Genomic DNA, 48,440 nt, shown 5'->3' with positions numbered 1-48,440 from the left:
ATCCGCCCACCCCCTATATAAACACCTTCTTGTTGTTCGTCTGCGTTTTTTGTTTATATTAGACCGCGGTAACCCCTTCCCCCTTTTAAAATTTGCCGGCGGGGGCGCGGGGTTACTGGGCGGCGCCCTTCGTGTATCGGAACGCCCAGTGTTTCGGGGCGCCACCGAAGCGCGTCACACGCATGATGACGAGGACCAGATGACGGTGAAGCCCCTCTACCGACGTGTCTTGCTGAAAGCGTCGGGCGAAGCGTTGATGGGCGAACAGCATTTCGGCATCGACGTATCGGTGGTCGACCGCATCGCCGCCGACATTGCCGAGGCCCGCGCACTGGGCATCGAGGTCGGTGTCGTCATCGGCGGCGGCAACATCTTTCGCGGCGTCGCGGTTGCATCAAAAGGCGGAGACCGCGTCACCGGCGACCATATGGGCATGCTTGCCACGGTCATCAATTCGCTGGCGCTACGCACCTCGCTCAACAAGATCGGCGTCGACGCCGTGGTGTTGTCGGCGATCGCCATGCCCGAGCTGTGCGAAAGTTTTTCGCAGCGTCAGGCAACCGCCTACATGAACCAGGGCAAGGTCGTCATCTTCGCCGGTGGCACCGGCAATCCGTTTTTCACTACCGATTCGGCTGCAGCCCTTCGCGCCGCCGAGATCGGCGCCGATGCTTTGTTCAAGGGCACTCAGGTCGATGGCGTCTATTCGGCTGATCCCAAGAAGGACCCGAACGCGACACGCTTCGAGCGCATCAGCCATAGCGACGTCATAAAACGCGGGCTTTCGATCATGGATACCGCGGCGATTGCACTTGCGCGCGAAAACAACATTCCGATAATCGTCTATTCGATCCACGAGAAGGGTGGTTTCGGTGATATCCTGCGTGGCGGCGGCCGTTGCACGGTTGTCGCCGACGATTAATCCGGACCGTGAACCCGAAAGAGGGACCAGTTCGCGGATTGAGGCTCGAACAGGGTTTTACCCTCAAGGCAGTGAACCCGGGCTAAACGGGTCGAGGAGACGATGATGAGTGGCGAATACGACGATCTCAAACGGCGCATGGACGGGGCGATCGCCGCGTTCAAGCATGATCTGGCTTCGCTGCGCACCGGCCGCGCCTCGAGCAGCCTGCTCGACGCCATCCAGGTGCAGGCCTACGGCACCGCCATGCCGATCAACCAGGTGGCAACCGTGTCGGTGCCGGAGCCGCGCATGATCTCGGTTTCGGTCTGGGACAAGTCGATGGTCAGTGCCGTCGACCGCGCCATCCGTGAATCCAATCTCGGCTTCAATCCAATCGTAGACGGCACCAATCTCAGGATCCCGTTGCCTGAACTCAACGAGCAGCGCCGCAAGGAGCTTGTCAAGATCTCGCACGGCTATGCCGAGAATGCCCGCGTCGCTGTGCGTCACGTTCGCCGGGACGGCATGGACTTTCTGAAAAAGGCGGAAAAGGACGGCGACATCAGCGAGGACGACCACCGCAAACGGGCCGACCAGGTTCAGAAACTAACCGACGAGACAATCAGCACCATCGACCACCTGCTTTCCGACAAGGAAGCGGAAATCATGCAGGTCTAGGGTCTGGCCACGGCTGGCCCGGAAGCGAGAACATGGCAACGCCCGCGCATGTCGCGATCATCATGGACGGAAACGGACGCTGGGCCAAGGCGCGCGGCTTGCCGCGGCTCGCCGGTCACCGCGCCGGCGTCGAAGCGCTGCGCAAGACGGTGCGCGCCGCCCCTAACCTGGGCATCTCCTTCCTGACCGTCTACGCTTTCTCGTCGGAAAACTGGTCACGGCCGAAATCCGAAGTCAGCGACCTCATGGGCCTGCTGAAGCTTTTCATCCGACGCGATCTCGCCGAGTTGCACCAGAGCGGCGTCCGAATCAGGGTCATCGGTGACAGGGCAGGGCTGCAGCCCGACATAAGAGGCCTGCTCGAGGAAGCCGAAACGCTCACTCTCCGCAACGAGGCGCTGACGCTGGTCATCGCCTTCAATTATGGCGGGCGCGACGAGATCGTCCGCACAGCGCGCAAGCTCGCCGCGGCGGTGGCGCGTGGCGAGATCGACAGCGAAGCGATCACGGCAGAGTCCTTCGCCAACTCGCTCGATACAGAGGGCATTCCGGACCCGGAACTGGTTATCCGCACCAGCGGCGAGCTTCGGCTGTCGAATTTCCTGTTATGGCAGGCCGCCTACAGCGAACTTGTTTTTTTGCCTTGCTACTGGCCCGACTTCAGTCGCGAGCACCTGTCCGATGCACTGCGCGATTTCGCCGGCCGCGAGCGCCGCTTCGGCGGACTTGCCGCCCAAGACGTCGCCTCGGGCTGAGGGATGAGCAACCTTCAGCTCCGCGTCATTTCGGCCGTCGTGCTTGCCATCGTTACGCTCGGCCTGACCTGGCTTGGCGGACTGCCCTTCCGGTTGCTTTGCGCTGCCATGGCGGCGGTGATCTTCTACGAGTGGACGCGGATGAGCCGCCCCGTTGCGCCGGCAGGTGCTAATGCTACGGCAGGTTTCCGCTTTCTGCCCGAGGCGCTGATCGTGGTCTTTATCGGTGCCCTCATCGCCGGCCTGCCTGCGTCTTTGCTGCTGCCGCTCGTCGCGGCTCTGGTTGCTGTCGCTGCCATCGCGGCGTCGATGCGCAAGGCAGGACCGTGGGAAGCATCCGGCCTTGCCTATGCGGCGGTTTCCGGCCTGTCGCTGGCCTTCTTGCGCGACGGCGACCGTTCCGGGCTGCTGGCCATCCTCTTTCTGTTCGCCGTGGTTTGGGCGACCGATATTTTTGCATATTTCGTCGGCCGCTCCGTCGGTGGTCCAAGGCTGGCGCCGTCGATCTCGCCGGGCAAGACGCGGAGCGGGGCGCTCGGCGGGGCGATCGGCGGCGTGGTGGCCGGGCTGCTTCTGGCCGCCGTAGCCGGAACGGGCAACGTTGTCGTGCTTGGCGTGATCGCACTGGTGCTTTCGATCGTCGCGCAAGCCGGCGACCTGTTCGAATCATGGATCAAGCGACGCCACGGCCGTAAGGACTCCGGCGCGCTAATACCCGGCCATGGCGGCATCATGGATCGGGTCGACGGGCTTGTCGCGGCGGCTTTCGCCCTATACGTCATCGGCTGGATTTCCGCGACCGCCGACCATCCCGCACAGGGACTGTTCCCGGTTTGAGCGGCATCCGACGGCGGGCTGGCGCGGGTTGCGCCATGGATTCGCCTGGATTGATGTCACAGTCGCAGCGTGACCTGCGCCGTGGATGAATTTGAGGGCATGAATTGAACGAGATTCTTCACGCGGTTTTCAGCACAGAGGGCTTTGTCCTCGGCACGCTGGTGCCTTTCCTGTTCGTGCTGACCGTGGTCGTTTTCGTCCACGAAATGGGCCACTACCTCGTCGGCCGCTGGTGCGGTATCGGCGCAAAGGCCTTTTCGATCGGTTTTGGTCCTGAAATCATCGGCTTCAACGACAGCCGCGGCACGCGCTGGAAGCTTTGCGCCATACCGCTCGGCGGCTACGTCAAGTTCGTCGGCGACATGAACGCGACGTCGAGCCAGCCCAGCTCGGAGGAGATCGAGGCGCTGAGCGACGAAGAACGCAAGGTCGCCTTCCACACGCAGCCGATCTGGAAGCGCGCGGCGACAGTGGTGGCGGGGCCGCTGTTCAACTTCCTGCTGACGATCGCTGTCTTTTCCGTGCTTTTTTCTGTCCATGGCCGTCCCGTGCTGGAGCCGATGGTGGCTGAGGTTACCGTCGGCAGTCCGGCGGCGGCGGCCGGCATCATGCCCGGCGACCGATTCGTCAGCGTCGACGGCAGCAAGGTCGAGACCTTTGCCGACGTCCAGCGTCTGGTCTCCGGCCGTGCCGGCGACAGCATCACCTTCGTCATGCTACGCGGCGGCAAGGAAATCACCGTCACGGCGACGCCGCGCTTGATGGAACAACAGGACGCACTGGGCAACAAGGTCCAGGTGGCCGTGATCGGCGTCGTCAACAACAAGGAACTCGGCCAGCCACGGCTGATCACCTACAGTCCGGCCGGGGCGGTCGGGGCAGCGGTCCAGGAAACCGGACACGTCATTCAGCGCACCGGCCAGTTCCTGCAACGTTTCGTTGTCGGTCGCGAGGACAAGTGCCAGCTGGGCGGCCCTATCAAGATCGCCAAGATGTCGGGTCAGGCGGCAAAGCTCGGCTTTGAATGGCTCGTACAGCTTGTTGCATTCCTGTCAGTCGGGATCGGGATTCTCAACCTTTTGCCGATTCCCCCCCTCGACGGAGGGCATCTTCTGTTCTACGGCGTGGAGGCTGTCATCCGGCGGCCGGTGTCCGAACGGATGATGGAAATGGCTTACCGAAGCGGCCTCATATTGGTGCTCGGCTTCATGGGCTTTGTTTTCTGGAACGATCTGTTTGGGTGCTGAAATCATGAAGGAATTTGGCTTCGGCACGAGCAATGTTGAGACGCCGTTTACCATGCGTGGGGATATGCGTGACGCGAAAGCCACGCCACAGGGTTAAGTAAATACAAATTAACCAGAAGCCTTGCGTGTAGGGAAAATCCGGTTAATACGGTAGGGGAATTACCGCACGTCCGGTTTTCTCGCCGTGGGGACTTCGAGAAAAGGTACAAAAGCCCGATGAAGGCAGCATCCAAGTTTCTGAGCGCCGCGTCCGCGGTGGCTATGTCCGCCGCTCTGGTTGTACCAGGCGCGCTCGCAGTGCAGTTCGTTGCCACATCGGCCGCCGAGGCGGCTGTCGTCTCCAGAGTCGAAGTCACCGGCAATCAGCGTGTCGACGCGGACACCATCCGCAATTACGTGACGATCAAGCCGGGCAAGGCGTTTTCCAGCTCCGACATCGACGATGCGGTCAAGGCGCTGTTCGGCACCGGGCTGTTTTCGGACGTGCAGATCAACCAAGTCGGATCGACGCTGGTCATCAAGGTTTCCGAATACCAGGTCGTCAACCAGGTGCTGTTCCAGGGCAACAAGAAGCTCAAGGACAACGCGCTTGAAGCTGCGGTGCAATTGAAGCCGCGCAGCACCTTCTCGCAACAGCAACTCGACACCGACGTTGAGGCGGTCAAGGCCGCTTACAGGCGTATCGGCCGCGACGACGCCGCCGTGACCACCCAGATCATGGATCTCGGCGACAACCGCGTGAACGTGGTCTTCAACATCAACGAAGGCGGCCGCACCCAGATCGCAGCGATCAATTTCGTCGGCAACAGCGCCTATTCGAGCCGCCGTCTGTCGGACATCATCTCCACCAAGCGCTCGTCCTTCCTTTCCTTCGTGCTGCGCGACGACGTCTATGACGAGGACAAGCTGCGGGCCGACCAAGAGCTGTTGCGCCGCTTCTATTACAATCACGGCTATGCCGACTTCCAGGTCGTCTCGGCTGTCGGCGAACTCGACGACACCACCAACAAATACACCGTCACCATCACGGTGCAGGAGGGCGAGCGTTATACGTTCGGCGATGTCAGTGTCGAAAGCACAATCCCCGAGGTCGACAGCAAGTCGCTTGAATCGGTAGTCCAGACCCACAAGGGCGATGTCTATAACGCCAAGGACGTCGAGGACACGATCATCGCGCTGACCGAGAAAGTCGCCGGTTCGGGCTATGCCTTCGCCCAGGTGACGCCGCGCGGCGATCGCAACTTCGAAAACCACACGATCTCGGTTGTGTATACAATCGACCAGGGCACCAAGGCCTATATCGAGCGCATCGAGATCCGCGGAAACGATCGAACGCGCGACTACGTCATTCGCCGCGAATTCGATGTCAGCGAAGGCGATGCGTTCAACCAGGTTCTCATCCAGCGCGCGAAGAGGCGGCTGGAAGCGCTCGATTATTTTGAGAAAGTCGAGATTTCCACCGTTCCGGGCTCTGAGCCGGACCAGGTCGTGTTGGTGGTCGACGTAGTCGAGAAGTCGACCGGTGAATTCTCGATCGGTGCCGGCTATTCGACTGGTGGCGAAACGTCAGGTCCGTCCGTCGAAGGTTCTATCAGTGAGCGCAATTTCCTCGGTCGCGGCCAATTCATCAAGGTGGCGGCGGGCGGCGGCAAGAACTCGCGCGACTACAGCTTCTCTTTCACCGAACCTTATTTCCTTGGGCGGCGCATCGCGGCCGGCTTCGACATCTACAAGCAGAGCCGAAACTACGACCATTACGACAGCGATACGACGGGCGCGACAGTGCGTTTCGGTCTGCCGATCACCGACAACATCACGACGCAGCTCGCGTACAATATCGCGCAAGAGAAGTACGAGTTCGACGAAGACTGCGACCCAATGGCCGGTTGCAACGTCTCCCAGGCGATCCAAAACGGAGTTAACGAGAGCCCATGGCTCAAGTCGTCGGTCAGCCTCGGCCTGATCTACAACACCATCGACGACATGAAGAACCCGCATGACGGGCTTTATGCCAATGTCAACACCGAAGTGGCCGGCGTCGGCGGCGACGCCAAGTTCATCAAGGTCACGGCGCGCGGCAGCATCTATCAGACGTTGTCCGAACAATTGGATCTGGTAGGCCTCATTTCCGGCGGCGCCGGCCATGTCCAGGGATATGGCGGCGGCGATCTACGTGTCTTCGACCATTTCCAGAGCAGCGACCGTATGATCCGCGGCTTCGAATATGGTGGCATCGGTCCGGTTGCCTTGGACAACCGCAACGACCATCTCGGCGGAACCACTTATTTCAACGCCTCGGCCGAAGCCCAGTTCCCGCTGCCGGTTATCCCGGAAAGCTTCGGCCTCCGCGGGGCAGTGTTTGCCGATGCGGCAACGCTCTACGGCAGCAAGATTGCAAGTGGCCTCGTCGATCAGTCGACAACCGGAATGGAATGGCGCGCTTCTGTCGGTGTCGGCCTGATGTGGGCATCGCCCTTCGGTCCGATCCGCATCGACTATGCGATCCCGGTCAAGAAGGAAAAGACCGACGACGTGCAGGAATTCAACTTCGGTATATCGACCCGCTTCTGATGTGCGGGTAACGATGCTTCCGGCTCGTTTGGATCCGGATGGGCGGTGACCCGACACTACAGCGCAGCGCGTCCTATTGGACACGCAAAGGATGTTGTAGCACTTTGTTTTTGCGCATGATCCTTTCCGAGGATCGACTTCCGATTTCCGGGGTCATGCGCTAGCTGGATATTGCTTCTGGAATGACCGATCCGGTGTTCTTCGCGCCCTCACGCCGGTATACGGCCGGCGAAGTCGCGAATCTGACCGGCTCGACGCTTGTCGATTCCGGTCTCTCCGATGTATCGATCGAGGCTCTGGCGCCCGCCAACGAAGGCGGCGAGAACGCGCTTGTCTTCGTCGATGGGAGGCGCAATTTCGCGCTGATGCAGTCACTGCGGGCGGCAGCGGTTCTCTGCCCCGCCGAATTTGCCGGCAAGGCGCCGGCGGGCATTGCGGTGCTGGTGCATCCGCGCCCGCAGCAGGCTTTCGCAATGGTCGGGCGCCTGCTTTTCCCGGCGGCTGCAACGCCTGGACCGATGACCGGCGAAACCGGTATCTCGCCGCACGCCCATGTCGATCCGACCGCCCATGTCGAGGCCGGTGCGATCATCGAAGCAGGCGCGGTCATCGGGCCGCGCGCTGCCATCGGCAGCGGAACCGTCATTGCCCCGCATGCGGTTATCGGTCCTTCCTCTCAGATCGGCCGCGACGGCTATGTCGGTCCAGGTGCAAGCGTGCAATATGCGTTGATCGGCAATCGCGTCATCATCCATGGCGGTGCCAGGATCGGCCAGGATGGCTTCGGTTTCGTTGCCGGCGCCAAGGGTCCGGAGCGGGTTCCGCAGATCGGCCGCGTCATCATTCAGGACGACGTCGAGATCGGCTCGAATACGACCGTCGATCGCGGCGCCATGTCCGACACGATCATCGGCCAGGGCACCAAGATCGACAATCTGGTGCAGATCGCCCACAACGTTCGCATCGGCCGCAATTGCATTATAGCCGGGCTTTCGGGTATTTCCGGTTCCGTGACGGTAGGCGACAACGTCACCATGGGTGGCGGCGTCGGCCTTGCGGATCATTTGACCATCGGGTCCGGGGCCAAGCTTGCCGCAAGAAGCGGGTTTATGAGCAATGTGCCTGCAGGTGAGATTTGGGGAGGATATCCGGCGCAGCCGATGGCGGAAGCCATGCGCGAGATAGCGGCCTTGCGCAGACTTGCACGGACGCGCAAACAGGGTGAGGGGGGAAATGGCTGAGATCGCAGCGGCGACGCTCGAAGCGGTTGACATAATGCGGCTGATGAAGCTCCTGCCGCACCGCTATCCGTTCTTGATGATCGACCGCATTGTCGACATAGATGGCGACGAATCCGCCATCGGCATCAAGAACGTCACCATAAACGAGCCGCATTTCCAAGGTCATTTCCCCGACCAGCCGGTCATGCCCGGCGTGCTCATCATCGAGGCGATGGCGCAGACGGCCGGCGCCATCTGCATCCGCAGCCTCGGTACGGAAAAGCCGTCGCTGGTTTATTTCCTGACCATCGACAACGCCAAGTTCCGCAAGCCGGTCGTTCCAGGCGACCAATTGAAAATTCATGTGAAGAAAATCAAGAAACGCGGCAATCTTCTCAAATTCGCCTGCGAGGCCCTCGTCGATGGCACCAAGGCGGCGGAAGCCGAGATCTCGGCAATGATGGTCGCAAGCGGCTGACAAACGAATGCTAATGAAAATCCAGACAGTCATCCATCCATCGTCGGTCATCGAGGCAGGCGCCCAAATCGGCGAAGGCGCCCGCATCGGACCCTTCTGCTACGTCGGCCCCGACGCCGTGATCGGCGACCGTGTCGAACTGGTCAGCCATGTGTCGGTGATGGGCGCGACCACCATCGGTGCATCGACCAAGGTCTATCCGATGGCGATACTGGGCGGGCCGCCGCAGAACACCAAGCACAAGGGCGGCCGTACCACGCTGGTGATCGGCGAGAACTGCGCGATCCGCGAAGGCGTCACCATGCATCTCGGCACCGATTCCAGCCGCGGCGAAACGACGATCGGCGACAACGGCAATTTCCTCGCCTATGCCCACATTGCACATGACTGCGTGGTCGGCAGGAACGCCACCTTCGCCAATCAAGCGACGTTAGGCGGGCATTGCGAAGTCGGTGACAATGTCTACATCGGCGGCCTTACCGCGGTTCATCAGTTTGTCCGCATCGGCGATAACGCCTTTCTCGGCGGTTGCTCGGCGATCGTCGGCGACGTCATTCCCTACGCCATCGCCGTTGGCAACCGTGCCAGCCTTCGCGGCCTCAACATCATTGGCCTGAAGCGCGCCGGCCTGCCGCGTTCCGAGATCCACTTGCTGCGCAAAGCCTACAACACGATCTTCGATCGCTCTCGGACCGTCGGCGAAAACATCGAGTTCGCCAAGGCGGAATTCGCCTCGTCGCCGAGCGCCATGAAGATCGTCGATTTCATCGCTGGCCGCGGCAAGCGGCACTATGCCGTGCCGTCGCTCAAAGGTGGCGACGGCGACGATACCGATGATGAAGACTGAGGGCAGATGACGAAGATTGAGGCTGCCGGAAAGGGCCTTGATCTCGCGCCAGATGCCAAGGTCGGCATCATCGCCGGCGGCGGCAGTCTCCCGGTCGAAATTGCCCGAGCGCTCGCCCGGCAAGGCAAACCTCCCTTCGTCGTCATGGCGGCGGGCGAGGTCGACCGCATAGTCGATTTCGAGCCCTATGAGCAGGCAAGCTTGAGGCTGGAGGACGTCGGCTCGCTGCTGCCGATGCTCAAGCGGCATCACGTTACGCATCTGGTGACCGCGGGACATATTACGCGCCGCCCCAGGCTGAGCGCCATGCGCCTCAATTTGGGCCTGCTCGCCTGGCTACCCAGCCTTCTCGTCGGTGTAACCCGGGGGGACGATACGGTGCTGAAACTGTTCGTGCGCAGGATCGAGCGCAGCGGCATCAAGGTTGTCGGCGCTCACGAGATCGTGCCGGAACTGGTCGCCGCTGAAGGCCCGCTGACCAAGATGGCGCCACGCAAATCCGACTGGCGCGACATCGAGGCGGCGCACGCTGCAGCAAAAGCTATCGGCGCGCTGGATATTGGCCAGGCGGCTGTTGCGGTTGGTGGCCGCGCCATCGCGCTGGAAGGCGTCGAGGGCACAGACGGGCTGCTCGAGCGGACAAAACAATTGCGCGGGCACGGCAGGCTGGCTGGCAGGAGCCGTGGTGTTTTGGTCAAATGCGCCAAGCCCGGTCAGGAACTGCGTGCCGATCTGCCCTCCATTGGCCCGCTGACCGTCGAGGCGGCGCATGCCGCCGGACTGGCCGGCATTGCCGTCGAAGCCGGCCGCTCGCTGGTGCTCGAAGGTCCTGCCACCATCGGGCGTGCCAATGCACTCGGCCTGTTCGTGATCGGCCTGCCTGCTGCGGAGCCGGCGCATGGCGAATGAGCAGCCGTTGAAGATAGCCGTCGTCGCCGGCGAGGAGTCCGGCGACCTGCTTGGCGCCGACCTCGTGCAGGCGTTAAAGCGCATGACCGGGCGCGAAGTTCGGCTCGTAGGCATCGGCGGCCGCCATTTGCAGGCGCTCGGTTTGGCGCCATTGTTCGACGGCAGCGAGATCGCGCTGATGGGGCTTAGCGCTATCCTGCGCGACCTGCCGCGCCTGATGCGGCGGATCGGCCAGACGGCAAACGCGATTGTCGATGAAAAGCCCGACTGCCTTATCACCATCGACAGTCCGGATTTCTCGCTGCGCGTCGCCAAGAAGGTGCGCGCCGCCGATCCGACGATCCCGATCGTCCACTATGTCTGCCCGAGCGTATGGGCTTGGCGGCCGGGCAGGGCGGCGGCGATGAAGCCATATGTCGATCACATTCTTTGTATCCTGCCGTTCGAGGTGAAGGAACTCGCTCGCCTGGGCGGGCCGCCCGGCACCTATGTCGGGCATCGCCTTGCACACGATCCGGGCATAGTCAGTGCCGCCAGGGCGCAGGCGCAGCCGCGTGACCTCTCCGCCGACCGTGTGAAAACGTTGCTTGTATTGCCCGGTTCGCGTCGCGGCGAGGTGCGGCGCCTGGTCGGGCCGTTCGGCGAAACGGTATCGATCCTGCGGGCGCGCGGGCACCGCTTGCGCTTGCTGTTGCCGACGGTGCCGCACGTCGCCGACCTGGTCAGGACCTCGGTCGCGAGCTGGAACGAGAAGCCGGAGATCATCCTTGATGCCGAACGCAAATGGCAGACCTTCGGCAAGGCCGATGCGGCGCTGATCGCGTCGGGGACGGTATCGCTGGAACTGGCACTGGCGGGCGTGCCGATGATCTCCTGCTACCGGCTCGATCCGGTCATGCGCATGGCGCAGGGACTGATCAAAGTTTGGAGCGCAGCCTTGCCCAATCTCATCGCCGACCGGCCGGTCGTGCCGGAACACTACAACCAATATGTGCGTCCGCATTATCTGGCGCGCCAGCTGGAGGCGCTATTCTCCGATACCGCCTACCGCGCCTGGCAGAAGGACGGTTTTGCCGACATCGCCGGGCGTATGGCAACCGACAAGCCGTCAGGCGAGATGGCGGCGGGGGTGGTGATGGGCATGGTGAGGAAGTGAGCGAGTAGTGAGTAGCGAATAGGAAATGGTGCTGGCCGTAACAGCCAAGCTGCTTCAGCTACTACTCGCTACTCGCTACTCGCTACTCGCTACTCGCTACTCGCTACTCGCTACTCGCTACTCGCTACCTTCACCGCTTCGCGATCGGCACGTAATCCCGTTCCGGCGCACCGGTATAAAGCTGGCGCGGACGGCCGATCTTCTGGTGCGGGTCCTCGATCATCTCTTTCCACTGCGCGATCCAGCCGACGGTGCGGGCAACCGCGAACAGCACGGTGAACATGGTAGTGGGGAAGCCCAGCGCCTTCAGCGTGATGCCGGAATAGAAATCGACGTTGGGGTAGAGCTTCTTCTCGATGAAATAGGAATCGGTCAGCGCGATCTTTTCCAGCTCCATGGCGATGTCGAGCAGCGGATCGTCCTTGATGCCGAGCTCGCCCAGGACTTCGTGCGCGGTCTTCTGCATGATCTTGGCGCGCGGATCGTAGTTCTTATAAACGCGGTGGCCAAAGCCCATCAATCGGAACGGATCGTTCTTATCCTTGGCGCGCGCAATGAATTCCGGGATGTGATCGACATGGCCGATCTCGCCCAACATGTTCAGGGCTGCCTCGTTGGCTCCGCCATGTGCAGGACCCCACAGGCAGGCGATGCCGGCAGCGATACAGGCAAAGGGATTGGCGCCCGACGAGCCGGCGAGGCGGACGGTCGAGGTCGAGGCGTTCTGCTCGTGGTCGGCGTGCAGGATGAAGATGCGCTCCATCGCGCGCGCCAGCACCGGATTGATCTTGTATTCCTCGCAAGGCACGGCGAAGCACATATGCAGGAAGTTGGCTGCGAAATTCAGTTCGTTCTTCGGATAAATGAACGGCTGGCCGATGTGGTATTTATACGCCATCGCCGCGATCGTCGGCATCTTGGCGATCAGCCGCATCGAGGCGACCATGCGCTGATAAGGGTCCGAGATATCGGTGGAATCGTGATAGAAGGCGGACAGCGCGCCGACCACGCCGCACATCACCGCCATCGGATGGGCATCGCGGCGAAAGCCGGTGAAGAAGCGCGACATCTGCTCATGCACCATGGTGTGGCGCGTCACCCGGTAGTCGAAATCGTCCTTCTGCGCCTTGGTCGGTAGTTCTCCGTAGAGCAAGAGATAGCAGACTTCGAGGAAGTCGCCGTGCTCGGCCAGCTGGTCGATCGGGTAGCCGCGGTGCAAGAGAATACCGGCATCGCCATCGATGAAGGTGATTTCCGATTCGCAGCTCGCCGTCGACGTAAAACCGGGATCGTAGGTAAATACGCCGGTGGTGCTGTAGAGCGAACCGATGTCGATGACATCAGGTCCTACCGAACCACTTCGTATCTTGAATTCATGGGTTTTGCCGTCGAGTTCCAGTTTTGCCGTCGACGCCTGGGTTTTGCCGCCAAATTCCATCTTTGTCGCAGGTTCGGTCATAGCAAACTCCTTTTTGTTTCCTCAGGCCGGCAACGGCAAAACATTGAACCCAACACGTCAAAAGCATCGGAATACGCACATTTGCGCCCGCAATTGAATCTGCGCGCCAGATTAGGCCAAGACCCAATGTTGCACTGCGAAACACACCTTTCAATGCCAATCTTCTTGGGCCAGTTTCCTAATCGATTTGATCGGCAATCCGCGCCAGGCCTTCCTCGCGGCCAAGCACGGCCAGCACATCGAAGACGCCGGGCGAGGTGCTTTTGCCGGTGAGCGCGGCGCGCAGAGGTTGGGCCACGGCGCCGAGTTTGTGGCCGCCGGCCTGCGCATAGTCGCGGATCGCGGCTTCCGCCGAGGCGGCAGACCAGTCCGAAATCGTGGCCAGTGCCGCATGAGCGCCCCGCAGGATCGCGCGCGCCTCACCGCTGAGCAGCGCCGCCGCCTTCTCGTCGACCGGCATCGGCCGCTCGACGAACAGGAATGCAGCCCCTTCAACAAGTTCGACCAGCGTCTTGGCGCGCTCCTTCAGGCCTGGCAAAGCGGCAAGCAATTGCGCCTTGCGTCTGTCGTCGAGGCTAGCTGCGATCGCCGGACCGCCGTCGAGATAGGGCAGAGTGGCGATGAAGATGTCGAGCAGCGCCGCGTCGTTCATGCGGCGCATGTGCACGCCGTTCAGCGCCTCGAGCTTGGCGAAGTCGAAACGGGCGGCGCCCTTGTTGACGTCGCCAATGTCGAACCATGCGATCATGTTGGCGATCGACATGATCTCATCGTCGCCGTGGCTCCAGCCAAGCCTCGCCAGATAATTGAGCAGCGCCTCCGGCAGGTAGCCCATGGCGCGATAGGCCTCGACGCCGAGCGCACCGTGCCGTTTCGACAGCTTGGCGCCGTCGGCACCGTGGATCAGCGGGATATGCGACATCGACGGCACCTCCCACCCCATGGCATGGTAGATCACCGTCTGGCGGGCGGCGTTGGTCAAATGGTCGTCGCCGCGGATGATGTGGGTGACGCCCATGTCGTGATCGTCGACGACGACGGCATGCATGTAGGTCGGGTTGCCGTCCGAGCGCAGAATAATGAAATCGTCGAGATCCTTGTTGGGAAAGCGCACGTCGCCCTGGACGCGGTCATGCACAACCGTCTCGCCGTCTGTCGGCGCCTTGATGCGGATCGCCCCCTTGGCGCCGGCCGGCGCCTCGGAGGGGTCGCGGTCGCGCCAGCGGCCGTCATAGCGGGGAGGCAGCCCCTTGGCTCGTGCGCTCTCGCGCATTGCCTCCAACTCGGCAGGCGTCGCGTAACAATAATAGGCCTTGCCCATGCGAACGAGTTCCTCGGCCACCTCGCGATGGCGCGGCGCACGCTCGAACTGCGACACCGGCTCACCGTCCCATGTCAGGCCAAGCCAGGAAAGCCCGTCGAGGATGGCCGCGGTTGCCGCATCGGTGGAACGCTCGCGGTCGGTGTCCTCGATGCGCAGCAGCATCGTGCCGGCTGTGTGCTTGGCATACAGCCAGTTGAACAGCGCCGTGCGCGCCCCGCCAATATGCAGATAGCCGGTGGGCGAGGGGGCAAAACGGGTGACGACCTTGTCGGGCATGGAACTCTCAGGCAGGCGAAGGAAGTGGGTTTGCGGACTTTCGCGCGTTGCGCGTTCATGTAGCATAGGAGGTCGAGGGCGCAAGGGGCAGACCCGATGGCTGTGCGAGGCCGTGGTGCGGGCGAGGGCGAGGACGTTGGCAGCGGCGTCAGCGAACGCTTGCTGTTTGCCGCGCCCGTGCCTGTCCTGCCGGCACCCGCATTGCTGCCGGTTCCACGCTTTGATGCCCCGTCGCTGCCGGCGAGCGACCCAGCAACGGTTCTCGTGCCCGCGGCCGAGCCCATCGTGCGCCTACGCCGGCGTTTCCGCCTCCCGTCACCGTCCCGTATCCGCAACGGCGTAACCTCGGCGGTCGGCCTGGAGCTCGACCGTGGGGTTGCCTTCCTGCTGGTGCCGGTGTTCCTCGCATGCGGGGTGATCGTATATTTTGCGCTGGCGGTGGAGCCGGCCTTTCCACAGCCGATCGCAATCGTCGCCTTGGCAGCCCTCTGTGCCGTCGCCTCGCGGTCGTGGCCCAGAACCCGCCTGTGCTTCATGGCGGCGTTGCTCTGCGCGCTTGGCGTGCTTGCCGCCAAGGTCGAGACCTGGCGTGTCGGAACGCATATGCTCGGTTCCGAAATCTCAACGCGCCTCACGGGTCGCGTCGTATCGTTCGAGCCCATGGCGAGCGGCCGCATCAGGCTGACGATCGATGTGATCTCAACCGCCAGGCCGACACTGCGCTACATGCCGGAACGGGTCCGCGTTTCGGCGATGAAAATACCGGCTGAGCTGACCGCCGGTTCCGAGATCGCCGGCTATGTGCGGCTGCTGCCGCCGACCGGGCCGGTGCGGCCCGACAGCTATGATTTCTCCTTCGACAGCTATTTCGCCGGTATCGGCGGCAGCGGCTTTTTTCTCGGCAATCCGAAAGTCGTGTCGTCGGGCAGCATGCCGCTTGCCGCGCGGCTTTCTTCCTCGATCGAAGACGCGCGCGAATCCATCGCCGACCATATCCGCAGCCGCATCGGCGGCGCCGAGGGCGAGATTGCTGCTGCGCTGATCGTCGGCGTGCGCGCCGGCATTCCCGAGGAGATCAACGAAGCGATGCGGCGTACAGGCATCTATCACATCATCTCCATCTCGGGGCTGCATATGGCGTTGGTCGCCGGCACCATCATGGCGCTGCTACGCGGCACCTTTGCGTTGTTTCCCGATTTCTCATCGCGACGGCCGGTCAAGAAATATGCCGCGGCCGCCGCGCTTTTTTCGATTGCGGCCTACCTCGTCTTTTCCGGCATTGTGGTGGCGGCCGAACGCAGCTTCATCATGCTGGCGGTGATGCTTATCGCCGTGCTGTTCGACCGGGCCGCGCTCACCATGCGCAACCTGGCGATCTCGGCCATCGCGGTCATTCTGGTGTCGCCGCACGAGGTGGTCGGTCCGAGCTTCCAGATGTCCTTCGCCGCGACGGCGGCCCTTGTCGGCGCCTATGCAGGCTGGTCCGATTACCGCGCCGGCGGGGCCACCACGCCGCCGCCCCGGCGGTCGCCGCTACGCTTTGCCACTAGAAAGGTACTGCTGGGCATGGGCGGCCTGGCGATGACCTCGATCATTGCAGGGAGCGCCACGGCGCTTTTCGCCATATGGCATTTCCAGCGCGTGGCGCCGCTCAGCCTGTTCGCCAATCTGGCCATCATGCCTATCATCTCACTGGTCGTCATGCCCTTCGCCGTCCTCAGTGCGCTGGCGATGCCGTTCGGCGCGGATGGGCCTTTCCTCTACGTGATGGGCAAGGGGCTGACGGCGATGATCGCCCTGTCCGGGTGGATCTCCGAGCGCTCGCCGATCGATGCGGTCGGGCTGATTTCGCTGAGATCTGTCCTTTTGGTGACGATCGCCCTCGTCATTGCCAGCATGGCGACGACCTGGTTGCGGCTCGTGGCCCTTCCTTTTGCGCTCGCCGGCTTGCTAACGACAACGCAGACGCGCGTACCCGATGTATTGATCTCGGAGGACGCACGGCTCGTCGCGCTGCCGATCGGCAGCGGTGAACTCGCGGTCAACCGGGCACGCCCGAATGAGTTCACCATCGACAACTGGAAACGCGCGCTCACATCAGAGGCTATCGTCGCGCCGGAAACACCTGGAAAGAACGATCCGCAATTCGACATTGCCGATCCGGCCGACTTACCGCCGGGCATGCCGTTCATTTGCACGGACGGTCTCTGCCTTGCCAGGCATCCATCCGGCGCGATCATCGCGCTAGCCAATGACCGCGATACTGCACGGCCAGCCTGCGCCTTTGCCAGCTTGATCGTCATCGACGACGCCACCGCCCATAATCCCTGCTACTACGACCGGCTGGTCCTCGTCGTCACCAAACGGCAACTGGCGCGCGCGGGAAGTGCGGCCGTCTATTTCGATCCACAAGCGGCAACACGCGCCGAAATCCGCTTCGCCGTCGAAAAATCATACCGGCCCTGGCACGTGCAGCGGAAATTTTCCCGCGCGGCGCGGGGCATGCCGCCATACCGCAGAGCCGACAAGCCAAAAGCCGGCGCCAAGGGCGCAGCTCAGTAGCGGCGGATCAGCCCAACGAGCTTGCCCTGCACCTTGACCCTGTCTGGTCCGAAGATGCGCGTCTCGTAGGCCGGATTGGCGGCTTCCAGGGCGATCGAGGCGCCCTTGCGGCGGAACCGCTTCAGCGTCGCTTCTTCCTCGTCGACCAGTGCCACCACGATCTCACCGGGGCTCGCCGTATCGGCATTGCGGATGATCACCGTGTCGCCGTCGAAAATGCCAGCCTCGATCATCGAATCGCCTTTGACCTCCAGCGCATAATGCTCGCCGCCCATGATCATGTCCGGCGGCACCGAGATCGAATGCGTCTGGTGCTGGATGGCATCGATCGGCACACCGGCGGCGATGCGGCCCATCACCGGGATCGACACGGCGGCGACGACATCGTCGTCATTGCCGGCTGCAGGCATGCGCGACGATGTCGGCTTGCCCTGCCGAGGACCTTGCCCAAGACTGCCCTGGATGACGCTCGGCGAGAACTTGCGTGCCGCATTTAGGCCGGGGGCGATCGAATCGGGCAGGCGCAGCACCTCCAGTGCACGGGCCCGGTTGGGCAAACGGCGAATGAAGCCGCGCTCCTCCAGCGCCGTAATCAGCCGGTGGATTCCCGATTTGGAAGCCAGGTCGAGCGCTTCCTTCATCTCGTCGAAGGAGGGCGGGATACCGCTTTCCTTCAGCCTTTCGTGGATGAACATAAGCAGTTCGTGTTGTTTGCGTGTCAGCATAGCGACCCCCAACAGAATCAGAAAACAAACCCAGAACAAACACTATCTGTTCCAGTTGTGTTCCGCAACTGTTTAAAGTTTAATGAATGTGTTAGGGCTCGGGAAACGATACCACTCACCAAACCGGAACGCTGCATTTTCACCGCCGCGGGCGTCATCGCCTTGATTCTGCTTTCGTTTGCGGCCTCTGGGTTCCCAGAAGGCGGCACTGGTATCGGCCGTCAGCCGGCAAAGGGCACGGAATTGAAGCCGTATCGACTGTGCGGTTTGGTCAATGCACCGTGAACGAAACGAACTCAAAACGCCAACCTTGGGTTGGCTTGGCTCCTGGTTTCCACCGCGTGGTCAGGCAACTTGTCGCCGGTGGAGCCTTGCTGCGCGATACCAGGTAATGGAGAACCGCTCGTGACCGATGGATGCCGTCGATGCGTGTCCGGCGTTGCGGTGAATCTTGGGGGAGCAGACAAATCATGACAGGAATTCGCGATCTCGTTGCCATAAGGGCGATGGATGCTGCAGATCCGCTGCGCGCGATGCGCGACCGCTTTGTGCTGCCGCAAGGAGTGATCTATCTCGACGGCAATTCGCTAGGGGCCGCTTCGCGTGCAGCTTTCGATGAATTGAGCAAGGCAGCGACCGAAGAATGGGCGCATGATCTCATCCGCGCCTGGAACACGGCCGGCTGGTTCAACATGCCGCTCGAACTCGGCGACCAGCTCGGGCGCCTGATCGGTGCCGCGGCCGGCCAGACGGTGGTCTGCGACACGACATCGGTCAACATCTACAAGCTGCTGCACGCCGCCATGGCCATGCGGCCGGAGCGGCAGGTCATCGTCGCCGAGGGCGACAGTTTTCCGACAGACCTCTACATGGCTGAGGGTGTGGTTTCGACGCGAAAAGATACGCTGCTGTGCCTCTCGGGGGTCGACGCGCCGAGCATCGAAGAGCTGATCGACGAACGCACCGCCGTGGTGCTGGTCAACCACGTCAACTACAAGTCGGGCGAACTGCGCGACATGCCGGCGCTGACGCGCAGGGCCCAGGAAGCCGGGGCGATGATCGTCTGGGATCTCTGCCACACCGCCGGTGCGATGCCAGTCGAGCTCGACACGGCAAACGCCGATTTTGCCGTTGGCTGCACCTACAAATATCTGAATGGCGGACCGGGCGCGCCTGCCTTCATCTATGCGGCTGAGCGGCATCTTGCCGACATCCAGCAGCCGCTCACCGGCTGGTGGGGCCATGCACGGCCCTTCGCCTTCGAGCCAGGCTATGCGGCCGGCACCGGCATCCGCCGGTTTCTGTGCGGCACCCAGCCGGTCCTGTCGATGCGCACGCTGAAGGGCGCGCTCGACATCTGGAACGATGTCGACATGACGGCGGTGCGCAAGAAGAGCATCGCGCTGGCTGATCTGTTCATCGAGCTCGTCGAGGCAAAGTGCGGCACTTACGGGCTAACGCTCGAAAGCACGCGCGACGGGGAAAAACGCGGCAGCCAGATTTCATTCATGCACGAGCATGGCTACCAGATCATGCGCGCGCTGATCGAACGTGGCGTGATCGGCGATTTTCGCGCGCCATCGACCATGCGCTTCGGCTTCACCCCGCTCTATGTCGGCTATGCCGATGTCTGGCAGGCCGTCGAAGTGCTTGAGGACATCCTGCGCACCGGTGCGTGGAAGGATGCGCGCTTCGCCATCAAGGCGGCTGTCACTTGAGATTGATGCGAGAGCTGGAATCGTGAGGCTGGCGACGACGCCCCGCGCGATGCTCACGCTCGTTGCAAGGCCATATTGCCAGGGGAGGGCGCAGGGTGTTCGAACGTCACATTGCCGATTGGGACAACGCCTATGCCAACGGCGCCAACATAGCCGGCAGCGATCGCTGGCCGGCGGCCTGGGTCGAGCCCGCGCGGGTTTTTCGCGACGTGCTTTCGACCGAGGGCCGGGCGCGGCTCGACATGGCCTATGGCCATGGCCCACGCAACCGGCTCGATCTTTTCCTGCCGGCCACCAAGCCCAAGGGGCTCGTGGTGTTCGTCCATGGCGGCTACTGGATGGCATTCGACAAGAGTTTCTGGTCGCATCTTGCCGCTGGCGCTGTTGATCGCGGCTATGCCGTGGCGATGCCGTCCTACACGCTCTGTCCGCAGATGCGCATTGGCGGCATCGTCAAGGAAGTCGGCGCGGCGATCGGCAAGGCGGCGGGGATGGTCGCAGGGCCGCTGATGCTGACCGGACACTCGGCCGGTGGCCATCTTGTTAGCCGGATGGTTACGACGACGACGCCGCTGGCGCCCGAAATTGTCCGGCGCATTCGCCATGTCGTATCGATCTCGGGTGTGCACGATTTGCGCCCGATCATGCGCACCGGCATGAACGAGACGCTGGCGATCGATGAGGCCGAGGCGCAGGCCGAAAGCCCGGTGCTGCTGCGCCCGATGGACAAGGCCCGCCTGACCTGCTGGGCCGGCGGCGGCGAGCGCGCCGAATTCCTGCGCCAGAGCGCGTTGCTGGCCAACATCTGGATCGGCCTGGGTGCCGCGACCAGTTCGGTGGTCGAGCCTGACCGGCATCATTTCAACATCATCGACGGTTTGGCCGATCCAGACCATCCGCTGACCCGGACCTTGATCTCGGAGTGAGGCAGGTTCAGCGTAGCATCAGCACGTCGCAAGCGGCGCCCGCCGCCGCGGCGGGCGTGAACGGCGCACGGACGATCAGCCCGTTGGCATCGGCCAGCATTTTCAGCATCGAGGAATCCTGGATGCTGAACGGCGTCGCCACGAGCGTGCCGGCGTCAGCGCTGACAACAGCCCGCACATAATCCTGCCTGAGATCGTTGGCCGGCATGGCAGCGCCGAGCCGTGCCTCACGCATATCCTGCTGAAAGGCGCGGCCGCCGAGCCGCGCCAGCAGCGGCTTCAGGAAGAGCTGGGTGCAGACCAGGCTCGCCACCGGATTGCCGGGCAAGCCGATGCAGCGAATGTCGCCCAGCCGCCCGAACATCAGCGGCTTGCCCGGCCGCATGGCGATCTTCCAGAAATCGAGAGTCATGCCTTGCCCGGTCAGCACGTCATGGACGAAATCGTGGTCACCGACCGAGGCACCGCCCAGCGTGACGATGACGTTCGCGCCAGCCTTCACGGCCTTTTCCACCAGCGCAGCGATCGCCTCCCTGCGGTCCGGCGCGATGCCAAGGTCGAGCACTCGCGCACGGACCGACTGTGCGGCGGCGGCGACACCATAGGCGTTGGAGGAGATGATCTGGTCGGGGCCAAGCTCGCTGCCCGGCGGCAGCAATTCGTCGCCGGTGGCGATGATGGCGACCAACGGCCTTTTGACCACGCCGACCTCAGGGTGGTTGGCCGATGCCGCCAGCGACAAGGCCGCCGGGTCGAGCAGGCGGCCTTTGTGCAGCAGGACGTCGCCTTTGGCGAAATCGAGCCCGAGGCGGCGGATGTTTCGCCCCTGCACCGTCGGCTCCGTCACTTCGACGACACCGCGGCCGAGATCGCGGACGTTCTCCTGGATGACGATGGTGTCGGCGCCTTCGGGAAGCGGCGCGCCGGTGAAGATACGGACGGCCTGCCCCTGCTGCACCGTCCCGGCAAAGCCGCTTCCGGCCGGCGCCATGCCGACCACCGAAAGCTTTGCTGGTAAGGACGCGATATCAGCCGCCCGCACGGCATAGCCGTCCATGGCGGAGGCGTTGAACGGCGGCTGAGTGCGGAGCGCCACAACCGGCTCCGCCAGCACGCGGTCGGCGGCATCCAGCAGCGCGACGCGTTCGCCCTGCAGTGCAGCTGCGCCGTCCAACAGGCGCTCGAGCGCCTCAGCAACTGGGACCAGCGCCATCAGCGGCCTGCCTCGGTGACCCCATCTTCGGTGATCTTGTAGTCGCCGGATTTGCCGCCGGTCTTTTCAACCAGCCTGATACCGGAGATGACCATGGCGCGGTCGACCGCCTTGGCCATGTCGTAGATGGTCAGGCAAGCGACCGAGACGGCGCTCAGGGCCTCCATCTCAACGCCGGTTTTGCCCGTGACGCGGGTCAATGCTGTGACCTTCAGGCCGGGCAAAGCTGCGTCCGGCTCGATATCGACAGATATCCTGGTCAGCAGCAGTGGATGGCAGAGCGGGATCAGTTCATGCGTCTTCTTGGCCGCCATGATGCCGGCGATACGCGCGGTACCGAGCACGTCGCCCTTCTTGGCATCGCCGGCGAGGATCATGTCCAGGGTCTCGGGCCGCATCGACACGAAGCCCTCCGCGACTGCCGTGCGCACCGTCTCAGCCTTGTCGCCGACATCGACCATGTTGGCTTCGCCGCGCGCGCCAAGATGGGTGAGGGCGGCCGCCATCCTCAGATCGCCTCTGCCGGCGCCTTGCCCGTCAAAAGCAGGCGCGTTGCAGCGGCCACGTCCTGTTGACGCATCAGGCTCTCACCGACCAGAAAAGTGGCGATGCCGCTCCGCTCCAGCCGGCGGCAATCGTCATGCGAAAAGATACCGCTCTCGCTGACCAGAAGGCGGTCGGCGGGCACCATCGCGACCAGCCGTTCCGAGGTCTCGAGGCTGGTTTCGAAGGTCCGGAGATTGCGGTTGTTGATACCGATCAGCCGCGACGACAGCTGCAGCGCGCGTTCCATCTCAGCCTCGTCATGCACTTCGACCAGCGCGTCCATGCCGAGCCCGAAAGCTGTCGCTTCGAGTTCTCTTGCCAACGCGTCGTCGACGCTGGCCATGATGATCAGTATGGCATCGGCGCCCCATGCCCTGGCCTCGTAGACCTGATAGGGATCGAACAGGAAATCCTTGCGCAAGGCAGGCAACTCGACGGCAGCGCGCGCATCGCTGAGGAACGCGGGCGCCCCCTGGAAAGAGGGTGCGTCGGTCAGCACCGAAAGACAGGCGGCACCGCCTTCCGCATAGGCCCTGGCCAGCGCCGGCGGATCGAAATCGGCGCGGATCAGGCCTTTGGATGGGCTAGCCTTCTTGATTTCGGCAATCAGCGCGAACCTGCCGGATTGGCGCTTTGCTTCAAGGGCGGAAAGAAAGCCGCGCGGCGCTTCGGCGTCCGTTGCCCGTGCCTTGATCTCGGCAAACGGCACTTGCGCCTTGGCCGCCGCGATCTCGTCGCGCTTGTAAGCCTCGATCTTGCGCAGGATGTCGGACATAGTTCTAACCGTTCGAAATCTCGACCAGCCTGTCGAGCACTTTCAGCGCGCGGCCGCTGTCGATGGCCTGCGCCGCCGTCACCATGCCGTCGGCAAGTGTCGTCGCCTTGCCGGCCACCACCAGCCCGGCGCCGGCATTCATCAGCACCGTGTCGCGAAAGGCGCCGGCGGCGCCGCCCAGCATGTCGCGCAGTGCCTGGGCATTGTGGGCGGCGTCGCCGCCGCGCAACTCGTCCTTGGTGTGACGCTTCAGCCCGACCGCTTCCGGGGTCAGCACAAAGCTGCGGATCTCGCCGCCGGCCAATTCGGCGACCTGCGTCTCGCCGGTGGTGGTGATCTCGTCATAACCGTCGCCATGGACGACCCAGGCATGGTCGGCACCAAGCTCCTTCAACGTTTCTGCCACCGGCATGATCCATTCGGGCAGGAACACGCCGACCATCTGCCGTCTGACACTGGCCGGATTGGAAAGCGGACCCAGCAGGTTGAAGATGGTGCGGGTGCCGAGCTCGACCCGGGTCGGGCCGACATGCTTCATCGCCGGGTGGTGCGCCGGCGCGAACATGAAGCCAACTCCGGCCTCGTGGATGCAGCGGCCGATCGTCTCCGGAGGGATGTCGATCTTGACGCCCAACGCGATCAGAACATCGGCGGCGCCGGTCAGCGAGGACAGTCCGCGATTGCCGTGCTTGGCGACGGGCACGCCGCTGCCGGCGATGACGAAGGCGGATGCGGTCGAAATGTTGACGCTGTGCGAATTGTCGCCGCCGGTGCCGACAATGTCGATGGCGCCCTCGGGGGCTTCGACGCGCAGCATCTTGGCGCGCATGGTGGCGACGGCGCCGGCGATCTCGCTGACGGTCTCACCGCGCACCCGCAATGCCATCAGGAAGCCGCCGATCTGGCCGGGGGTGGCGTCACCGGACATGATGATGTCGAAGGCCTCGCGCGCCTCCTCGAAGGAAAGAGCGCTACCGGCGGCGACCTTGGCGATGTGGATCTTCAGCGCGCTCATCTGGCCAGGGCTTGGGTTACGGCCGTCTGATCGATGCGGACGTCATATTGCGTCTGCAACTGCGCCACCAACTGGTCGAGCAGGTCGTCGGACATACCGGAGGTGAAGGATTTCTGCGCGTCCTGGGGTACTGAGTTGGCGTCGGCCCCGGCGGGCTCGAATACCTCGGCAACCTTGAACAGGATCTGTCCGTCGCCCGTGGGCGAGGGGATCAACCCGGTGCCGCCTTCGCCGACGCCGAACATCGCGGCGGCCCCTTCCTTGCCGAAATCGACGTCGTCAGCATCGCGCTTGACGCCGCGCTTGGTCTGCTTTTCGAGCTTGAGCTCACCGGCGATCACCTCGAGCGTGGCGCCGGCCTTGAGACGCTTCTCGAGCTCTTGTGCCTTTGCGGTAAGCCGTTTGGTAGTCTCCGCCGCGGTCCAGTCGGCCACGACCTTCTGGCGGACTTCGTCCAGCGTGCGGTCGCGGGCCGGCGTGATCGCGCTCACGTCGTAGAAGACGAAGCCGTTATCGGCGGTGGTGAGGCCTTCATTGTCGGTTCCGGGTTCGGATTCGAACACCGCCTTGATGAGCGCCGGCGATTCCGGCAGGTCTTTGACGATGCTTTCATCCGGCCTTCGGCCGGTGCGGTCGATGGCGTCGATGGTAACGACCTTCAGCTTCAATTTGGCAGCTGCCTCAGCGAGCGAACTGCCGGAGGCGCGCGTATCCTCGTAATTGTCGTGCACGTCCAGCAAGATGCGGCTTGCCTCGCCCAGTGCCAGATCCTTGCGGATCTGCTCGGACACTTCGGCCAGCGGCTTCACCACTTCGGGCTTGACCTCGGTGACGCGCAGCAGAACGGGGCCAAAGGCGCCCTGTACGACCGGGCTGACTTCATTGGCGTTGAGCTTGAAGGCAGCATCGGCAACCGCCTTGTCAGCGATCTTGTCCTTGGCCAGCGTGCCGAGCAGGGTGTCGGCCGGCGTCTTGCCTTCGGCGGCGACGATCTTGTCGAAGGTCGCGCCGGTCCTGAGCGAATCGAGCGCCGCCTTGGCAGCATCAGGCGTCTTGAACACAAGCTGCTCGATGGTGCGCATCTCGGGCGTGGTGTAGCGCGCCTTGTTCTTGTTGTAGTCGTCGCTGACCTGTTGATCGGTCACTGCGCTCAAATCCATGATGTCTTCCGGTTCGAGCCTGACATAGGAGAACTTACGGTATTCGGGCGCGGCGTAGGTTTTCTTGTTCTCCCCGAAATAGGCCGAAAGCACGCTGTCGGACGGCGCTTCTATCGGTTCGACCAGCGATTTCGGCAAGGTCAGGTAGTCGATTGTGCGATCTTCGCCGCGATAGAGCGCGACCGCCTTGAAGAATGTATCCGGGGCTTTGAGGCCATCCGAAACCGCCTCGACGATCTGCTGGCGGACCGCCACCTGGGCGCGGTTTTTCAGATAGTCCTCCGGCCGCATGCCGATCTGCCGGAGCAGGTACTCGAAGGTTCGCCTGTCGAAGGTTCCGCCAGGCCCTTTGAACGCCGGGTCTTCGCGGGTCAGTTCGGCCAGCCGGTCCTTGGACAGGCCGAGGCCGAGCTTGCGGGCCTGCTCGTCGAGGACGGCGCCCGAGACGAGTTGCGCCAGCACCTGGTTGTCGATGCCGAGCGCCGTCGCCTGCTCACGGCTGATGCGCTGGCCGAATTGCTGCGACATTACGCTGAGCTGGCGATCGTAGGCGAGGCGGTATTCGTTGATCGAGACCTTGGTGCCTCCGGCCGTAATCACGGCGTCATGGCCGGCAAGACCGCCCATCAGCCGCCCCGAGATGCCCCAGACGGCGAAGCTCAACACCAACAATGACAGCAGCAGTTTCGCGACCCAGGTCCCCGCCGCGCTTCTCAACATACCAAGCATGAGTACTTCCGATTTTTGCGCATTTCGCATGCGCCGAGTCTGAAACAAGCGCAATAGCGCCCTTCCTGCTCACTGTCGATTGCTTTGTGGCCTGATTTTGATAGTGAGAGCCAGCTGGAAATTGCCCGGAGAAACAAATCCCATGACGCCTGGAATCCGCCCGCTCGTCGCCGGCAACTGGAAAATGAACGGGACCAGCGCCTCGCTCAACGAGCTCAGGATGATCGGCAACGGCTTCATGAGCGGGCTCGACGCCGAGACCGAAGCCGTGGTCTGCGTGCCGGCGACCTTGCTTGCGCACGCCGCCGAGATTCTGTCGCGCACGCCGGTCCGGGCCGGTGGTGAGGATTGCCACACCGAGGAAAGCGGCGCCTATACCGGCTGTATTTCGGCGGAGATGCTGAAGGATGCAGGCGCCAGCCATGTCATCGTCGGCCATTCCGAATGCCGTGCTGATCGCAAGGAGAACGATGCCATAGTGCAGGCCAAGGCCTCCGCCGCATGGCGCGCCGGGCTGGTGGCTATCATCTGCATTGGTGAGACAAGAGCCGAACGCGAAGCAGGAGCCACGCTTGACGTGCTGTCGCGCCAGGTTGCGGGCTCGGTACCGCCAAACGCCACGGCGTCCAACAGCGTCATTGCCTATGAGCCGGTATGGGCGATCGGCACCGGCTTGACCCCGACCGCCGCCGACGTCGCCGAGGCGCATGCGCATATCCGTGAAGAACTGGCGCGGAAGCTTGGCAATACGGCGGCCAAGATGCGCATTCTCTACGGCGGCTCGGTCAAGCCGTCCAACGCCGTCGAGTTGCTCGGCGTCAGGAATGTCGACGGCGCGCTGGTCGGCGGCGCCAGCCTGAAGGCAGCGGACTTCCTCGGCATCGCGGAAGCCTATCGAAACATCGCTTGATACCGGGACTGCTTGCTGGATTTGAGCGGACGGCCGGCGCCGGAATCGTTGCAAAGGACGCATTGCTTCCCATATTCCGGCCACGGGCTTGGAAATGCCGTCAAAGCATTGTATTGAGCCGCCTCCAAATCAGCGGCCGCACAAGGCCTTGCCAGGATAAATTATGGAAACCGTACTGATCGTCGTCCACCTCATGGTCGTGCTCGCGCTTGTCGGCGTGGTGCTGCTGCAGCGCTCCGAAGGCGGCGGTCTCGGCATCGGCGGCGGATCGGGCTTCATGACCGCGCGTGGCGCCGCCAATGCGCTGACGCGGGCGACAGCGATCCTGGCCGCGGCTTTCTTCGTCACTTCGCTGACACTGTCGATCGTCGCGCGCTATGGCGAGAAGCCGATCGACATTCTCGATCGCGTCCCGGCGACCTCGGACGGCGCAGGCAGGGGCGTACTCAACCAATTGCCCGGCACCACGACGCCGCCTTCAGGCAACACGGCGCCGACCCCGCCGTCCGGCAATGGCGCGGCAACGACGCCTCCGGCAACAGCTCCGGCGACGCCGCCAGCGACAAACGGCGCCACCGCGCCGGCCACGCCGCAGGTCCCCAACCAGTAATCGGGCATCTGATGCCGCGATCTGTTGTCGTTTGAACACAGTCGCGGCAAATGCCGCACAATCACGAAGATTCGACCGCGCCCTACGCTTGAGGCGCTTCCGGCTAATCGATTATACATTGCGCGCGGCATTTTCGGCGTCCTTGGGGGGCGCCGGGCGACGCCGTGGGCAACAAGCATTGAACGATCGGATCTTCCCCATGCAGCTTCGCAGCTTCATTTTTGCCGGCCTTTGTGCCGTGCTCAGCCTAGGTGCGCCCGCTTACGCGGCTATGCCGACGGCAAATTCGGCTCATAAAGCCGCGACAACAACTGACGTCGTCAACGTCGCTGCCAAAAGCGATGCGGCGCAATTGAAGCTTCTCAAGAAGAAGAAAGATCCGACGCCGGACGACCTTGCGCAGATCCGCAAGATCGAAGCCAAGATCGCAGCCGACAAGGAAGCCGCTCGCGCCAAGGCACTCGAAGCCAGGAAGCTGGCGATGCGCGAGGCGGCGAAAGCCAAGGCCGATGCGGAACGGCAGGCATTCCTTGCCAAGAAGAGCCAGCCGGTCGCGGCGGTCAAGGTGGCTGATGCCAAGCCGGCCAAGAAGAAGACCGTCAACATCATCGAACCGATTGCACCCATCGCGCCGATCCAGTCGGCCGAGCCGATCCCGGCCGAGGCCATGAACGTTGCGCTGACCGGCAACAATGGCGAATTGCGCAGCGAACCGGTCGGGCAGAAGCCGCAAAGCGTCGGGCTGTTCGCGGGACTGTTCGGCGGCACATCCTCTTCATCGATGTCGCTGCTTCCTGAGACGCGCGCGCTCGACGCCGCGCTCGAAAGGAAGCAGGCCAAGCGCCAGTTCAAGGTCAAGCCGGAATTCGTGCCGCAGGAGGTCGAATTCACCGGCTACAACCCCGGCACCATCGTCATCGATACCAGCGCCCGCCGTCTCTACCTCGTCGAATCATTGTCAACCGCCCGCCGTTATGCCATTGCGGTCGGCCGCGAAGGCCTGCAGTTCAAGGGGACGGTTGCCGTCGGCGACAAGCAGGAATGGCCGCGCTGGATTCCGACGCTGGATATGCAAAAGCGTGAACCCAAGCATTATGGGCAGTACAAGGACGGTATGCCCGGCGGCGGCGACAACCCGCTCGGTGCGCGCGCCATCTATCTTTACGACGGCAAGAAGGACACCCATCTGCGCATCCACGGCACCATTGCGCCGCAGTCGATCGGAACCAGCGCCTCCAATGGCTGCTTCCGCATGATCAACGAGCACGTCATGGACCTCTACCGCCGGGTGAAAGTAGGCACCAAGGTAGTCATCATCTGACGCTTTACAGATCGTGCCAAAAGGGCCGGCCTCGCCGGCCCTTTTGTTTTGATACGTCCATGACCAGAGCGCCTTCTTGGGAAAAAGCCTTCGCGGCGGTTTTTTCTCTGGCGGAATCAATTCGGCCGCGTTAAGCGATGACTCCCATGGCGCGATATGTATTCATCACAGGCGGCGTGGTTTCCTCACTTGGAAAAGGCATTGCTGCAGCGGCCCTTGGGGCTCTCTTGCAGGCGCGAGGCTATCGCGCACGCATCAAAAAGCTCGATCCCTATCTCAATGTCGATCCCGGCACGATGTCGCCCTACCAGCACGGCGAAGTCTTCGTGACCGATGATGGGGCCGAGACCGATCTCGATCTTGGCCACTATGAACGCTTCACCGGCCGCTCGGCCAACCAGCAGGACAACATCACCACCGGCCGCATCTACAAGAACATCATCGAGCGTGAGCGGCGCGGCGACTATCTCGGCGCCACCGTGCAGGTCATTCCGCACGTCACCGACGAGATCAAGAACTTCGTCCTCAACGGCAATGACGACTACGATTTCGTTCTGTGCGAGATCGGTGGCACCGTCGGCGACATCGAGGCGATGCCGTTCCTGGAGGCGATCCGCCAGCTCGGTAACGACCTGCCGCGCAACAACGCCGTCTACGTCCACCTGACCTTGATGCCTTACATTCCGACGGCGGGCGAACTGAAGACCAAGCCGACACAGCATTCGGTCAAGGAGTTGCGCGGCATCGGCATTGCGCCTGATATCCTGCTGGTCCGCGCCGACCGGCCGATCCCCAAGGAAGAGCGCAGAAAACTGTCGCTGTTCTGCAACGTGCGAGAAAGCGCCGTCATCCAGGCGCTCGACGTGCCGCATATCTACGACGTGCCGATGGCCTATCACAATGAAGGGCTGGATTCGGAAGTGCTGGCCGCCTTCGGCATCGATCCGGCGCCGAAGCCGCGCATGGAACGATGGCAAGCGGTGTCCAACCGCATCCACAATCCGGAAGGCGAGGTGACTATCGCCGTCGTCGGAAAATATACCGGCCTCAAGGATGCCTACAAATCGCTGATCGAGGCGCTGTCGCATGGCGGCCTCGCCAACCGGGTCAAGGTCAAGCTCGACTGGATCGAAAGCGAGATATTCGAGAAGGAAGACCCGGCGCCGTGGCTGGAAAAGGTCCATGGCATTCTCGTCCCCGGCGGTTTTGGCGAGCGCGGCTCGGAGGGCAAGATCCTGGCGGCGAAGTTCGCGCGCGAGCGCAAGGTGCCGTATTTCGGCATCTGCTTCGGCATGCAGATGGCCTGCATCGAGGCGGCTCGTTCGCTGGCCGGCGTCGAGCACGCATCATCGACCGAGTTCGGTCCAACCGAGGAGCCGGTCGTCGGCTTGATGACCGAATGGCTGAAGGGCAACATGCTGGAAAAGCGCAGGGAAACCGGCGACCTCGGCGGCACCATGCGGCTCGGTGCCTACCAGGCCGACCTCGCCAAGGGATCGAAGATCGCCGAGATCTATGGCGATACGCAGATTTCCGAACGCCATCGCCACCGCTATGAGGTCAATGTCGACTACAAGGAGCGGCTCGAGGATTGCGGCCTGGTGTTTGCCGGCATGTCGCCGGATGGCGTGCTGCCGGAAACGGTCGAATATCCCGACCATCCCTGGTTCATCGGCGTGCAGTATCATCCCGAGTTGAAAAGCCGGCCGCTCGATCCGCACCCGCTGTTTGCCAGCTTCATCGAGGCGGCGGTAGAGCAGTCGCGGCTGGTCTAGATTAGCCGCCGATGCGAACTTACGTCGCGCTGCTCTACAGCATCATCCTGGGCGAGGGGCGGCGGGTCGTCATGTCCGATCTCAAGGCGATGGCCGAAGGCCTGGGCCTGAACAACCCGCGCACACTGGTGGCGACCGGCAATCTGGTCTTCGAGGCGCAGGAGACAGAACTCGCGGCGTTGGAGCAGCGGCTGGAGGCGGCGTTCGCAAAGACTTTTGGCCGCCATGTCGACATCATCGTGCGCCGCGCCGACGGCTGGCTGAGGCTGGCGGCCGGCAATCCGTTCCCAGCCGAATCGGCTAAAGCCGCGGACCAGGTGGCGGTGCGCGTGATGCGGGCGCCTGTTTCCCCCGATGCGGTCTCTGCGCTGCAGGCCTATATCGGCAGGAATGAAAAGCTGCAGGCGGTCGGCGGCGACATCTGGATCGTCTTTTCGCGCGAGACGCCGAGTTCGCGGCTGCTTGCGGCGGTGAGCCACAAACGCCTCGGCATCGGCACGTCGCGCAACTGGAACACCGTGCGCCGCCTGGCCGAGATGGTCGCAGAATGAACGGGGCGGCTTGCGCCGCCCCGAATCCGTTTAGGCCTTGGCCATCTTGGCCCAGGCGCCGAGTGCCATCGTACGCAGCACGTAATAGATGACGCCGGCAATTGCCACGCCGAAAAACCAGCCATAGACGCCCCACCAGGACGGCAGCAGGCCGGTGAAGTTGGGCAGGATCGACGAGAAGACCGCGCCAATACCGGCGGCGATGAAGGCATTGACATGCCAGCCGCCCTGGAAGCGGAATTCGCCATTCTCCCTGTAGAGCGCCTCGACATCGACCTCGCCCTTCCGGATCAGGTAGTAGTCGACCATCATCACGCCGAAGATCGGCCCCATCGTCGCGCCAATGATGTTGACGAAGGAGGCGGCACTGCCTTCCCAGGGCGCGAAGGGATAGAGCACCAGCGCGATCAGCGCCGCGATGTAGCCGCCCTTCTTGAAGTCGATCTGACGTGGAAAGACGTTGGAGAAGTCGAAGGCCGGCGACACGAAGTTTGCCACCACATTGATGCCAAGCGTCGCTACGGCAAAGGTCAGGGCCGCGAGCGCCGCCAGGAACCAGCTGTCGAATTTCGCCGAGATCTGGTCAGGATGCAGCAGCACCTCGCCATAGACGTCGAAGGCGGCGATCGTGGTGACGCCGGCGACCAGCGAGAACAGGATGAGATTGACCGGCAGGCCCCAGATGTTGCCCTTGCGCAGCGATGCCTTGTCCGGCGCATAACGGGCGAAATCGCAGAAGTTGAGGTAGAGCGCTGAGAAATAGGTCACCCAGATCGCCGCCACAGCAAACAGCGAGGTCCAGGAGCCCGGCGTGCCCGGCACGCCCGCGTCCTTGGTCTTTTCCAGCAGCACATCCATCGGGATGTCGCTGGTGAAGGCGAAGGTGCCTGCCTTGATGCAAAGATAGATCGCCAGGATCAGCATCATCACCCACACCGCCGGTCCGGCCCAATCCTGGAAGCGGCGCACCGTTTCCATGCCCCTCTGGATGATCAGGAGCTGCAGCGCCCAGATGACGGCGAAGCAGATCACCTCGAGCCCGGAGTGGCCGAGGAAATGTGTGCTCTGGTTGAAGTCGGCGAACCATTGCGAGCGGATCAGCAGGGCTACGATCGCGCCGGAGGCCGCCGCCGTCTGCGCGCCGTACCAGAAGCAGGCGACGATGGCACGCACCAGCGCCGGTATGTTGGCGCCCCAGATGCCGAAGGAGGCGCGCGCCAGGACCGGGTAGGGCACCCCGGTCTTCACGCCGGCATAGCCGACCATGTTCATCAACGCATAGATGATCAGCGAACCGATACCGATGGCGATGATGAAGTTGACGAAGCCGCCGCAGAACAGGAACAGGCTGGCAGCGAGATAGTAGCCCCACAGGCTGTGGACGTCCGACGTCCAGACGTTGAAGATCGAGAACGGTCCCCAGTTTCGAACCTTCGCCGGAGCGAGATCCTCATTGTACAGGTCCGGTGATGCGCCTTGTATGGTCATAGAGATGTCCTCCCCTTGTTACCGCACGCGCCTCCACGCGTGGCACGCAGGTTAAGCCTGACGCAGGGGAACCGGCAAGCAGACGATCTGCCGGCTTTGGGCTTAAAGATATTCAATGAGAAACGCGCTTATCGACCGGACGCTGCCGTGGCTGCGATATTGAGCTTCGCCCTTGATTCGGTCTCTGCCTTGTTGTCGGCCGGTCGAGCACCGGAGACCGGCGAGACTTCGAAATTGGCCCCGAGCCAGGCTATTGCGCCGGTCACGCCATCGAGGACATAGGTTGCGGCCGTCGGTCCGTTCGGCTTCACGCGGATCGAGATGCCGCCAATTTCGTTGATGGCCTCGAAACCGTGTTCGTCCGATGTGTCGTCTCCGAGGAATATCGGCCGCCGGCCGACAAAGGGCGGAATGTCCATGAAACGCCGGATGGCAGCACCTTTGACGGCTTCCAGAGGCATGAGCTCGACGCCGGCGTTTCCGGGAAGCACCCGATAACCCTTCGGAAGCCGGGCCAATGCCTGTTCGATCAACTGGATTGCCGGCGCAAGCAGTTGCGGCGCTGCTCTTGTATGGACGGCAAGGACCGGACCCTTGCGCTCGACATAGACCTTGCCGCTGCCCAATTCGGCCTCGATCTCGTCGGCAAGGGCGGCGATGTCGGCAGGCGCGTCGGCGGCATCGATCGGACCCGTCGGCGTCAGCCGGTGCTCCAGCCCATAGAGGCCGGCGATCCTCAGCTTCAGCGGGTGGAACAGCTTGTCCACAGCGGGGATCGAGCGGCCGGTGATGAAGGCGACCGCACCATCCAGCCGCTGCTCGATGTGCCCAAGCAGATTGCGCAATTCCTCGCCGACCGACACCGCGTCGGGATGGGCAGCGTGTTCCAGCAGGGTTCCGTCGATGTCAAGGAAGAGCGCCCATTGCCCTTCTGGCAGGTCCGGCGCCGGCGGTTGTTCAAAGCTTTTCACGACGCTGCCTTCCGTGCCCGCTCGAACATCGAGATGACGTTGTTGGTGTTCGACGGCGGGCGCTCGCCAGTTCCGGTCACCCTGTCGAGATCGCCGCGTTTGCGCAGGCGCGCGGCATCCAGCAACATGCTGCCGGCCCAGCGGTAGACATTATTGTCGCGGACCATCTCGCGCATCGGCCGCAAACGCTCGCGCTGCTCTTCCGGCGTCATCGTCAGCGCCTGCAACAGCGCCTCGCTCATCATGGCTGCATCGTAGGGGTTGACGATCAGTGCCTCCAGCAATTCGCGCGAGGCGCCGGCGAAGGTGCTGAGCAAAAGCACGCCCTGTTCGTCGTCGCGCGCCGCGACGAATTCCTTGGCGACAAGGTTCATGCCGTCATGCAGGCTGGTGACCATGCAGATGTCGGCGGCGCGATAGACCTCGTAGACCTGCTCCTGCCGATGATGTTCGGCGACCATCAGGATAGGGCTGTATGTCTCGCTGCCATAGCGCCGGTTGAGCTCCTCGGCACAGCGGCGGCATTCGTCATGGAGTTGCTGGTAGGCCGGCAATGTCCCCCGGCTCGGCGCCGCGATCTGCAGGAAAACCACCTTGCCTATCCATTCGGGATATCTGGTGAACAATTCGTCCAAGGCATGGAAGCGATCGAGAATGCCTTTCGTGTAGTCGAGGCGCTCGACGCCAACGCATAGTTTGGTCTCCGCAGACAGGCCGAATCTATCGCGGACACGGGCGCGGCACTCCTCGACAGACGGCAAACTTGCCAGCAATTGGGCCGGCCATTCTATGGAAATGGGATAGGCGTGGACCAACGTGGTCTGTCCGCCATAGGAGATCGCCGCGTCGGCCCGTTCTATGCGGCTCTCCAGAAAGCGGTCGACACTTTCGGTGAAGTTGTTGGCATGGAACTGGGTATGAAAGCCGATGATCGAACTGCCGAGCAATCCCTCCAGGATCCGCTCACGCCACGGACAGATGCTGAACACTTCCGAATTGGGCCAGGGGATGTGCCAGAAGGTGATGATGATGGCGTCCGGCAGGCGCTGGCGGATCATGCGCGGCAGCAGCGCGAAGTGGTAGTCCTGCACCAGCACGATCGGCCGCTCGTTGCGTGCTTCGGCAACCACCGTATCGGCGAACTTGCGGTTGACGGCCTCGTAGGCGTCCCAGTCCGAGGCGCGAAAGATCGGGCGGGTGAAGGCGATATGGCAAAGCGGCCATAGGCCCTCATTGGCGAAGCCCAGATAATAGCCCTGATATTCCTCCTCCGTCAGCCAGACCCTGCGCAGCGTGTAGGACGGATTGCCTGGCGGCACTTGCACCCGGTCGTCCTTGTCGACCGTGAGACGGTCTGCCGTTCCGCCGCCATAGGCGATCCAGGTTCCGGCACAGGCGCGAGTGATGGGCTCGAGTGCCGAAACCAGCCCGCTGGCCGGCACCAGAAGTTGGACCCCGTCATCCTTGATGTTGTGGATGTAAGGTTCGCGGTTGGACACGACGATGACCTGTGCGTCCGGCAGGTCGTCGGCCAGGATCTTACGCAATGTGTCGGGCGACCATGTGACCAGCGCCGCGTCGGCCGACTGGCCGTTCTTTTCGAACTCGCGCAGCACCTTGCGTGCCGCTTCCGATGCGACATCCTCGCTCGGCGTGTATGCGGCCGCCGTTGCGCGGCCGCGGCGCTGGCGGGATATCGATAGGAGAATGGCAAAAGCGGAAAAGCCAAAACTTGCAATCAGCAAAACCCAGAGCAGGTCTACAGTATAATCTGACATGGAATGTGATCTCGCCTCCGGCCGCCGATAGCCGTTTTTATTGGTTTTTCTGGTTCGCTGCCGTGCGACAACAACAGTTCCCACGCCGCCCGTTTTTGCAACGCACAAAGAGGCTATCGGTTCCGGACGATTGCGGTGCCGCGCGTCGTTTTCGATGCGCCGCTGCGAGGCGGCGTCAGGTGCGCACGATGAGCGGTACCATCCCCTCATACCGATCGGCGAGAAAGGCGACGACCCGATCGCCGACACGCTGGAATGTGAGGTCGACCACCGCCGAGCCGACACCCAGATGCCGCAGTGTCAGCGTGTCGATGCCGATCGGCAGCCTCGGGCGGGTGACCCGGATTTCACCGTCCCAGCCATCGATTTCCAGGCCAAGGCAGGCCTGCATCAACATGAAGGCCGATCCCGCCGACCAGGCCTGCGGCAGGCACGCGACGGGATAGGCGATCGGCGCTTCGCCCGGCGACCTGGTAAAACCGCAGAACAGTTCCGGCAGCCGCATGTTGAAATGGACAGCCGACTCGAACGTGCCGCTCATCAGCCGCACCACGCTGTCGCGTACGCCATAACGTGCCAGGCCGGCACCGCACATGGCAGTGTCGTGCGGCCAGATCGAACCGTTGTGGTAAGACATGGGATTGAAGAATATCGCATCGTCGGCCAGCGTCCTGACGCCCCAACCCGAGTGGAACGACGCCGAGAGCAGCTGATCGGCGACCAACTGCGCCCGTTCCGGCTCGGGCAGCCCGACATAGAGGAGATGGCCGGCATTCGACGTCCGTACCTTGCAGACCTCGCCGGCACCGTCGATCGCCATGGCGTAGAAATTGAGATCGTCCATCCAGAAATGGCGTTCGACCGCGGTGCGCGTGGTTTCGGCGCGTTCGTCCCAATGATCGGCCTTGTCGTCCTCGCCACGGCGGCGGGCGAGCGCTGCCAGCCCACGGAACGCGGCAAAGACATAGCCTTGCACCTCCACCAGGGCGATCGGCCCCTTGGGCATGCGGCCATCGGCATGGAAGACCGAATCGAAGCTGTCTTTCCAGCCCTGGTTGGCGAGGCCGGACTCGGCGCCGCGCTGATAGGTAACGAACCCGGTCGCGCGGCTTATCTCTTCGGTCCATTCGGCCGCAGCACAGAGCGATGGCCACAGGCTGTCGATGAACGCCATGTCGCCGGTACGATCCGCATAGGCACAAGCGAGATGAATGTAGAGCGGCGTGGTGTCGACACCGCCGTAATAGCGGCCAAACGGGAGCTCCCGCAGTGCCGCCATCTCGCCCTTGCGGGTCTCGTGCATGATCTTGCCCGGCTGCGAATCGCTGAACGGCGACGTTTCGGTTGCCTGATGCTGGGCGAGAAAGGCGAGCACGCCGCGCGCCAGCCCGGGATTCAACCACAGCATCTGCAGTGCGGAGATCACCCCGTCGCGGCCAAACGCCGTCGAGAACCAGGGTATGCCGGCATAGGGGTAAGGTCCGGTTGCAAGCTCGGTGGTCAGCAACGCCACGTCCGCGCGCGCGCGCTCGATCCAGTCGTTGAAGACGCGGCCAGAGCTGTGCACCGTCGCGCCGTGGCGGCGTTTGGCGCGCATGCCGAAGCGAGCGCGGGCGGCGGCAGCCCGAAAACGGTCGCGGTCGGGTGTCTCCGCCACTTCCGGGCCGACTTCGATATAGAGGACCTCGCTGCTGCGCTTAGTCACCGCAATCAGGAAATCCGCACGGTTGGTGGTCAAATTGTCCGGGGCTTGCGAGAACGAGATCGCCGACAGGCGCACAAGCTGGTCCAGCCCGTCATATCGAAGCACCACGGACGTCGGACTGGTCTCGGCGGCATGGGCTATCCCGCGCTTGGGCCGGGTCGAGCCGCGCACCTCGAACATGTCACGGAAATCTGCTGCGAAATGCAAGGAAACCCGAATGGCCGACGATTCCTGGCTGTAGTTGGAAAGGGTGATGCGCTCGAACAGCCGGTCCTGCCAAAGCAGCCTGACGCGTTCTATGTGGATCGCGCCCTGCGGAATATCCCGGCCACCGACACTCTGAATCGGCAGATTGGTCAGGTTCGAGGTGAAAAGCACATTGTCCTGGCTGAGCGATGCGCCGAGCAGCGACATTTGCCGGCCACCGACCGTCAACCGAAATTCCGAAAGCACACGCGTGTCGTCTCGGAAAAAGCCGTCGCCGGCGCCGCGGATGTCGCCATAGGCGTCGGCCACCGCGAAGCAGTCGCCTTGCTTGAGGGCGAACAGCCGGTGCGGCTCCCGAGGCGCGACCTCGTCGAGAGAGGCAAGGGCTACGGCGGGATCAAGCTTACGCTCGTCGAGTTGATTCATTCGTCACAAACTCTGTCGTTTCGTTCTCAACTTCCACAATGACGCCGATCAGGACGCTCTCGCTTCACCGGGAGCACCGATCAGGTGCGCATAGGCTGCCACATAGTCGTGGGCCATTCTCGTGGCAGAAAAACGGTTCTCGAATACGGCTCTCACCTGACGCCTGTCGAGGCGTAGCAATTCCGGTATCGAGGCGACCGCAGCGTCGACTGTATCGACAAGGAAACCGGTCACGCCGTGGTCGATGATCTCCGGCAGGGCACCGCAATTCCAGGCGATTACCGGCGTGCCGCAGGCCATCGCCTCTATCGCGGCAAGGCCGAACGGCTCCGGCCAATCGATCGGAAACAGCAGGCCGGCCGCCTTGCCGAGGAATTCCGCCTTTCTGTCCTCTTCGATCTCGCCGATATAATCGACACGGTCGCCGTCGATCAGCGGCTCGACCGTGTCGTGGAAAAACGCGCGGTCGTCATCGCCAATCTTTGCCGCAAGCTTCAGTTTCAGCCCGGAGCGCAAGGCGATCTCGATGGCACGATCGGGGCGCTTGTCGCGCGACAGCCGGCCCAGGAAGGCCAGATACGGCTCGTCCGCATCCGTCTCGAAAGTCGGCTCGTAGATATCGATCGGCAGCCCGTGATGGATGGTCGCCAGCCAATTGGCCTTGGCGAGTCCGGCTCTCTGGCTGCGGGAAATCGAGATCATCGGAAAGCGCGGAAAACGTTCGTAGGCCGGCGCCAGATCGACATAGTCGAGCCTGCCATGCGGTGTTGTCACCGTCCGGTCGGGCATGTGTTCGAAGAAAGGAAAATGCAGGAAGTGGCTGAGATGGAAGTGGATGACGTCGAACTGCTGCGCACGGTTCCTCACCTCGGCAAGCATAGAGAGATGTGCCGCGGTTTCGGATTTGTGGGGGCGCGGATCGAGACGCAGCGCACGCTCGCGACACGCCACCAATTTCGCCGACGTTTTGGTATCGCCGCTGGCGAACAGGGTCACGTCATGGCCAAGCTCGACCAATCCTTCGGTCAGATAGGAGACGATGCGCTCCGTCCCTCCATAGAACCGGGGTGGCACGGATTCATGGAGCGGCGCCACATGGGCTAATCTCATGTTTTGGCATTTCCCTCAAAAAGACTGCTCGTGGGATCGAAATGCATCAGTCGCGCTAACGTTCCCGTACAACGGCAAGATGTCGCGCAATTGGGACTGCCGGAGCTTGCCGTCCAGCCAACATTTTTCATGGCAAGCCTCTTTTGCCGGGAACCAAAGGGCCAGTTCGCGAGTTTAGTGGGGTTCGATCGCACGCATCCGGTCGACGGGGAGGAAATGATGGACCGCTTGCAATTCTTTTCGCCCGTGCGGATTTTGCGCGGACAGGGACAGCCTGTGGAGGAAATCGACAGCGTTGCCGAAGCGATGGCATTCCTGCGAAAATGGCCGGCCGGGCGGCGCGGGCCGGTTTACCAATGTGCGGTGAATTGCTGTGCTGCGGCCATGGCCGGCCGGATGTCGGCCGAGGAAGCGAGAAAGGCTTTTGCCGGCTTCGCCCGGATCACCCGCCTGCTCGAGGGCGATAGGCCGTTGCCGGTGAGCGGCGAGGATCGGCATCGCGCGGATGCGCTGCGACGATAGCGCCAGCTGCCGCTAACCCTCAAAACAAGATATCATTCAGCCGGAACGCCCGATCGGCGACCGACTCGCTTTCGCGAACAGTCGTTTGAACTGGGCTACAGCACCGTTCTCGGCGATGTAATCGCAATAGGCGGCATAATCGGGGTCGCGTGACAGATGGCGTTCCTCGGTGATGGCGCGAAGTGCATAGACGGCGTTGAGCCCGAGCAGGATGGCGGAGTGCCGCAGCGCTTCAGCGGGTCCCGTGGCGGTGAGGAAAGGGACGGAGACCAGCCACCAGGAGAGGTTTTTCGAAACATAGGCGGGGTGCTTGATCCAGCGATACGGTCCGCAGGTGATGATTCCGCGGTTGGTGAGATTGGAAAATCTCAGGCCAAAGCTCACGGTGGACCAGACAAAAATCAAGACGCAGAAGACGATCGCCGATCCCCAGAAAACCTGGAGCGCCGGTGTGGGCATCACCGCCGTCCAGTTGACGCCCGTTTCGTAATTCAGGTAGGCATGGGTGGCGGCATTCATGGGTTCATAACAGGCAAGACAAACCAGCCAGCCGAACACAGTGGGCTCGACGGTGCGGATATGGTTGTCGAGGACGCGCAGCGTGAAAATGTAGCCGACGACCGCGACAAGGACATCCACCATGAACAGGAGATCGATTGCAAAAGCGTGCCAGCGCATGATGTCGAATTGATACGGTTGTTCCAGTCCGGCCAGGATCGAACCTAGCGCGGAGCACAGATAGACGAACATCAGCGGCAGGAAGAAGCCTTTGACGATCCAGCCCCGCACATGCTGGCGTATCTGCTCAGTCCTTTGCGGCACGGCGCCGCCGAGGACGAATGCACCGATTTCGGCATATGAATCTTCCGGATCGGTTTGCCGGCGATCGACATAAGCAACATAAAACGGCGCGGCGACGAGCAGCGCCGGCAAGGTGTCGTAGAGAGCTGCCCAGTAGGGGGCGTAAAACTCACGCCGGTATTCCGGCAATATCCAGTAGACTGCGGCAATCGTCGTGAGCGTGACGATGAAGCCGATGAGTTTGCGCATGACGCGCTCGACTTCAAGCGCTCGCATCGGCTTTGCCTGCAATCCCGTTGAACGCCTTCGAAACGTCTGGAAATAGGCCGTGTCGACCGCGATCATCGCTGCCGCGGTAGCTGCAATGACAGTCATGGCCTGCAAATGCACAGGCCAGCTTCTGTCGACGAGCACCCCGACGGCCAGCGCAAGACCAAGCAGTCCTGCAAGGCCGGTGAGGGGCGCGGTCGCGGATTTCGGTTGGAGCGTCAAGCTACTACTCCCGTTGTCGTGAGGGTTTGATCGTCGTGGGCGGCCGGCGCGGGTCACGTGGTGTGCCCACCCGCCGCCGCTGGAGCCACTTGAGCAGCTGCTACACTCCACCGCTGCCGTTGGATCCGCCGCTGCTTGTTCCGTCATTGCCGCCGCTTGAACCACTGCTGCCACTCGAACCGCTGCTGCCGCTTGAACCACTGGTGCCGCTCGACCCGCTGCTGCCGCTTGAATCACTGGTGCCGCTCGAGCCGCTGCTGCCGCTTGAACCACCGCTGCCGCTTGAACCACTGGTGCCGCTCGAGCCGCTGCTGCCACTCGAACCACTGCTGCCACTCGAACCACTGCTGCCGCTTGAGCTGCTGGTGCCGCTCGAACCACTGCTGCCGCTTGAGCTGCTGGTGCCGCTCGAACCACTACTGCCGCCTGAACTGCTGGTGCCGCTCGAACCGCCGATGGGCCCCTTGTTGGCGTTGCGCGGGGAGGGATAGTTGTTAGCGCCCTCGCTTACATTTTCGCAGGTGCACTTGCGCTGATATTTGGTGCCGAAAGCACTGCGTTCATTGCTCGCCTTCTGGCAGACCACCCTATGGCAAATCAAAGTCGCTTCGGTTGTCTCGGGGGTAAGGCCTGTGATGACTATTGCGGTTGTCGTGGCCGCCATGCCCATGATTGTGAACCGGAGTAAATTCCGAAAATTTTGCATAGATACCTCGCTTTCTGACGCCTCGCTTCTCGGGCTTTCGCCCAAGCTTCCTCATTGTCGAGCGGGTGTTTGCAACAAGGCCGCATACGGATCGCTTACGCCTCAGCGGTCGGGCTCAGGGGCGGCGTAAAAACGTTGGACAAAGCGCAGACAATGGTGCCGCATTGCGGTATTTCGATCAGAAAAAGACCAAAGATGCGCTTTTCGGGGGAAACAGATAATGTCGAAACGGCTTAGACTGGTGTTGGGAACGGCCGGCGCAATTGCCGTCGCCATCGTCTGGGGGATCATCGCCACGTCGATGGGGCTGCCATCGATCCTGATAACCGTAGGAGCGGTCGCGATCGGCGCCGGCATCTACAGCTATCAAAGCCGGAGCTGATCCGGCATCCGGCGACGGCGGCTTAGCCAAAAAATCACACAGTCCCGGACTGCCCGCGGCAATGTTCAGTGTACGAAAATTACCAACGGCAGCGTCCTGTGGAACGTGTGGCCTCTCGAAGCTATTGTGGTGGCGGTCCGAGACACCCCCGCCTCGGGCCGTTGGCTCACCCAGCCGAGTGGTCCGCTGCTACCCAATGGCGGCGGACCGTTCACCCGCAAGACGGACCCCGGAAGACGGACATTGTGCCGAATCGAGGGAGAACCATGGTCGTTGACGAGATTGCAGCGCGGCGCCTGAAAATTCTGATCGAGCAATATATCGAGACCAGGAAGAGGCGCCACGATGAGGTTTCTACCGCAGCGGCTGAGATCGCCATCAGGGCTGTCATGCCGAATTGCCCGGTCTCCGGAAAAGCCTTGGACGACATGATTGCGGCATGTGCGTTCGAACATGGGCTGGGGGTGCTGTTCGATCGACCTGACGCATGAAGGCTAAAATTAGATAAACCGACCAACCGGAACCGGCATGCCGAGATATTTTTTTCACTTCCGAAACAATGACGGCCGCTTGACGGAAGATTTCGAGGGTCAGGAGTTGGACGGTTTGTCCGCGGCTCAGGATAACGCCATGGCTTCGGCCAAGGAAATCCTGGCCGAGGGCCTGCTCAGCGGCAGCCCGGTCCTGACAGGTCTTTCCTTCGAAATCTGCGACGAGAACCGGAAGCTGCTATTCCGATTTCCCTTCTCGGAAGCTGCCGAAAAGGCTGGCACTCGACCGTGATTGGCCAAAGGCCCGCAATGCGGGCGAGCTTTGTCGAGCCTGGCTGAAAAACCGCATGTCGCGGCAGGCGGTCGTTGGCGCAAATCAGCACCATAAGCAAATTAGTAGCATAGCTGCCGGCACAAAGCAAGAACAAACATGGCTTGCCTTGCCGACAGGGGAACTATTTATGCTCCCGTTTGTCGGCCCAGGGCTACCGTAGCGTTCCAGGATCTCGAGGGCAGGGGACTGACCAAGGCGAGCGCGGCGAGACTGATCCGCGATCGCGACGGCCTGATCTCCCTGGTCGCCGAGTTGGGCTCTCTGACGCTCCAGGCGCGACGAGGGCGCCTGACACTTTCGACGCACATCTGCTGCGGGCATTGCCCTGCTGTGCGCAAATATGTGATGAGGAGGTGCCGCGCCATCGTTGCGGCGCGCAGATTAAGCCGGGCAGTGTGCTAACTTCCGCTGGCAATCGACCAATTTCCGGACCGGCCTGGTACGTGACCGTGATCTTGAGTCGCAGTGCATGGGAGTTCCATTCCCGATCTTGGCTTATTACGTGCACCGGAAGCGCTTCGTTGCGGGATAAGGCCATGTCCTTCAGTCGGAACTCGACGTCATTTCGCGTCTGATGACGGCAGAGTTTCTCTCTGCCGTCATCAGAACACATACCGAATGCTGGAGGATACAGGTGAAATTGAGAGACGCGGCACTTGCTGTTTTTTCAAACAAACGCCGAGGCGTGGCTTGGTATAAGATCGCACAGAAGAAGGCGGACAGATACGGCTTCTATGTCTATTCCAGCCATATGGTCTGGAAGGACCAGCCATTTTTCCGCAAGGCACTGCAGCGGGTCAAAAACATCCGCGGGATTCCAGATCCGCGAGCTTTTGTCCTGCAAAGCTGCCTACGATCGATCGAGCGGATCGACGGCGATGTGGCCGAATGCGGCGTAAGGCAAGGCCGGTCGACGATATTCATGCTGATGAGCGATCTTCGGCCACGGCACTATCACCTTTTCGACTCGTTCGCCGGCCTCTCGGAACCGACCGCAGAGGATCGCAAGCGAAACGGCCAAACGCCGTGGAAGTCCGGCGATCTCAGCACTGACGAGAGGGTAGCCAGAGAGAATATTTCGGACTTCGGCAACACAACTTTTCATGTGGGATGGATACCGGAAACTTTTCCCAGCGTAGCCGACCGGCGTTTCGCCCTGGTCCATATTGACGTCGATCTATACGAGCCGACGCGTGACGCGCTTGCCTTCTTCTACGATCGGGTGTGCGCACATGGCATCATCATATGCGATGACTACGGCTCCGCGCTCTGTCCTGGAGCCCGAAAGGCCTTTGACCAATTCTTCGAAAACCGCCCGGAAGGCATTATCGAACTTCCAACGGGGCAGGCGATTGTCATAAAGGCAGGCTAGTCCTGAATGGTTGCGGCGGCTCTCCATCGGATGAAGCGAGGACGTCGCCGAAAGCCATGATGGAAATCGGCAGGGCACGGGTATCAATTCTCGCTTGATGGCACCTGAGACGGAGCAAAATAGGCATTGAAGAACTGCTCAACGATCTCGTCGAGGACTGAGTTCTTTACGTGCCGCAAGTCCTCTCTGTAGCTACGAGCAAGGCCCCCATAGGTGACAAGCTCGAACGAGGGAAGATAATGGACATTGTCCCGTTCCCGGCAGACTTGACCAAGCACGGCGCGAAGAACGGACTTGCCTTCAGTGCTCGCGGTGACGACATCCGCGTCCTGAAATGTGCGCGCCAATGCAACCGGTGAGACCGTGAGAATTATCGGCGCATCGGGTTTGCGTTCACGGACCATGTCCACGGCAGCCATCACGTTGGCGTAGTTTTCCTGAAAGCTGCTGACGTGAAGCGTTGTTTCCTGCATTCCGCCGCCGCCGAGATAGAGCGGCTTCTGCGCTGCTGCTTTGCCACTGGCCTTGTTGATGAAGACCTCGGTCATTCCAAAGGTGAATATGAATGCCGTGGCGGCATCGAAGCCAGCCCGCATCTCCCGGTTTACGCTCCCGATCACCTCTTTGAGAACTTCCGGAGATTTGGCGAAAATACCGCGCCGATACGGGTCCTGAAAGCTGGCCGAGCCCCAAGGGACGCGTTTCTTGACCTGCCACCAGTCGTCGTCTGCCTGATCCCACACGCCAAGCATTTGCTCGAGCTGGAGGCGAACAGTGAAAGTGTTGTAGAAGTTCATATGTTCCTGCCGAGGCAGCTCATCTACAATGGCCTCCGCGGGGTCGAAGCTGATATTTCCGTAGGACGGGACGCATGCGATGCGTCTGTTTGTCAACGCGCGTCGAATTTCCTGCGCAAAGCAACTCCCCATCGTGAAGAATATATCGTCAGAAGTTAATACGGGGTTTTTGCGTATAGTAATGGCGCCAGAGCTTACAAAGTCGCCATACTTCGCGTTCAATTTATCCGACGCCGTCAGACGGACGGGTTTGGCGTATCCGAGTCGATTGCGTATCCGAAGGTACCTTCGTTTAACTCGCTCCAGAAATGGCACAGTCGCTCCATAGTGGTCACAGCTGGCCCCAACCGCAATGCCGGACATGTAGTCCGCTTCGCGGCTAGCTGCAATCAGAAGGATTCAAGATTGACTATTCGAACGACGTCAGACCTCAGATGCGGTTCTTTTGGCGCATGTTGTCGCGGCGCAGTCTGGTCCCGCTTCACGCTTCATTGAGGCGTCTGTCGGGCTGTCCGCTGACCCCGACAGTTGTGCAGAAATCGCCTTTGGTGGATCGGCAACGCAACATGAGCCGCGCCCTTGGGACCGGGGGATCTCTCTCGCGCACGTCTGGCGTAACCCAAGCCAGACCGAGGGATTAGGGCCTACCAGAGAGGGTAATTGTCCTCCGGCTCAGCTTCCTCGTCAGCTTTTCCTCGTTTTTTTATGACCATCCGCACCAATGCTATTGCGGCTACAACCAGCAAAGCAGCGGATGTCCAAAAAAATATACTATTCATGGAAAACATTCATAGTTTTTCTCTCGTATACGTCAGTATATTAGAGGTTTCTCTTTGGAAAAGTTCAGAAGACCCTGTTCCATAATCGCGTTGGCAACAATCCTGGCAGCGGAATCCGCTCCCTTCTCGGTGAAATGCACCTCGTCGTAATAATTTCTATCCAAAGTCTCGCTGCGTTGGCAAAGGTAAGGCAACGATCCATGGAGATCAACGACCGAGGTGCCGGTTCGCTTGGCTATGTCTTCCACAATGCGTCTGTGTTCCCAAACCGCGTTTGCAGCGGGATCGTTTGGGTCTTCCTGCCGATAATTGGGGTTTACGAAGAGAACCGAGGCTCCGGCTGCCTTTGCGAGGACGACCAGTGCACTAAAGTTCGCACGAAACGCGTCTGGTGGATTGTGCGCAATGTGCTTCGAATTTCGACGTCCATCGCCTCGACGTCGAACAATGTTCCCGACATACGCGGTCGCCAGATTTTGCCGTCTTTTGAACCAACCCGAAAGCCCGCCACCTGACGGTGGCTCGAACCAGGAGCAGGAATACTGGTTGTAGTCTCGAGACAGTCCGTCCAGTCGGCGAGGATGAACATCATTGTGGGTATAGTAGTATACGATAAGATTAGGTGACAATGGTGCTACGTGGAAAAGAAGTCTCAAAACGTTCTCGACCGAGGTATATCCGCCAACTCCTGCGTTGACGATGTCAATTTCGACTCCCGGTTTCAGATCCCTCAGGTATTCGCCCAGCCGGTGCGGATAAGTACGGCTATCGTCTTCTATTCCGGTACAATAAGTAGACGATTCTCCCATACAGACAACTCTTAGACATTGCTCCGGCTTCGGCATGGCGGTTTCCGGGCCCCGGAAGCCCAGGCTATTGTGTCTCGATCTGCCGTTGCCCGAGTGCCACACAGGATTCAGCTCATATAAGGTATAGGGGTTTGGCCGAACCAAAGGTGTCGGGCAACCAGCCCATTTGGCAATCAAGCCTGGGAAACCGATCTGGAGCAGCGCCCTATCGCCTAGAAGCATAATGAGGCCTTTGCGCAAAGTGCGCCGCGCTCTCCAAAGTTGCTTTTTAACCACGTTCATCTCGACACCATGTAGCAACGCCTTTCGTGCGCGTGCTCAATCGGGCTCAAACTCACCGCGGTAGTCCATTGCGAGGGCGGAATCCTGCTTCGGCTTATGGAGAACGCAGTTACCAGCCACCAGCACGTCCAGATCCGTTCCCATGAAGCAGCGAAAAGCATCCGTCGGGGAACATACGATCGGCTCGCTGCGCACATTGAAACTGGTGTTCACCAAGACAGGACAGCCGGTAAGCGCTTCAAACCGGGTGATCAACGCGTGGTATAGCGGGTTGGTCTCGACGTGCACCGTCTGAATCCTGGCCGAATAGTCGACATGCGTGACGGCAGGAATCTCGGACCGACGGACGTTCAGCTTGTCTATTCCGAACATAGCGGCCTCGGATGCAGTCATCGCGCGGTGACGGCTCTGCTTAACCGGAGCAACGAGGAGCATATAAGGCGATTCACCCTCCAGATCGAACCAGTCCGACACATGTGCCGACAGGACTGAGGGGGCGAACGGACGAAAACTCTCGCGAAACTTGACCTTGAGATTGAGCGTCTTCTGCATATGGTCCGACCGCGGATCTGCAAGGATGGATCTGTTGCCAAGCGCCCGTGGTCCGAATTCCATCCTGCCCTGGAACCACCCCACCGCCTTGCCGTCGGCCAGCGCCGCAGCCGTGGCATCGATCAGTTGGTCGGTTGGCATGACTTCGAAAACGGCTTTGGCTCGGCTGAGTTGCGCTTCGATCTCGCTCTGACCGAATTCCGGACCGAGATAACTCCCTTTCATGGAATCTTGCTTGGCTATAACCCGCTCACCGCCGAGTTTAAGATGCCAGGCGGCGAGTGCGGCCCCAAGCGAGCCTCCGGCATCGCCGGCTGCGGGCTGAACCCAGATTCTCTTGAAGGCACCATCTCTGAGCACTTTGCCGTTCGCCACGCAGTTAAGCGCCACACCGCCGGCCATGCACAGATTGGGAATTGCAAAATCTCGTGCCAAGCTGCGGGTCAGCCGAAGAACGATCTCATCGGCGACGCCTTGGATGGACGCGGCAACGTCCATGTGAAAATCAGTTAACGGATCGGTATCAGGGCGCCTTACCGGCTGTCCGAAGAGGCTGGCGAACCGTGCGTTCGTCATTTTCAGTCCAGTGGCATACGCGAAATAGCTTTGGTCGAGACGGAAGGTTCCGTCCTCCTTCAGGTCGACCAGCTTTTCCAGGATCAGCGATTTGAACCGAGGCACACCATAGGGGGCCAGCCCCATCACCTTGTATTCGCCACTGTTTATCTTGAAGCCGAGATAATAACAGAACGCTGCGTATAGAAGCCCGAGCGAATGCGGAAACCGCAATTCCCGCACGACATCGAGAGTTGCGCCCCTGCCGATCGCAACTGTCGTGGTTGCTTTCTCGCCAACGCCGTCGAGAGTCAAAACCACAGCTTCGTTAAAGGGCGACGGGAAAAACGCGCTGGCCGCGTGGCTCACGTGGTGTTCGGAAAAAAGGATCCGGGATGGATCCTTGAAGCCGCGGTCGATTCTGCGGAGTTCGTCGAAAATGATCCTCTTCTGAAATAATTTTCCCGTCAGCCAAGCGGGCATCGCCTTTCGGAATGAATCGAATCCGCTAGGAGCGGCGTCGAGATAGGTTTCAAGCAGACGCGAAAATTTTAGCAGCGGCTTTTCATAGAATACGACGTAGTCCACATCCTTCAGCAAGACACCGCCGGTCTGCAAAACGGACCGAATGGCGTTTGAGGGGAAGCGTTCGTCGGCTTTTCGACGGGTGAACCGCTCCTCCTG

General features: G+C 61.7%; 43 protein-coding genes (1 of these 43 only partly in view). 26 read left to right on the top strand and 17 right to left on the bottom strand.

Features of this window, described 5'->3' with window-relative positions:
* The first annotated feature begins 199 nt into the window (after positions 1 to 199).
* The 11 genes from pyrH to lpxB all read left to right on the top strand — a co-directional run bounded on the left by pyrH (position 200) and on the right by lpxB (position 11,602).
* The gene (gene pyrH / locus NKH71_RS25955) at positions 200 to 922 is read left to right on the top strand and encodes a UMP kinase (protein ID WP_023717729.1); all 723 of its coding nucleotides are present in this window, start codon (positions 200 to 202) and stop codon (positions 920 to 922) included.
* A 105-nt stretch (positions 923 to 1,027) separates the two neighbouring features.
* A complete protein-coding gene (frr, locus tag NKH71_RS25950; protein WP_084642476.1) occupies positions 1,028 to 1,582 on the top strand; it encodes a ribosome recycling factor in 555 nt (184 codons plus the stop codon).
* 32 nt (positions 1,583 to 1,614) lie between these two features.
* A complete protein-coding gene (locus tag NKH71_RS25945; RefSeq protein ID WP_023717727.1) occupies positions 1,615 to 2,337 on the top strand; it encodes an isoprenyl transferase in 723 nt (240 codons plus the stop codon).
* Between the two features lie 3 nt (positions 2,338 to 2,340).
* Positions 2,341 to 3,174 (top strand): phosphatidate cytidylyltransferase, encoded by an 834-nt coding sequence (locus tag NKH71_RS25940; protein WP_352790148.1) that lies wholly within the window; start codon positions 2,341 to 2,343, stop codon positions 3,172 to 3,174.
* Positions 3,175 to 3,278: 104 nt separating this feature from the next.
* The gene (rseP, locus tag NKH71_RS25935) at positions 3,279 to 4,421 is read left to right on the top strand and encodes an RIP metalloprotease RseP (protein ID WP_352482672.1); all 1,143 of its coding nucleotides are present in this window, start codon (positions 3,279 to 3,281) and stop codon (positions 4,419 to 4,421) included.
* A gap of 216 nt (positions 4,422 to 4,637) precedes the next feature.
* Positions 4,638 to 6,992, top strand: coding sequence for an outer membrane protein assembly factor BamA (gene bamA, locus NKH71_RS25930; RefSeq protein ID WP_352482671.1), 2,355 nt, complete (start codon positions 4,638 to 4,640; stop codon positions 6,990 to 6,992).
* Between the two features lie 182 nt (positions 6,993 to 7,174).
* Positions 7,175 to 8,233, top strand: a complete 1,059-nt coding sequence (gene lpxD / locus NKH71_RS25925) for a UDP-3-O-(3-hydroxymyristoyl)glucosamine N-acyltransferase (protein ID WP_352482670.1) — start codon at positions 7,175 to 7,177, stop codon at positions 8,231 to 8,233.
* Positions 8,226 to 8,690 (top strand): 3-hydroxyacyl-ACP dehydratase FabZ, encoded by a 465-nt coding sequence (gene fabZ / locus NKH71_RS25920; protein WP_023717722.1) that lies wholly within the window; start codon positions 8,226 to 8,228, stop codon positions 8,688 to 8,690. Before lpxD ends, fabZ begins: the two co-directional genes overlap by 8 nt.
* A 13-nt stretch (positions 8,691 to 8,703) precedes the next feature.
* Entirely contained in the window at positions 8,704 to 9,537 is an 834-nt protein-coding gene (lpxA, locus tag NKH71_RS25915; protein ID WP_352790151.1) for an acyl-ACP--UDP-N-acetylglucosamine O-acyltransferase, read from the top strand.
* Between the two features lie 6 nt (positions 9,538 to 9,543).
* Positions 9,544 to 10,446: an LpxI family protein gene (locus tag NKH71_RS25910; RefSeq protein ID WP_023717720.1), complete on the top strand. Its 903-nt coding sequence runs from the start codon at positions 9,544 to 9,546 to the stop codon at positions 10,444 to 10,446.
* Positions 10,436 to 11,602, top strand: a complete 1,167-nt coding sequence (gene lpxB / locus NKH71_RS25905; RefSeq protein WP_023717719.1) for a lipid-A-disaccharide synthase — start codon at positions 10,436 to 10,438, stop codon at positions 11,600 to 11,602. The genes NKH71_RS25910 and lpxB overlap by 11 nt, the downstream gene beginning before the upstream one ends.
* A gap of 130 nt (positions 11,603 to 11,732) precedes the next feature.
* On the opposite strand, the gene gltA is transcribed toward lpxB, so the two are convergent.
* Positions 11,733 to 13,061, bottom strand: coding sequence for a citrate synthase (gltA, locus tag NKH71_RS25900; protein ID WP_023717718.1), 1,329 nt, complete (start codon positions 13,059 to 13,061; stop codon positions 11,733 to 11,735).
* Between the two features lie 178 nt (positions 13,062 to 13,239).
* A complete protein-coding gene (gltX, locus tag NKH71_RS25895) occupies positions 13,240 to 14,661 on the bottom strand; it encodes a glutamate--tRNA ligase (protein ID WP_023717717.1) in 1,422 nt (473 codons plus the stop codon).
* A gap of 96 nt (positions 14,662 to 14,757) precedes the next feature.
* Between gltX and NKH71_RS25890 the strand changes: the two genes are divergently transcribed.
* Positions 14,758 to 17,223 (top strand): ComEC/Rec2 family competence protein, encoded by a 2,466-nt coding sequence (locus tag NKH71_RS25890; RefSeq protein WP_352790153.1) that lies wholly within the window; start codon positions 14,758 to 14,760, stop codon positions 17,221 to 17,223.
* On the opposite strand, the gene lexA is transcribed toward NKH71_RS25890, so the two are convergent.
* Positions 17,217 to 17,948 (bottom strand): transcriptional repressor LexA, encoded by a 732-nt coding sequence (gene lexA / locus NKH71_RS25885; protein WP_352790155.1) that lies wholly within the window; start codon positions 17,946 to 17,948, stop codon positions 17,217 to 17,219. The genes NKH71_RS25890 and lexA overlap by 7 nt on opposite strands.
* Between lexA and NKH71_RS25880 the strand changes: the two genes are divergently transcribed.
* The 3 genes from NKH71_RS25880 to NKH71_RS25870 all read left to right on the top strand — a co-directional run bounded on the left by NKH71_RS25880 (position 17,907) and on the right by NKH71_RS25870 (position 20,592).
* The gene (locus NKH71_RS25880) at positions 17,907 to 18,233 is read left to right on the top strand and encodes a hypothetical protein (protein ID WP_352895412.1); all 327 of its coding nucleotides are present in this window, start codon (positions 17,907 to 17,909) and stop codon (positions 18,231 to 18,233) included. The genes lexA and NKH71_RS25880 overlap by 42 nt on opposite strands.
* Before the next feature lie 185 nt (positions 18,234 to 18,418).
* Positions 18,419 to 19,666, top strand: coding sequence for a kynureninase (gene kynU / locus NKH71_RS25875; protein WP_352790157.1), 1,248 nt, complete (start codon positions 18,419 to 18,421; stop codon positions 19,664 to 19,666).
* Between the two features lie 95 nt (positions 19,667 to 19,761).
* Positions 19,762 to 20,592 carry a hormone-sensitive lipase gene (locus tag NKH71_RS25870; RefSeq protein ID WP_352790160.1) on the top strand — a complete coding sequence of 277 codons (831 nt, stop codon included), beginning with the start codon at positions 19,762 to 19,764 and terminating at the stop codon, positions 20,590 to 20,592.
* A gap of 7 nt (positions 20,593 to 20,599) precedes the next feature.
* Here the strand turns inward: NKH71_RS25870 and NKH71_RS25865 are convergent, their stop codons facing one another.
* From NKH71_RS25865 to NKH71_RS25845, 5 genes are read right to left on the bottom strand one after another with little or no spacing between them, the layout of a single operon-like run.
* Positions 20,600 to 21,805 (bottom strand): molybdopterin molybdotransferase MoeA, encoded by a 1,206-nt coding sequence (locus tag NKH71_RS25865; protein ID WP_352494605.1) that lies wholly within the window; start codon positions 21,803 to 21,805, stop codon positions 20,600 to 20,602.
* Entirely contained in the window at positions 21,805 to 22,311 is a 507-nt protein-coding gene (gene moaC / locus NKH71_RS25860) for a cyclic pyranopterin monophosphate synthase MoaC (RefSeq protein ID WP_023717712.1), read from the bottom strand. Before moaC ends, NKH71_RS25865 begins: the two co-directional genes overlap by 1 nt.
* A 2-nt stretch (positions 22,312 to 22,313) precedes the next feature.
* Positions 22,314 to 23,126: an indole-3-glycerol phosphate synthase TrpC gene (gene trpC / locus NKH71_RS25855; RefSeq protein WP_352482658.1), complete on the bottom strand. Its 813-nt coding sequence runs from the start codon at positions 23,124 to 23,126 to the stop codon at positions 22,314 to 22,316.
* Positions 23,127 to 23,130: 4 nt separating this feature from the next.
* Positions 23,131 to 24,141: an anthranilate phosphoribosyltransferase gene (gene trpD, locus NKH71_RS25850; RefSeq protein ID WP_352482657.1), complete on the bottom strand. Its 1,011-nt coding sequence runs from the start codon at positions 24,139 to 24,141 to the stop codon at positions 23,131 to 23,133.
* Positions 24,138 to 26,030 (bottom strand): SurA N-terminal domain-containing protein, encoded by a 1,893-nt coding sequence (locus NKH71_RS25845; protein WP_352790165.1) that lies wholly within the window; start codon positions 26,028 to 26,030, stop codon positions 24,138 to 24,140. The genes trpD and NKH71_RS25845 overlap by 4 nt, the downstream gene beginning before the upstream one ends.
* Positions 26,031 to 26,172: 142 nt before the next feature.
* On the opposite strand from NKH71_RS25845, the gene tpiA reads away from it, so the two are divergent.
* The 5 genes from tpiA to NKH71_RS25820 all read left to right on the top strand — a co-directional run bounded on the left by tpiA (position 26,173) and on the right by NKH71_RS25820 (position 31,197).
* A complete protein-coding gene (tpiA, locus tag NKH71_RS25840; protein WP_023717708.1) occupies positions 26,173 to 26,940 on the top strand; it encodes a triose-phosphate isomerase in 768 nt (255 codons plus the stop codon).
* A 163-nt stretch (positions 26,941 to 27,103) separates the two neighbouring features.
* The gene (secG, locus tag NKH71_RS25835) at positions 27,104 to 27,550 is read left to right on the top strand and encodes a preprotein translocase subunit SecG (protein ID WP_352790168.1); all 447 of its coding nucleotides are present in this window, start codon (positions 27,104 to 27,106) and stop codon (positions 27,548 to 27,550) included.
* Positions 27,551 to 27,749: 199 nt separating this feature from the next.
* Positions 27,750 to 28,871, top strand: coding sequence for a L,D-transpeptidase (locus tag NKH71_RS25830; protein WP_352790171.1), 1,122 nt, complete (start codon positions 27,750 to 27,752; stop codon positions 28,869 to 28,871).
* 146 nt (positions 28,872 to 29,017) lie between these two features.
* Positions 29,018 to 30,646 (top strand): CTP synthase, encoded by a 1,629-nt coding sequence (pyrG, locus tag NKH71_RS25825; RefSeq protein ID WP_352448839.1) that lies wholly within the window; start codon positions 29,018 to 29,020, stop codon positions 30,644 to 30,646.
* An 11-nt stretch (positions 30,647 to 30,657) separates the two neighbouring features.
* The gene (locus NKH71_RS25820) at positions 30,658 to 31,197 is read left to right on the top strand and encodes a DUF1697 domain-containing protein (RefSeq protein ID WP_023717705.1); all 540 of its coding nucleotides are present in this window, start codon (positions 30,658 to 30,660) and stop codon (positions 31,195 to 31,197) included.
* 30 nt (positions 31,198 to 31,227) lie between these two features.
* Here NKH71_RS25820 and NKH71_RS25815 read toward each other — a convergent pair whose 3' ends face one another.
* The 5 genes from NKH71_RS25815 to NKH71_RS25795 form a co-directional block, all read right to left on the bottom strand.
* The gene (locus NKH71_RS25815; RefSeq protein WP_352482653.1) at positions 31,228 to 32,685 is read right to left on the bottom strand and encodes an NCS1 family nucleobase:cation symporter-1; all 1,458 of its coding nucleotides are present in this window, start codon (positions 32,683 to 32,685) and stop codon (positions 31,228 to 31,230) included.
* Positions 32,686 to 32,813: 128 nt separating this feature from the next.
* Positions 32,814 to 33,656 carry a trehalose-phosphatase gene (gene otsB / locus NKH71_RS25810; protein WP_023717704.1) on the bottom strand — a complete coding sequence of 281 codons (843 nt, stop codon included), beginning with the start codon at positions 33,654 to 33,656 and terminating at the stop codon, positions 32,814 to 32,816.
* The gene (locus NKH71_RS25805; protein ID WP_352482652.1) at positions 33,653 to 35,434 is read right to left on the bottom strand and encodes an alpha,alpha-trehalose-phosphate synthase (UDP-forming); all 1,782 of its coding nucleotides are present in this window, start codon (positions 35,432 to 35,434) and stop codon (positions 33,653 to 33,655) included. The genes otsB and NKH71_RS25805 overlap by 4 nt, the downstream gene beginning before the upstream one ends.
* A gap of 175 nt (positions 35,435 to 35,609) precedes the next feature.
* A complete protein-coding gene (locus NKH71_RS25800; RefSeq protein WP_352494610.1) occupies positions 35,610 to 37,772 on the bottom strand; it encodes an amylo-alpha-1,6-glucosidase in 2,163 nt (720 codons plus the stop codon).
* A 48-nt stretch (positions 37,773 to 37,820) separates the two neighbouring features.
* Entirely contained in the window at positions 37,821 to 38,882 is a 1,062-nt protein-coding gene (locus NKH71_RS25795) for a glycosyltransferase family 4 protein (RefSeq protein WP_352494611.1), read from the bottom strand.
* A gap of 90 nt (positions 38,883 to 38,972) precedes the next feature.
* Here NKH71_RS25795 and NKH71_RS25790 point away from each other — a divergent pair, with 90 nt between their 5' ends.
* A complete protein-coding gene (locus NKH71_RS25790; protein WP_502900417.1) occupies positions 38,973 to 39,404 on the top strand; it encodes a DUF982 domain-containing protein in 432 nt (143 codons plus the stop codon).
* Between the two features lie 36 nt (positions 39,405 to 39,440).
* On the opposite strand, the gene NKH71_RS25785 is transcribed toward NKH71_RS25790, so the two are convergent.
* Positions 39,441 to 40,754: a methyltransferase family protein gene (locus NKH71_RS25785; RefSeq protein ID WP_352895410.1), complete on the bottom strand. Its 1,314-nt coding sequence runs from the start codon at positions 40,752 to 40,754 to the stop codon at positions 39,441 to 39,443.
* Positions 40,755 to 40,786: 32 nt separating this feature from the next.
* Here NKH71_RS25785 and NKH71_RS25780 point away from each other — a divergent pair, with 32 nt between their 5' ends.
* The 5 genes from NKH71_RS25780 to NKH71_RS25760 all read left to right on the top strand — a co-directional run bounded on the left by NKH71_RS25780 (position 40,787) and on the right by NKH71_RS25760 (position 43,982).
* A complete protein-coding gene (locus NKH71_RS25780; protein WP_352895409.1) occupies positions 40,787 to 41,188 on the top strand; it encodes a hypothetical protein in 402 nt (133 codons plus the stop codon).
* A 435-nt stretch (positions 41,189 to 41,623) separates the two neighbouring features.
* Positions 41,624 to 41,785, top strand: coding sequence for a hypothetical protein (locus NKH71_RS25775; RefSeq protein WP_023717698.1), 162 nt, complete (start codon positions 41,624 to 41,626; stop codon positions 41,783 to 41,785).
* A gap of 266 nt (positions 41,786 to 42,051) precedes the next feature.
* The gene (locus tag NKH71_RS25770; protein WP_023717697.1) at positions 42,052 to 42,276 is read left to right on the top strand and encodes a hypothetical protein; all 225 of its coding nucleotides are present in this window, start codon (positions 42,052 to 42,054) and stop codon (positions 42,274 to 42,276) included.
* Positions 42,277 to 42,313: 37 nt separating this feature from the next.
* Positions 42,314 to 42,568 (top strand): DUF6894 family protein, encoded by a 255-nt coding sequence (locus tag NKH71_RS33510; RefSeq protein WP_023717696.1) that lies wholly within the window; start codon positions 42,314 to 42,316, stop codon positions 42,566 to 42,568.
* Positions 42,569 to 43,244: 676 nt separating this feature from the next.
* Positions 43,245 to 43,982, top strand: coding sequence for a TylF/MycF/NovP-related O-methyltransferase (locus NKH71_RS25760; RefSeq protein ID WP_352790180.1), 738 nt, complete (start codon positions 43,245 to 43,247; stop codon positions 43,980 to 43,982).
* 83 nt (positions 43,983 to 44,065) lie between these two features.
* On the opposite strand, the gene NKH71_RS25755 is transcribed toward NKH71_RS25760, so the two are convergent.
* From NKH71_RS25755 to NKH71_RS25745, 3 genes are all read right to left on the bottom strand, one after another.
* The gene (locus tag NKH71_RS25755) at positions 44,066 to 45,001 is read right to left on the bottom strand and encodes a GSCFA domain-containing protein (protein ID WP_352895408.1); all 936 of its coding nucleotides are present in this window, start codon (positions 44,999 to 45,001) and stop codon (positions 44,066 to 44,068) included.
* 589 nt (positions 45,002 to 45,590) lie between these two features.
* Positions 45,591 to 46,403, bottom strand: coding sequence for an SGNH/GDSL hydrolase family protein (locus tag NKH71_RS25750; protein WP_352895407.1), 813 nt, complete (start codon positions 46,401 to 46,403; stop codon positions 45,591 to 45,593).
* A gap of 282 nt (positions 46,404 to 46,685) precedes the next feature.
* On the bottom strand, positions 46,686 to 48,440 hold the 3' portion of the coding sequence (locus NKH71_RS25745) for a carbamoyltransferase family protein (RefSeq protein WP_352494617.1). Its footprint extends 84 nt past the window's final position; only the last 1,755 of its 1,839 coding nucleotides appear in the window; its start codon lies off the right edge, out of view — the gene reads right to left on this strand; it ends in the stop codon at positions 46,686 to 46,688.

Origin of the sequence: Mesorhizobium sp. M0983, assembly GCF_040318975.1 — a bacterium.
GTDB lineage: Bacteria > Pseudomonadota > Alphaproteobacteria > Rhizobiales > Rhizobiaceae > Mesorhizobium.
Note: the sequence above shows the minus strand (reverse complement) of the source record. Positions and strands in the feature narration are given on the sequence as shown.

Coding starts and splice junctions, on each gene's coding strand:
- pyrH (WP_023717729.1), top strand. CDS start 200: ATGACGGTGAAGCCCCTCTACCGACGTGTCTTGCTGAAAGCGTCGGGC.
- frr (WP_084642476.1), top strand. CDS start 1,028: ATGAGTGGCGAATACGACGATCTCAAACGGCGCATGGACGGGGCGATC.
- NKH71_RS25945 (WP_023717727.1), top strand. CDS start 1,615: ATGGCAACGCCCGCGCATGTCGCGATCATCATGGACGGAAACGGACGC.
- NKH71_RS25940 (WP_352790148.1), top strand. CDS start 2,341: ATGAGCAACCTTCAGCTCCGCGTCATTTCGGCCGTCGTGCTTGCCATC.
- bamA (WP_352482671.1), top strand. CDS start 4,638: ATGAAGGCAGCATCCAAGTTTCTGAGCGCCGCGTCCGCGGTGGCTATG.
- lpxD (WP_352482670.1), top strand. CDS start 7,175: ATGACCGATCCGGTGTTCTTCGCGCCCTCACGCCGGTATACGGCCGGC.
- fabZ (WP_023717722.1), top strand. CDS start 8,226: ATGGCTGAGATCGCAGCGGCGACGCTCGAAGCGGTTGACATAATGCGG.
- lpxA (WP_352790151.1), top strand. CDS start 8,704: ATGAAAATCCAGACAGTCATCCATCCATCGTCGGTCATCGAGGCAGGC.
- NKH71_RS25910 (WP_023717720.1), top strand. CDS start 9,544: ATGACGAAGATTGAGGCTGCCGGAAAGGGCCTTGATCTCGCGCCAGAT.
- lpxB (WP_023717719.1), top strand. CDS start 10,436: ATGGCGAATGAGCAGCCGTTGAAGATAGCCGTCGTCGCCGGCGAGGAG.
- gltA (WP_023717718.1), bottom strand. CDS start 13,061: ATGACCGAACCTGCGACAAAGATGGAATTTGGCGGCAAAACCCAGGCG.
- gltX (WP_023717717.1), bottom strand. CDS start 14,661: ATGCCCGACAAGGTCGTCACCCGTTTTGCCCCCTCGCCCACCGGCTAT.
- NKH71_RS25890 (WP_352790153.1), top strand. CDS start 14,758: ATGGCTGTGCGAGGCCGTGGTGCGGGCGAGGGCGAGGACGTTGGCAGC.
- lexA (WP_352790155.1), bottom strand. CDS start 17,948: ATGCTGACACGCAAACAACACGAACTGCTTATGTTCATCCACGAAAGG.
- kynU (WP_352790157.1), top strand. CDS start 18,419: ATGACAGGAATTCGCGATCTCGTTGCCATAAGGGCGATGGATGCTGCA.
- NKH71_RS25865 (WP_352494605.1), bottom strand. CDS start 21,805: ATGGCGCTGGTCCCAGTTGCTGAGGCGCTCGAGCGCCTGTTGGACGGC.
- moaC (WP_023717712.1), bottom strand. CDS start 22,311: ATGGCGGCCGCCCTCACCCATCTTGGCGCGCGCGGCGAAGCCAACATG.
- trpC (WP_352482658.1), bottom strand. CDS start 23,126: ATGTCCGACATCCTGCGCAAGATCGAGGCTTACAAGCGCGACGAGATC.
- trpD (WP_352482657.1), bottom strand. CDS start 24,141: ATGAGCGCGCTGAAGATCCACATCGCCAAGGTCGCCGCCGGTAGCGCT.
- NKH71_RS25845 (WP_352790165.1), bottom strand. CDS start 26,030: ATGCTTGGTATGTTGAGAAGCGCGGCGGGGACCTGGGTCGCGAAACTG.
- tpiA (WP_023717708.1), top strand. CDS start 26,173: ATGACGCCTGGAATCCGCCCGCTCGTCGCCGGCAACTGGAAAATGAAC.
- secG (WP_352790168.1), top strand. CDS start 27,104: ATGGAAACCGTACTGATCGTCGTCCACCTCATGGTCGTGCTCGCGCTT.
- NKH71_RS25830 (WP_352790171.1), top strand. CDS start 27,750: ATGCAGCTTCGCAGCTTCATTTTTGCCGGCCTTTGTGCCGTGCTCAGC.
- pyrG (WP_352448839.1), top strand. CDS start 29,018: ATGGCGCGATATGTATTCATCACAGGCGGCGTGGTTTCCTCACTTGGA.
- NKH71_RS25820 (WP_023717705.1), top strand. CDS start 30,658: ATGCGAACTTACGTCGCGCTGCTCTACAGCATCATCCTGGGCGAGGGG.
- NKH71_RS25815 (WP_352482653.1), bottom strand. CDS start 32,685: ATGACCATACAAGGCGCATCACCGGACCTGTACAATGAGGATCTCGCT.
- NKH71_RS25805 (WP_352482652.1), bottom strand. CDS start 35,434: ATGTCAGATTATACTGTAGACCTGCTCTGGGTTTTGCTGATTGCAAGT.
- NKH71_RS25800 (WP_352494610.1), bottom strand. CDS start 37,772: ATGAATCAACTCGACGAGCGTAAGCTTGATCCCGCCGTAGCCCTTGCC.
- NKH71_RS25795 (WP_352494611.1), bottom strand. CDS start 38,882: ATGAGATTAGCCCATGTGGCGCCGCTCCATGAATCCGTGCCACCCCGG.
- NKH71_RS25775 (WP_023717698.1), top strand. CDS start 41,624: ATGTCGAAACGGCTTAGACTGGTGTTGGGAACGGCCGGCGCAATTGCC.
- NKH71_RS25770 (WP_023717697.1), top strand. CDS start 42,052: ATGGTCGTTGACGAGATTGCAGCGCGGCGCCTGAAAATTCTGATCGAG.
- NKH71_RS33510 (WP_023717696.1), top strand. CDS start 42,314: ATGCCGAGATATTTTTTTCACTTCCGAAACAATGACGGCCGCTTGACG.
- NKH71_RS25750 (WP_352895407.1), bottom strand. CDS start 46,403: ATGCCGAAGCCGGAGCAATGTCTAAGAGTTGTCTGTATGGGAGAATCG.